The 55,636-nt window shown below is 46.5% G+C and carries 71 protein-coding genes, 1 rRNA gene and 2 other annotated features (1 of these 74 cut by a window edge); of the genes, 2 read left to right on the top strand and 70 right to left on the bottom strand.

The genetic code is table 11. The features are described from left to right. Positions 1-58, bottom strand: a 16S ribosomal RNA gene (locus tag QMA39_RS18695); the annotation flags it as partial. A gap of 424 nt (positions 59-482) precedes the next feature. Beyond that, complete coding sequence (locus tag QMA39_RS18700; protein WP_027953383.1) at positions 483-704, bottom strand: hypothetical protein; 222 nt, start codon at positions 702-704, stop codon at positions 483-485. Positions 705-824: 120 nt separating this feature from the next. On the opposite strand from QMA39_RS18700, the gene QMA39_RS18705 reads away from it, so the two are divergent. Further along, positions 825-1,583 carry a polysaccharide deacetylase family protein gene (locus QMA39_RS18705; RefSeq protein ID WP_027953384.1) on the top strand — a complete coding sequence of 253 codons (759 nt, stop codon included), beginning with the start codon at positions 825-827 and terminating at the stop codon, positions 1,581-1,583. A 33-nt stretch (positions 1,584-1,616) separates the two neighbouring features. Here QMA39_RS18705 and QMA39_RS18710 read toward each other — a convergent pair whose 3' ends face one another. Next, on the bottom strand, positions 1,617-2,222 hold the full coding sequence (locus QMA39_RS18710; RefSeq protein WP_027953385.1) for a KinB-signaling pathway activation protein: 606 nt from the start codon (positions 2,220-2,222) through the stop codon (positions 1,617-1,619). Between the two features lie 134 nt (positions 2,223-2,356). On the opposite strand from QMA39_RS18710, the gene gerD reads away from it, so the two are divergent. Continuing rightward, complete coding sequence (gerD, locus tag QMA39_RS18715) at positions 2,357-2,998, top strand: spore germination lipoprotein GerD (RefSeq protein WP_348646636.1); 642 nt, start codon at positions 2,357-2,359, stop codon at positions 2,996-2,998. Between the two features lie 45 nt (positions 2,999-3,043). Here gerD and QMA39_RS18720 read toward each other — a convergent pair whose 3' ends face one another. The 67 genes from QMA39_RS18720 to QMA39_RS19050 form a co-directional block, all read right to left on the bottom strand. After that, positions 3,044-4,096, bottom strand: a complete 1,053-nt coding sequence (locus QMA39_RS18720; protein ID WP_281659544.1) for an Mrp/NBP35 family ATP-binding protein — start codon at positions 4,094-4,096, stop codon at positions 3,044-3,046. A gap of 74 nt (positions 4,097-4,170) precedes the next feature. After that, on the bottom strand, positions 4,171-4,899 hold the full coding sequence (cwlD, locus tag QMA39_RS18725) for an N-acetylmuramoyl-L-alanine amidase CwlD (RefSeq protein WP_027953388.1): 729 nt from the start codon (positions 4,897-4,899) through the stop codon (positions 4,171-4,173). A gap of 189 nt (positions 4,900-5,088) precedes the next feature. Then, positions 5,089-5,481, bottom strand: coding sequence for a 30S ribosomal protein S9 (rpsI, locus tag QMA39_RS18730; RefSeq protein ID WP_027953389.1), 393 nt, complete (start codon positions 5,479-5,481; stop codon positions 5,089-5,091). Positions 5,482-5,498: 17 nt separating this feature from the next. Further along, entirely contained in the window at positions 5,499-5,936 is a 438-nt protein-coding gene (gene rplM / locus QMA39_RS18735) for a 50S ribosomal protein L13 (protein WP_027953390.1), read from the bottom strand. Between the two features lie 225 nt (positions 5,937-6,161). Further along, on the bottom strand, positions 6,162-6,902 hold the full coding sequence (gene truA, locus QMA39_RS18740; RefSeq protein WP_281659545.1) for a tRNA pseudouridine(38-40) synthase TruA: 741 nt from the start codon (positions 6,900-6,902) through the stop codon (positions 6,162-6,164). 15 nt (positions 6,903-6,917) lie between these two features. Then, on the bottom strand, positions 6,918-7,715 hold the full coding sequence (locus QMA39_RS18745) for an energy-coupling factor transporter transmembrane component T (RefSeq protein ID WP_027953392.1): 798 nt from the start codon (positions 7,713-7,715) through the stop codon (positions 6,918-6,920). Further along, a complete protein-coding gene (locus QMA39_RS18750; RefSeq protein WP_027953393.1) occupies positions 7,708-8,577 on the bottom strand; it encodes an energy-coupling factor ABC transporter ATP-binding protein in 870 nt (289 codons plus the stop codon). Before QMA39_RS18750 ends, QMA39_RS18745 begins: the two co-directional genes overlap by 8 nt. After that, positions 8,553-9,392, bottom strand: a complete 840-nt coding sequence (locus QMA39_RS18755) for an energy-coupling factor ABC transporter ATP-binding protein (protein ID WP_281659546.1) — start codon at positions 9,390-9,392, stop codon at positions 8,553-8,555. The genes QMA39_RS18750 and QMA39_RS18755 overlap by 25 nt, the downstream gene beginning before the upstream one ends. Positions 9,393-9,577: 185 nt before the next feature. Next, positions 9,578-9,937: a 50S ribosomal protein L17 gene (gene rplQ, locus QMA39_RS18760; RefSeq protein ID WP_027953395.1), complete on the bottom strand. Its 360-nt coding sequence runs from the start codon at positions 9,935-9,937 to the stop codon at positions 9,578-9,580. A 41-nt stretch (positions 9,938-9,978) separates the two neighbouring features. Next, positions 9,979-10,923 carry a DNA-directed RNA polymerase subunit alpha gene (locus QMA39_RS18765; RefSeq protein WP_027953396.1) on the bottom strand — a complete coding sequence of 315 codons (945 nt, stop codon included), beginning with the start codon at positions 10,921-10,923 and terminating at the stop codon, positions 9,979-9,981. Between the two features lie 178 nt (positions 10,924-11,101). After that, entirely contained in the window at positions 11,102-11,497 is a 396-nt protein-coding gene (gene rpsK / locus QMA39_RS18770) for a 30S ribosomal protein S11 (RefSeq protein WP_027953397.1), read from the bottom strand. A gap of 30 nt (positions 11,498-11,527) precedes the next feature. Next, positions 11,528-11,893, bottom strand: a complete 366-nt coding sequence (rpsM, locus tag QMA39_RS18775) for a 30S ribosomal protein S13 (protein WP_027953398.1) — start codon at positions 11,891-11,893, stop codon at positions 11,528-11,530. A gap of 24 nt (positions 11,894-11,917) precedes the next feature. Then, a complete protein-coding gene (gene rpmJ, locus QMA39_RS18780) occupies positions 11,918-12,031 on the bottom strand; it encodes a 50S ribosomal protein L36 (RefSeq protein ID WP_002509257.1) in 114 nt (37 codons plus the stop codon). Between the two features lie 28 nt (positions 12,032-12,059). Next, complete coding sequence (infA, locus tag QMA39_RS18785) at positions 12,060-12,278, bottom strand: translation initiation factor IF-1 (protein ID WP_027953399.1); 219 nt, start codon at positions 12,276-12,278, stop codon at positions 12,060-12,062. Further along, positions 12,256-12,591 carry a KOW domain-containing RNA-binding protein gene (locus QMA39_RS18790; RefSeq protein WP_027953400.1) on the bottom strand — a complete coding sequence of 112 codons (336 nt, stop codon included), beginning with the start codon at positions 12,589-12,591 and terminating at the stop codon, positions 12,256-12,258. The genes infA and QMA39_RS18790 overlap by 23 nt, the downstream gene beginning before the upstream one ends. 16 nt (positions 12,592-12,607) lie before the next feature. After that, positions 12,608-13,354 carry a type I methionyl aminopeptidase gene (map, locus tag QMA39_RS18795; protein ID WP_027953401.1) on the bottom strand — a complete coding sequence of 249 codons (747 nt, stop codon included), beginning with the start codon at positions 13,352-13,354 and terminating at the stop codon, positions 12,608-12,610. Further along, a complete protein-coding gene (locus QMA39_RS18800; protein ID WP_027953402.1) occupies positions 13,351-14,004 on the bottom strand; it encodes an adenylate kinase in 654 nt (217 codons plus the stop codon). Before QMA39_RS18800 ends, map begins: the two co-directional genes overlap by 4 nt. A 42-nt stretch (positions 14,005-14,046) precedes the next feature. Then, the gene (gene secY, locus QMA39_RS18805) at positions 14,047-15,339 is read right to left on the bottom strand and encodes a preprotein translocase subunit SecY (protein WP_027953403.1); all 1,293 of its coding nucleotides are present in this window, start codon (positions 15,337-15,339) and stop codon (positions 14,047-14,049) included. Further along, a complete protein-coding gene (rplO, locus tag QMA39_RS18810; RefSeq protein WP_027953404.1) occupies positions 15,339-15,779 on the bottom strand; it encodes a 50S ribosomal protein L15 in 441 nt (146 codons plus the stop codon). Before rplO ends, secY begins: the two co-directional genes overlap by 1 nt. A 30-nt stretch (positions 15,780-15,809) precedes the next feature. Beyond that, on the bottom strand, positions 15,810-15,992 hold the full coding sequence (rpmD, locus tag QMA39_RS18815) for a 50S ribosomal protein L30 (protein WP_027953405.1): 183 nt from the start codon (positions 15,990-15,992) through the stop codon (positions 15,810-15,812). Positions 15,993-16,005: 13 nt separating this feature from the next. Further along, the gene (gene rpsE / locus QMA39_RS18820; protein WP_027953406.1) at positions 16,006-16,506 is read right to left on the bottom strand and encodes a 30S ribosomal protein S5; all 501 of its coding nucleotides are present in this window, start codon (positions 16,504-16,506) and stop codon (positions 16,006-16,008) included. 20 nt (positions 16,507-16,526) lie between these two features. Next, positions 16,527-16,889 (bottom strand): 50S ribosomal protein L18, encoded by a 363-nt coding sequence (rplR, locus tag QMA39_RS18825; protein ID WP_206936248.1) that lies wholly within the window; start codon positions 16,887-16,889, stop codon positions 16,527-16,529. Positions 16,890-16,924: 35 nt separating this feature from the next. Continuing rightward, entirely contained in the window at positions 16,925-17,461 is a 537-nt protein-coding gene (gene rplF, locus QMA39_RS18830; RefSeq protein WP_027953408.1) for a 50S ribosomal protein L6, read from the bottom strand. Positions 17,462-17,491: 30 nt separating this feature from the next. Further along, positions 17,492-17,890 carry a 30S ribosomal protein S8 gene (gene rpsH / locus QMA39_RS18835; protein WP_027953409.1) on the bottom strand — a complete coding sequence of 133 codons (399 nt, stop codon included), beginning with the start codon at positions 17,888-17,890 and terminating at the stop codon, positions 17,492-17,494. Between the two features lie 30 nt (positions 17,891-17,920). Beyond that, positions 17,921-18,106 carry a type Z 30S ribosomal protein S14 gene (locus tag QMA39_RS18840; RefSeq protein ID WP_027953410.1) on the bottom strand — a complete coding sequence of 62 codons (186 nt, stop codon included), beginning with the start codon at positions 18,104-18,106 and terminating at the stop codon, positions 17,921-17,923. A gap of 26 nt (positions 18,107-18,132) precedes the next feature. After that, positions 18,133-18,672 (bottom strand): 50S ribosomal protein L5, encoded by a 540-nt coding sequence (gene rplE / locus QMA39_RS18845; RefSeq protein WP_027953411.1) that lies wholly within the window; start codon positions 18,670-18,672, stop codon positions 18,133-18,135. Positions 18,673-18,698: 26 nt separating this feature from the next. Then, positions 18,699-19,010: a 50S ribosomal protein L24 gene (gene rplX / locus QMA39_RS18850; protein ID WP_027953412.1), complete on the bottom strand. Its 312-nt coding sequence runs from the start codon at positions 19,008-19,010 to the stop codon at positions 18,699-18,701. 40 nt (positions 19,011-19,050) lie between these two features. Further along, on the bottom strand, positions 19,051-19,419 hold the full coding sequence (rplN, locus tag QMA39_RS18855) for a 50S ribosomal protein L14 (protein WP_027953413.1): 369 nt from the start codon (positions 19,417-19,419) through the stop codon (positions 19,051-19,053). 42 nt (positions 19,420-19,461) lie between these two features. Continuing rightward, a complete protein-coding gene (gene rpsQ / locus QMA39_RS18860) occupies positions 19,462-19,725 on the bottom strand; it encodes a 30S ribosomal protein S17 (protein WP_027953414.1) in 264 nt (87 codons plus the stop codon). Positions 19,726-19,749: 24 nt separating this feature from the next. Beyond that, positions 19,750-19,950, bottom strand: coding sequence for a 50S ribosomal protein L29 (rpmC, locus tag QMA39_RS18865; protein WP_027953415.1), 201 nt, complete (start codon positions 19,948-19,950; stop codon positions 19,750-19,752). Continuing rightward, on the bottom strand, positions 19,940-20,374 hold the full coding sequence (gene rplP, locus QMA39_RS18870) for a 50S ribosomal protein L16 (protein ID WP_027953416.1): 435 nt from the start codon (positions 20,372-20,374) through the stop codon (positions 19,940-19,942). The genes rpmC and rplP overlap by 11 nt, the downstream gene beginning before the upstream one ends. Positions 20,375-20,392: 18 nt before the next feature. Beyond that, on the bottom strand, positions 20,393-21,034 hold the full coding sequence (gene rpsC / locus QMA39_RS18875; protein WP_027953417.1) for a 30S ribosomal protein S3: 642 nt from the start codon (positions 21,032-21,034) through the stop codon (positions 20,393-20,395). 3 nt (positions 21,035-21,037) lie between these two features. Further along, complete coding sequence (gene rplV, locus QMA39_RS18880) at positions 21,038-21,379, bottom strand: 50S ribosomal protein L22 (RefSeq protein ID WP_027953418.1); 342 nt, start codon at positions 21,377-21,379, stop codon at positions 21,038-21,040. A gap of 20 nt (positions 21,380-21,399) precedes the next feature. Continuing rightward, complete coding sequence (gene rpsS / locus QMA39_RS18885) at positions 21,400-21,678, bottom strand: 30S ribosomal protein S19 (RefSeq protein ID WP_027953419.1); 279 nt, start codon at positions 21,676-21,678, stop codon at positions 21,400-21,402. Positions 21,679-21,735: 57 nt separating this feature from the next. Next, on the bottom strand, positions 21,736-22,569 hold the full coding sequence (rplB, locus tag QMA39_RS18890) for a 50S ribosomal protein L2 (protein ID WP_027953420.1): 834 nt from the start codon (positions 22,567-22,569) through the stop codon (positions 21,736-21,738). Between the two features lie 33 nt (positions 22,570-22,602). Further along, positions 22,603-22,890, bottom strand: coding sequence for a 50S ribosomal protein L23 (gene rplW / locus QMA39_RS18895; protein ID WP_027953421.1), 288 nt, complete (start codon positions 22,888-22,890; stop codon positions 22,603-22,605). Further along, positions 22,890-23,513, bottom strand: a complete 624-nt coding sequence (rplD, locus tag QMA39_RS18900) for a 50S ribosomal protein L4 (protein WP_027953422.1) — start codon at positions 23,511-23,513, stop codon at positions 22,890-22,892. The genes rplW and rplD overlap by 1 nt, the downstream gene beginning before the upstream one ends. A gap of 21 nt (positions 23,514-23,534) precedes the next feature. Continuing rightward, positions 23,535-24,170, bottom strand: a complete 636-nt coding sequence (rplC, locus tag QMA39_RS18905) for a 50S ribosomal protein L3 (RefSeq protein ID WP_281659547.1) — start codon at positions 24,168-24,170, stop codon at positions 23,535-23,537. A 31-nt stretch (positions 24,171-24,201) separates the two neighbouring features. Then, positions 24,202-24,510, bottom strand: a complete 309-nt coding sequence (gene rpsJ, locus QMA39_RS18910) for a 30S ribosomal protein S10 (protein WP_027953424.1) — start codon at positions 24,508-24,510, stop codon at positions 24,202-24,204. Between the two features lie 372 nt (positions 24,511-24,882). Then, positions 24,883-26,073, bottom strand: a complete 1,191-nt coding sequence (gene tuf, locus QMA39_RS18915) for an elongation factor Tu (protein WP_027953425.1) — start codon at positions 26,071-26,073, stop codon at positions 24,883-24,885. Between the two features lie 121 nt (positions 26,074-26,194). Next, the gene (gene fusA, locus QMA39_RS18920; RefSeq protein ID WP_027953426.1) at positions 26,195-28,273 is read right to left on the bottom strand and encodes an elongation factor G; all 2,079 of its coding nucleotides are present in this window, start codon (positions 28,271-28,273) and stop codon (positions 26,195-26,197) included. Positions 28,274-28,315: 42 nt separating this feature from the next. Further along, the gene (gene rpsG / locus QMA39_RS18925; RefSeq protein ID WP_027953427.1) at positions 28,316-28,786 is read right to left on the bottom strand and encodes a 30S ribosomal protein S7; all 471 of its coding nucleotides are present in this window, start codon (positions 28,784-28,786) and stop codon (positions 28,316-28,318) included. A 59-nt stretch (positions 28,787-28,845) separates the two neighbouring features. Further along, positions 28,846-29,265, bottom strand: coding sequence for a 30S ribosomal protein S12 (gene rpsL / locus QMA39_RS18930; RefSeq protein WP_027953428.1), 420 nt, complete (start codon positions 29,263-29,265; stop codon positions 28,846-28,848). Between the two features lie 92 nt (positions 29,266-29,357). Further along, entirely contained in the window at positions 29,358-29,609 is a 252-nt protein-coding gene (locus QMA39_RS18935; RefSeq protein WP_027953429.1) for a 50S ribosomal protein L7ae-like protein, read from the bottom strand. A gap of 141 nt (positions 29,610-29,750) precedes the next feature. After that, complete coding sequence (gene rpoC / locus QMA39_RS18940) at positions 29,751-33,362, bottom strand: DNA-directed RNA polymerase subunit beta' (RefSeq protein ID WP_206936250.1); 3,612 nt, start codon at positions 33,360-33,362, stop codon at positions 29,751-29,753. Positions 33,363-33,434: 72 nt separating this feature from the next. Further along, positions 33,435-36,962 (bottom strand): DNA-directed RNA polymerase subunit beta, encoded by a 3,528-nt coding sequence (rpoB, locus tag QMA39_RS18945; protein ID WP_027953431.1) that lies wholly within the window; start codon positions 36,960-36,962, stop codon positions 33,435-33,437. 312 nt (positions 36,963-37,274) lie between these two features. Next, the gene (locus QMA39_RS18950) at positions 37,275-37,880 is read right to left on the bottom strand and encodes a class I SAM-dependent methyltransferase (protein ID WP_027953432.1); all 606 of its coding nucleotides are present in this window, start codon (positions 37,878-37,880) and stop codon (positions 37,275-37,277) included. 102 nt (positions 37,881-37,982) lie between these two features. Then, a complete protein-coding gene (gene rplL, locus QMA39_RS18955) occupies positions 37,983-38,348 on the bottom strand; it encodes a 50S ribosomal protein L7/L12 (RefSeq protein ID WP_027953433.1) in 366 nt (121 codons plus the stop codon). A gap of 49 nt (positions 38,349-38,397) precedes the next feature. Continuing rightward, complete coding sequence (gene rplJ / locus QMA39_RS18960) at positions 38,398-38,898, bottom strand: 50S ribosomal protein L10 (protein WP_027953434.1); 501 nt, start codon at positions 38,896-38,898, stop codon at positions 38,398-38,400. A 45-nt stretch (positions 38,899-38,943) separates the two neighbouring features. Continuing rightward, positions 38,944-39,092: a sequence feature (ribosomal protein L10 leader region), on the bottom strand. Between the two features lie 51 nt (positions 39,093-39,143). Continuing rightward, the gene (gene rplA, locus QMA39_RS18965; protein WP_027953435.1) at positions 39,144-39,839 is read right to left on the bottom strand and encodes a 50S ribosomal protein L1; all 696 of its coding nucleotides are present in this window, start codon (positions 39,837-39,839) and stop codon (positions 39,144-39,146) included. Positions 39,840-39,954: 115 nt separating this feature from the next. Further along, a complete protein-coding gene (rplK, locus tag QMA39_RS18970; protein ID WP_027953436.1) occupies positions 39,955-40,380 on the bottom strand; it encodes a 50S ribosomal protein L11 in 426 nt (141 codons plus the stop codon). A 151-nt stretch (positions 40,381-40,531) separates the two neighbouring features. Continuing rightward, positions 40,532-41,068: a transcription termination/antitermination protein NusG gene (gene nusG, locus QMA39_RS18975; RefSeq protein ID WP_027953437.1), complete on the bottom strand. Its 537-nt coding sequence runs from the start codon at positions 41,066-41,068 to the stop codon at positions 40,532-40,534. Between the two features lie 128 nt (positions 41,069-41,196). Further along, positions 41,197-41,373, bottom strand: coding sequence for a preprotein translocase subunit SecE (gene secE, locus QMA39_RS18980; protein WP_027953438.1), 177 nt, complete (start codon positions 41,371-41,373; stop codon positions 41,197-41,199). 39 nt (positions 41,374-41,412) lie between these two features. Beyond that, the gene (gene rpmG / locus QMA39_RS18985; protein WP_084162932.1) at positions 41,413-41,562 is read right to left on the bottom strand and encodes a 50S ribosomal protein L33; all 150 of its coding nucleotides are present in this window, start codon (positions 41,560-41,562) and stop codon (positions 41,413-41,415) included. A 79-nt stretch (positions 41,563-41,641) separates the two neighbouring features. Beyond that, entirely contained in the window at positions 41,642-42,298 is a 657-nt protein-coding gene (gene sigH / locus QMA39_RS18990) for an RNA polymerase sporulation sigma factor SigH (protein ID WP_027953439.1), read from the bottom strand. 81 nt (positions 42,299-42,379) lie between these two features. Beyond that, positions 42,380-42,889 (bottom strand): NYN domain-containing protein, encoded by a 510-nt coding sequence (locus tag QMA39_RS18995; protein ID WP_281659548.1) that lies wholly within the window; start codon positions 42,887-42,889, stop codon positions 42,380-42,382. A gap of 3 nt (positions 42,890-42,892) precedes the next feature. Continuing rightward, entirely contained in the window at positions 42,893-43,639 is a 747-nt protein-coding gene (rlmB, locus tag QMA39_RS19000; protein WP_281659549.1) for a 23S rRNA (guanosine(2251)-2'-O)-methyltransferase RlmB, read from the bottom strand. Beyond that, positions 43,636-44,037 carry a Mini-ribonuclease 3 gene (locus tag QMA39_RS19005; RefSeq protein ID WP_027953442.1) on the bottom strand — a complete coding sequence of 134 codons (402 nt, stop codon included), beginning with the start codon at positions 44,035-44,037 and terminating at the stop codon, positions 43,636-43,638. The genes rlmB and QMA39_RS19005 overlap by 4 nt, the downstream gene beginning before the upstream one ends. 5 nt (positions 44,038-44,042) lie before the next feature. After that, positions 44,043-45,443, bottom strand: a complete 1,401-nt coding sequence (gene cysS / locus QMA39_RS19010; protein WP_206936257.1) for a cysteine--tRNA ligase — start codon at positions 45,441-45,443, stop codon at positions 44,043-44,045. Further along, positions 45,433-46,092: a serine O-acetyltransferase gene (cysE, locus tag QMA39_RS19015; protein WP_206936259.1), complete on the bottom strand. Its 660-nt coding sequence runs from the start codon at positions 46,090-46,092 to the stop codon at positions 45,433-45,435. Before cysE ends, cysS begins: the two co-directional genes overlap by 11 nt. Before the next feature lie 57 nt (positions 46,093-46,149). Next, positions 46,150-46,367: a binding site (T-box leader), on the bottom strand. Positions 46,368-46,411: 44 nt separating this feature from the next. Beyond that, positions 46,412-47,881 (bottom strand): glutamate--tRNA ligase, encoded by a 1,470-nt coding sequence (gltX, locus tag QMA39_RS19020; protein ID WP_027953445.1) that lies wholly within the window; start codon positions 47,879-47,881, stop codon positions 46,412-46,414. A 58-nt stretch (positions 47,882-47,939) separates the two neighbouring features. Then, positions 47,940-49,187 (bottom strand): bifunctional 2-C-methyl-D-erythritol 4-phosphate cytidylyltransferase/2-C-methyl-D-erythritol 2,4-cyclodiphosphate synthase, encoded by a 1,248-nt coding sequence (locus tag QMA39_RS19025; protein ID WP_348646638.1) that lies wholly within the window; start codon positions 49,185-49,187, stop codon positions 47,940-47,942. A gap of 44 nt (positions 49,188-49,231) precedes the next feature. After that, positions 49,232-50,332 carry a PIN/TRAM domain-containing protein gene (locus tag QMA39_RS19030; RefSeq protein ID WP_027953447.1) on the bottom strand — a complete coding sequence of 367 codons (1,101 nt, stop codon included), beginning with the start codon at positions 50,330-50,332 and terminating at the stop codon, positions 49,232-49,234. Positions 50,333-50,485: 153 nt separating this feature from the next. Continuing rightward, entirely contained in the window at positions 50,486-51,559 is a 1,074-nt protein-coding gene (disA, locus tag QMA39_RS19035; protein WP_027953448.1) for a DNA integrity scanning diadenylate cyclase DisA, read from the bottom strand. Beyond that, a complete protein-coding gene (gene radA / locus QMA39_RS19040) occupies positions 51,560-52,939 on the bottom strand; it encodes a DNA repair protein RadA (RefSeq protein WP_027953449.1) in 1,380 nt (459 codons plus the stop codon). Between the two features lie 153 nt (positions 52,940-53,092). Then, positions 53,093-55,555 (bottom strand): ATP-dependent protease ATP-binding subunit ClpC, encoded by a 2,463-nt coding sequence (gene clpC, locus QMA39_RS19045; RefSeq protein WP_027953450.1) that lies wholly within the window; start codon positions 55,553-55,555, stop codon positions 53,093-53,095. Between the two features lie 18 nt (positions 55,556-55,573). Continuing rightward, positions 55,574-55,636: the 3' portion of a protein arginine kinase gene (locus QMA39_RS19050; RefSeq protein WP_027953451.1), read on the bottom strand. 1,008 nt of this gene lie beyond the right edge of the window; the window shows 63 of its 1,071 coding nt (coding positions 1,009-1,071); its start codon lies off the right edge, out of view — the gene reads right to left on this strand; its stop codon occupies positions 55,574-55,576.

Genomic DNA, 55,636 nt, shown 5'->3' on the forward strand with positions numbered 1-55,636 from the left:
GCATGTATTAGGCACGCCGCCAGCGTTCGTCCTGAGCCAGGATCAAACTCTCCATAAAAGTAGTTTGACTTGCTCATTTGCACACCGAATGTGCTTTGTTTCAAATTCCTTCAATAAAGAAGAAATGTTTTGACGTACTGGTTGGTTCGTTCAGTTTTCAAAGATCAAATGTTGTCGGCCGTTTGAAAACAGCGACTTAATCATCTTAACATGTGTTGTATTTTATGTCAACAACTTTTTTCATTAAGTTGAGAAAGCGTTTGGCTGTCGTTTTCGGCGACAAGTAATAATTTATCATGTGTGGGAAGCAGTGTCAACAACTTTTTTCAAATCAATTTCAATTCAATTTCAAACTGTTTGGCAAGTCGTTTTGTTTCCCGACAACGTTTAATAATATAGCACAGTTTAAAAAACAAATGCAATACTTTTTAATGTTTTTTTAATAAAAAAATCCTGTACGGATGACAGGATTTATCGAGCTGTTAGTTCTGCTTCTTTTTTCTCGGCATATACTGCAGGCATTCTTCCCTTGCAGCAAAGCGTCGGAAGATCTGAAAAAGCACTTCATACCTTTCTTCCATCGCCTGCTTCATTCCCTGATCAATCCGGTGATCACCCATATCAAACGTGATCTCTTCCATTTCCCGCTTTAATAAGTACTCTATTTCACGACGCTCCTGTTCATTGATAATTAACCCATGCATCTGAAAGTACCTCCCTGATAAACAACTCTATTTATTTCTACCCTAATTTCATTGTTTTTAGCATAGGTTGTCCGCTTTTTCATATGTATAGAACATATTGGTAGGAAAGGAAGACGATCCATGAGCTTTTACACGTGGAAAACAGAAAGACTCAAGCGTTACGGTATTATCGCTCTCCTTGCTTTATTTTGTGCTTTCGCCCTGTGGATCGGCCGCTGGGAGCAGCTGCCCGCTTTTTCTAATAATGGGGAGCCGCGCGCTCTTTCCCAAGGGAGCAGCGATCAGGACCATATCGCGCTGACCTTTAACATCAGCTGGGGAACAGAAAAGGTCAATGAAGTTTTAAAGCAGCTGGAAGCTCATCAAGTCCAGGCTACATTCTTCCTGAGCGGAGAATGGGCGGAGAGACACCCGGATATCGTCAAAACCATACAGGAAGGAAAGCATGAAATCGGGATGATGGGCTACACATATGAAAGCTACCTTGAAAAAGAACCAGACCAAGTAGCCGGCGATTTGAAAAAGGCAGATGAGGTGTTTGCAAAGCTTGGTTTTGAAGACATTCAATGGATCCGGCCTCCACATGGTCATATGAATAAAGAGGTCTTAAAAACCATCGAACAAAACGATATGCAGGCCGTCCAATGGAGTTTGAATCCAAGGGACTGGGAAAATCCAGGCACCAATGCCATCATCGATGCCGTGTTAAAAGAAAGCTCTAAAGGAGATATCATTGTTTTGCATGCTTCCGATTCAGTCAAACAGACGCCTAAAGCCCTTGAAGTCATTCTCCCTGGATTGAAGCAGAAGGGCCTTTCCTTCGTCAGTATCACCGAATTAGCAAGTGGCGGCGAAGCCAAGACGAGTCAGATCCAATAATAAAAAAGCCGCCGTAGGATACGGCGGCTTTTTTCAGGCATTTTCACTACGGGCAGGCCCCGTAAGGCGATGCAGCAGAAGAAGCTGATAGGCATTGCAGATAAATAAAGGAATGACCATCAACCATACATAATCACTCCCTGCCGCTCTAAGTGCCGGCACCCATTCCACCGTTGTAACGACAACCATAAAGAAAAGGGCGGGGATAAATGCATGGGCATTTGTCTCTTTTGTTTTAACGTAAGCCACAATCAGCGATAGAGCTAAAAGCGCAGCCGCTGTCACAATATACCCCCAGACAGATGCCCCATCCTCAGCTGCCTGATATCGAAAATACACCAAATCAAAAAGAGTAAAGGCAATTAAAAACAGCTGTACCGGTATCCATGCAGAACGGAACAGGCCCTTTCCGAATTGATTCACGGTCAAATAGGCGAAGAAACCCATTTGACTGATGATACTGAATATAAAGCCCATGCCCGCAAAAAATAAAAGCAGACCGAACAGCTCAAATAATTGAAAGGGCTGCCAAAACTCGGCATACGAATCAAATTTAAAAAAGAAACTGGCCGCCAGGGTCACCCCGCCGCCGATCCATAACGTTGATAAAAATAACTGTACCCATTTACGACTGTTCACAAGCGCTCCCCCTATATGTACAAAACTTCCTCCCCGTATTTTATCATGAAGCCTGTCTGTTTGCCTCCGAACGTATAAAATTTGTCGAAACGCGAATAGTAAGGCTATGGAGAACATAAGAAAGGGGACATGCAATGATGTCCAGACTCCGTATATTGCTGCCCGTTCTCGTTCTTGTTTTCCTGGCCGCTTGTAATGGTTCATCAGGAGCGAGTGAACAGGCGGACTACGATACCACCAAGAAAATGATGGTCGATATCCTCAAGTCCGATGATGGAAAAAAGGCGATGACTGAAGTCCTTTCCGATGAGGAGATGCAGCAGTCCATGGCTCTAGAGTCCGAAGTCGTCTCTCAGGCTGTCCAGCAGACGTTGATATCTGAAGAAGGTAAAGCTTTTTGGAGCAAGCTTTTTTCAGACCCTACGTTCGTCCAGGAATTCAGCAAAGTTCTGGAGGACCAGCAGAAAGAATTGATGAAAGGGCTCATGAAAGATGCAGAATATCAGAAGTTGATGATCGACATTTATAAAAACCCTGAAATGATGGAGCAGATGGTAACTGTCATGCAGGGACAGAAGTTCAAGGCACATTTGGAGACCTCCATCGAGGAAACGTTGAATAGTCCTGTCTTCCAGGCAAAAATGACAGAAACACTGTTAAAAGCCGCAGAGGAAATGAAAAGCGGTGAAGAACAAGGTGGTCAATCCGAGGAAAGCGGCCAGCAGAGTGGCGGAAGTCAATCTGAAAGTGGCGGCGAAGAAGGACAAAGCGGTTAATTCTATAAAAAATCACGCGCCCCGTGAAGGGACGCGTGGTTTTTATTAATATTTATCAATGACTTTGGCGGCCATATTCCGGTAAATGACACCGATCGGGTGATCCGCCTGATAAACAGAAGGAGCAAAGACTTCTTCTTCCTCATATGGCTGTTGAAGTGGCACGTGTCCAAGAACAGCTGTCTGCAGCGTATCCGCAAGCTTCACTCCGCCTCCACGGCCGAAGATGAACTCTTTGTTTCCTGTTTCTTTACTTTCAAAGTAAGCCATGTTCTCCACAACACCAAGAATCTCGTGTTCCGTCTTAATCGCCATCTGGCCAGCGCGTGCGGCTACGAAAGCAGCTGTCGGGTGCGGGGTCGTTACGATGATTTCCTTGGACGAAGGAAGCATCGAATGGACATCCAGCGCTACATCTCCCGTACCTGGCGGCAGATCTAGAAGCAGGTAGTCAAGATCTCCCCATTCCACTTCCTTAAAGAAGCTGGTCAGCATTTTCCCAAGCATCGGTCCACGCCAGATGATTGGAGAGTTATCTTCCACAAAGAAGCCCATGGAAACGACTTTCACTCCAAATCGTTCAACAGGAATGATTTTTTCCCCGCGGACGACCGGACGCTCCTCCACGCCCATCATATCCGGAACACTGAAACCATAGATATCCGCATCGATAATGCCGACTTTCTTTCCAAGACGTGTTAAGGCCACGGCAAGGTTAACCGTTACGGTTGATTTACCCACCCCGCCTTTACCACTGGCGATGGAAATGAACTTTGTATCCGTATTGCCGCTCAGTAAAGAGGCATCCTCCGACTGCTGATCGGCCGGCTGTAATTTCTGAATGACCTCATCAGAAAGCTGGTCAAAGCGAAGACCGACTGTCGCCGCTCCCCCGCTTTTCAGGGCATTGACGATGGTCTGCTGCAGTTCCATCTGCTCCGCTGTATTCGTCTTTCCAATCAGAATCTTCACGCTGACATGATTTTTTTCTTCCTTAATTTTTACTTCTTCCACTCCACCGGTTTCTTCCAGTGTTTTATGTAAAAATGGATCTTGAATAGGGTTCAGGATTTCTAGTACTTTCTCTTGTGTCAACAAGCCGGTTCACCATCCTTAGAAAATGATCGTTTCCTGTAGTATAACATACATGAAACGCTTTCTAAGTGATTTGCTCACGATCCATTTTCCTCAGGGAAATCCCGTTCCGTTACAAACCGCAGCACCCCTTGATAGATCGAAGCAGCCATCTGCCTTTGATAATCGTCTGATTTCAACAGTTCCCGTTCACGGTCATTGGACAAAAAACCCGCCTCTACAAGGGCTCCGGGAGCCTGTGCATGCTTCAGGATATAGATATTGCTGAGCCCGAGAGCCTCGCGCTTTGTATTGCCCATGTTGGATTGTATTTCAGCTTGAATGAACTTGGCGAGATATTCACTTTCCTCGCTTTCCGGATAATAAAATGTCTGTGCCCCGCTCCACTTATCAGATGGAATGGCATTCAAGTGCAGACTTAAGTATAAATCCGCTTCTTTTTCTTCGATAAACTCCACTCTATTACGTATATCCTCCGACTTTCTCCTGGAAAGACCGGATGTTCCCTCTGAAGCAAGATCAGCATCCTCGTACCTCGTCATATATACAAGCGCCCCTGCCTGCTGGAGGTAATCCTGCAGGTATTCTGCCATCTTCAGGGTGATGATTTTTTCCTCTGTACCGTCCCCACCTACCGCCCCACCATCCGGTCCACCATGGCCCGGGTCAAGAACGATCACTTTTCCGGACAGCGGCGATGACCAAACCGTCCATGCATCCTTCACTTCCTGAATCGGATAGGAAACCATGCACACAAGGACAATCACACCTGCCAGCCACAAAAAGGTCTTCAATCGTCGACTCACAATCGCTCACACTCCCTTGTACTTCCCCTGAATCATTGTATGGGACAAGAGACGAAAATATGAGCAGGTCAACCTCAGCACCAGCCCGGAGACTGAACTCAGGAATTGGAGGATACACCCTGAACGTATAGGAAAGCAAAAAAAGACTCCCAACCATAATGGTCGGGAGTCTTTCGGATTGTCCAAAACTTAACGCTTGGAGAATTGTGGCGCGCGACGGGCACCTTTAAGACCGTATTTCTTACGCTCTTTCATACGTGCGTCACGAGTCAATAGACCTGCGCGTTTAAGTGGTGTACGGTATTCTGGGTCAGCTTTAAGCAATGCACGGGCGATACCGTGACGGATTGCTCCTGCTTGTCCTGTGAATCCACCGCCGTCTACGTTTACGTAGACATCATAGTTACCTTCAGTTTCTGTTACAGCAAGAGGCTGTTTAAGAATCATACGAAGGGTTTCATATGGGAAAAAGTCTTCAGCATCACGTTTGTTAACTACTACACGACCAGTTCCTGGAACAAGACGTACACGAGCTGTTGAGCTCTTACGACGACCAGTACCGGAGTATTGTACTTGTGCCACTAGATTACCTCCTTTAATTATCCGCGAAGTTCGTAAACTTCTGGTTGTTGTGCTTCATGTTTGTGCTCAGATCCAGCATATACATGAAGTTTCTTGCCCATTTTACGTCCAAGACTTCCTTTTGGAAGCATGCCTTTAACAGCAAGTTCAAGCATCTGCTCTGGATATTTCGTACGCATTTCGTTAGCCGTACGGGACTTCAGACCACCAGGGTGGTTGGAGTGACGATAGTATACCTTATCGTTGATTTTGTTACCTGTTAGTTCGATCTCACCAGCATTGATGATGATGACGTGGTCACCAGTGTCAACGTGTGGTGTGTATGTTGGTTTGTTCTTACCGCGAAGGATCGCAGCAACTTCGCTCGCTAAACGGCCGAGTGTCTGCCCTGCAGCATCCACAACATACCATTTACGTTCAACGTTGTTTTCATTTGCCATGAAAGTTGTGCGCATATCGGTTTCCCTCCTGAAATGTTTTATTATCACATAGACTGATTAACTGCTTTATCATTTATCTCAAAGTACGATTAGTTTTCCGGGGCTAACCGTGGTACAGAAATAAAATGCCATAGAATATAATATAACACTCTATATTCATGTGTCAAGGGAATGCACACCTGGATTCGTTGTTTTTTTCTGAGACAGAGGACCCAATGAATGGAAATTGTTCAGGACCTCTTAATAATCGACCTTCCATAGGAACAACCCTTGAGGAGGAGCCGTCCGCCCTGCCGCTTCCCGGGTCCGGGCTTTTAAGATATCAGGAATATCCTCCGGGGCACGCTTTCCTTTTCCTATTTCCAGAAGTGTGCCGACAAGGATCCTTACCATATTATATAAAAATCCGGATCCCTTAAAGGTGAACACCACTTCTTCTCCACGGCTTTCTACATCCGCTTTGAAAATTGTGCGCACCTTGCTCCCCTTTAGGTCTGTCTTCGGTGAACAGAAGGATGTAAAATCATGCTCTCCTTCGATATAGCCGCATGCCTTTTTCATGGCTGTGATGTCAAGAGGAGCTTTGACGTGAGTAGTATAATGACGGCGGAAAAGATCTGGATCGGGGTGATTCCTCACAAAATACCGGTATTCTTTTCCGGTTGTATCGTACCTGGCATGAAAACCACCGGACGGCTGGTCAGCTTCCTTCACCTGAATGTCATCCGGCAGCATGGAATTCAGCGCCCGCCGCCAGTTACTGACGGGGATCTCGAGCGGTGTATCAAAATGAATCACCTGCCCGACAGCATGCACACGGGCATCGGTTCTGCCCGAAGCCGTCACCTTTACGGTCTTTCCTTTATGAATCTTTTTTAAAGCCTTCTCAAGCTCTTCCTGAATCGTGCCGCCATTCGGCTGAACCTGATAGCCTGCGTAACCGGAGCCATCATAGGCGATAGTCATACGTATACGATTCATATCCAGCACCTCCGATCATGAACGGGTCAGAAAGAGAACTGCGGCCAGCAGAATGAAAACAGCAAAGAGCAGCCAGTCCCTCCGCTCCAGTTTTAATTCTCTCAGCTTCGTTCTTCCTTCGCCCCCTTGATATCCTCGCGCTTCCATCGCCATAGCGAGCTCCTCCGCGCGTTTAAAGGCGCTGACAAACAAAGGGACCAGCAGAGGGACAACGGCCTTCACACGGTCTTTAAAAGCGCCTGTGCGGAAGTCTACCCCTCTTGAGGCCTGTGCCTTGGATATCTTTTCTGTCTCCTGCATCAATGTTGGGATGAAACGCAGGGAGATTGACATCATCAACGCCAGTTCATGGACAGGGAATTTCACTTTTTTCAAAGGACCCAGCAGCTCCTCAATGGCATCGGTAATCTCAATCGGCGTCGTCGTTAACGTAAGCAGGGAGGTAACGAGGATCAACAGGAAGAATCTCAGGGAAATCGCTGCCCCCTGGATCAACCCTTCCTCATAGACCGCCCAGCCGAACAGGCTGAACGCAACCTCTCCTTCCCTTGTCACGAACAAGTGAAGCAGGAACGTGAAGATGACCAGGAACCAGACCGGCTTCAGCCCCTTCATGATGTAGGAGAATGGAACTTTCGATAAAACGGCACTCGAGAGGGCGAACAACGCGAGCACCCCATAACTCATAACAGAGTTAGCAAAAAAGACGATCACGACATAAAAAAAGATGACAGCGATTTTGGAGCGGGGATCCAGGCGGTGAATTACAGAATCCGATGGAATGTATTGACCGATAATCAGGGAACTACTCATGATCGCCGCCCCCCTTCACTTTCAGGGCTATTTCCTTTGCTAACTCCGCTATCGTCTGGCCTTCGTATTCAAGATCAAGGCCATAATCCCGGGCCATTTTCAAAAAGGAAACGACTTCCGGTACGTCCAGCTGCACATCTTCCAGGGCCTGCTGCTGCTTAAAGATTTCCAGCGGGGTCCCTTCCCTGTAGACCTTCCCTTGATTCATGATGATAATATGATCGGCATAGGCAAGAGCATCCTCCATGCTGTGGGTTACAAGCACGGTTGTAAGACCCTTCTCTTGATGCAGGTGATAAAACATATCCATGATTTCCTTACGCCCGTTCGGATCAAGTCCGGCAGTCGGCTCATCCAGCACAAGCACTTCAGGATCCATAGCGAGAACACCGGATATGGCTACGCGGCGCATCTGTCCTCCGCTTAAGTCAAAGGGAGAGCGTTCCAGAAGCTCTTCCGGCAGTTTCACCGCCTGCACCGCTTCTTTTGTCCGGCGTTTGATTTCGTCCTGTCCAACACCGAAATTCTGCGGACCGAAGCCGATGTCTTTTTCCACGGTTTCTTCAAACAACTGGTGCTCAGGATATTGAAACACGACGCCCACGTTTTCCCGAAGCTTCATCAGCTGTTTGTTTTTCTCTCCGGCCTTCATCGTATACGGGCCCACCTGCACCTGCCCTTCTGTCGGCTGAAGCAGCCCGTTCAGGTGTTGAATCAATGTGGATTTCCCAGACCCGGTATGACCGATGACCGCTACAAAAGAACCGGATTGGATGGTAAAGGACAAGTCATCCAAAGCTCTGTGTTCGAATGGTGTATTCGGCTGGTACGTGTAACTTACATGATCGAACGTGATGTCCATAATTCCTCCAACAACTCCTGGTGATTCAATGGCTCACGGGTAAGCGCCACACCTTCTGCTTTCAGGTGGTCGGCCAATTTACTAACGAATGGAGTATCCAAGCCAATTTCTTGTAAGTGTTCTTTTTTGGAAAATACGTCTCTAGGAGATCCCTGCATCCAAACCTCTCCTTTATTCATGACAATCACCCTGGAAGACTGAGTAACCTCATGCAGATCGTGAGTGATGGTAATCAGGGACAGGTCCCGTTCTTCCTGAACGCGGTGGACCGTGTTCATAATTTCCTTGCGCCCTTTAGGGTCGAGCATAGCAGTGGCTTCATCAAGAATGATGAACTTCGGTGACACGGCGAGGACACTCGCGATAGCTACCCGCTGTTTCTGCCCGCCTGACAGACGGTGTGGTTCCTGCTGCTCATAATCAGACATCCCTACGGCCGAGAGGCTCTCTTTGATCCTTTCCAGCATCAACTCCCTGGGCATGCCGTGATTCTCCATACCAAAAGCGACATCATCTTTCACAGTGGTCCCGACAAACTGGTTGTCCGGATTTTGAAAGACCATGCCTACCTGTTTTCTAACATCCCAGATGGTTTCTTCGTTGACCGGCATCCCATCTACCAGGATTTCCCCTTCCTGTGGAAACAGCAGTCCATTCATTAATTTCGCTATGGTCGACTTTCCTGAGCCGTTATGACCGATGACAGCCACCCACTCATCCGGTCCGATTGTAAAGCTTACATCTCTCAACACCCAGGGCATGTCCTCCTGGTATCGAAAAGATACGTTCCGGAACTCGACTTGTCTCTCTCCCATCTCTGTTCCTCCTCTGCTCAGCTGACGATTTCCCGGGAAATATGACACCATTCCCCGTTATAAAGAGAATTTCACCCTCCCATAACGGGAGGTATTCCCGCATCGGTATAAAAAAGTATAAAAAAAGGGCTGGATGTAACCTCATAATGAGATTCACTCCTGCCCTTTTACCCCGATGGTAATCATTATACTAGTTCGATGATTGCCATTTTAGCTCCATCACCTTTACGCTCGCCAAGCTTCAATACGCGAGTGTAACCACCTTGACGGTCCTCGTAGCGTGGGCCGATGTCAGAGAATAGCTTCTGCAGTGCAGTCTGCTCTCCTTCTTCATCAGCTTGTGCATTATATAGGAATGCTTCCGCTTGACGACGGGCATGAAGATCGCCGCGTTTACCTAGTGTAATCATTTTTTCTACAACAGACTTAAGCTCTTTCGCTTTAGCTTCTGTTGTTTCCAAACGTTCGTGTACGATCAGGTCTGTTGCCAAGCCGCGAAGCAAAGCCATGCGCTGATCTGTAGTACGTCCTAGTTTTCTAGCCATTGATAATCCCTCCCTTAACTGGATCTCTTAGATGTGTTCTATCAATCGTCTTTTCTTAGTCCAAGACCTAGTTCGTCCAGTTTATGCTTCACTTCTTCAAGTGACTTGCGGCCAAGGTTGCGCACCTTCATCATGTCTTCTTCAGACTTGTTGGCAAGCTCCTGCACAGTGTTGATACCTGCGCGCTTCAAGCAGTTGTAGGAACGAACAGAAAGGTCAAGTTCCTCGATTGTCATTTCAAGAACTTTTTCTTTTTGGTCCTCTTCTTTCTCGACCATGATTTCAGCTTTTTGAGCTTCATCAGTAAGGCCGACGAAAATGTTGAGGTGCTCCATATAAATTTTAGCTCCAAGAGAGATCGCCTCTTCTGGACGAATGCTGCCATCCGTCCAAACATCCAACGTCAATTTATCAAAATTAGATGTTTGACCGATTCGAGTATTCTCTACTTGATACGTCACACGGGAAACCGGTGTGAAGATAGAGTCAACGGGAATCACGCCGATGGGTAGATCCTCATGGTTATTTCCTTCAGCCGGACGATATCCTCGACCGCGTTCTGCTGTAATGCGAGCACGGAAGCTGGAATTGCTGTCGAGTGTAGCGATATGAAGGTCTGGATTTAGAACTTCAACGTCACTATCATGCGTAATATCAGCCGCGGTAACCTTGCCTTCACCCTGCACATCAATTTCTAAAGTCTTCTCTTCGTCAGAATACACTTTCAAAGCTAGTTTCTTCAGGTTCAAAATAACAGTTGTTACGTCTTCAACGACGCCTTCAATCGTGGAAAACTCATGAAGTACACCGTCAATTTGAACAGAAGTGACAGCAGATCCGGGAAGTGAGGATAATAGGATACGACGCAAGGAGTTCCCTAGAGTTGTACCATATCCACGTTCCAGCGGTTCTACGACGAACTTACCAAAAGTAGATTCATCGCTGATCTCGACCGTTTCAATCTTTGGCTTTTCAATTTCGATCATTTACTCAAAACCCTCCTTCAAAACGTCGAAACCCCGGTTAGACGACAGGTCTAACCGAAATTCCTCAGGTAGGCAGTCCCGATATAAGATAACTGCTTAATGGCTGTCTACTGCGGTCCTGATTTAAAAGCTATCATAACCCATTATAGACAGGGTGACAAATTCTATTCAGAACTTATTATACGCGACGACGTTTTGGTGGGCGGCAACCATTGTGTGGTACTGGAGTTACGTCACGGATTGCCGTAATATCAAGACCTGCTGCCTGTAGTGAACGGATCGCAGCTTCACGACCTGCACCAGGACCTTTTACTGTAACTTCAAGAGTTTTCATGCCGTTGTCCATAGCATCTTTCGCTGCTGCTTCAGAAGCCATTTGTGCAGCGAATGGAGTAGATTTACGGGAACCTTTGAAACCAAGAGAACCTGCACTGCTCCAGCTGATAACATTACCTTGGACATCAGTGATCGTTACGATTGTGTTGTTGAATGTAGAACGAATATGAGCCATACCCGTCTCTATATTCTTTTTCACGCGGCGTTTACGACTGCGAGTGTTTCCTTTACGTGCCATAGGATGAGTTTACCTCCTTTGTATTAATTATTATTTACGTTTGTTAGCTACTGTACGACGTGGACCTTTACGTGTACGGGAGTTGTTCTTCGTCTTTTGTCCGCGAAGTGGAAGACCACGACGGTGACGGATTCCACGGTAAGAACCGATTTCAATCAGACGCTTGATGTTTAGAGAGTTCTCACGACGAAGATCACCCTCAACGTTATGCTGTTCAACAGCTTGACGGATCTTACCTAGTTCGTCTTCTGTAAGATCGCGAACGCGGGTACTCTCAGATACACCAGCTTCAGCCAGGATGTCTGCAGCAAGGGATTTACCGATACCAAAGACATAAGTTAATGAAACAACCACGCGCTTGTCGCGGGGAATATCTACACCTGCAATACGTGCCATAAGTTACGTGCACCTCCTTTAAGATTAACCTTGTTTTTGTTTATGCTTAGGGTTTTCACAGATAACCATGACTTTACCTTTACGTTTGATGACTTTGCATTTTTCGCAAATTGGTTTTACAGAAGGCCTTACCTTCATCATCCATACCTCCTTTAAGATCGGAGTTTTATTTATAACGGTACGTAATACGTCCTTTTGTCAAATCATAAGGAGAAAGTTCTACCGTTACTTTGTCCCCAGGTAAGATTCGGATAAAGTGCATGCGAATTTTACCGGAAACATGAGCAAGAACGGTATGACCGTTTTCAAGTTCAACCTTGAACTGAGCGTTCGGTAAGGTTTCAACGACGGTCCCTTCTACTTCAATTACATCGTCTTTCGCCATCGAGTTGATCTCCCTTCTTCAAATCAGTCACTGCTTCATTGACATATTTTGCTACGGCAAATCGAAGCTTGCCATTTGTGACCCGACCAGTTTCCAGAAGGCTGTCCTGGACTTCCGGAGAGATGAAATCCATAAGCTCAACGTGCTGCAGATTCTTTTTCTTTGGTCGATCATACTTACGTTTCTCTCCGTCGGCAAGCAGCACAAAGCGGCCATCCAGCACACCGATCACCACTGCGTACTGTCCTGCCTCACGCCCCTGCACAATACGAACAATTTGACCTATTCGCGGACTCGACTCAGATTCGTTCAAAAACGATCACCTTCATTTAGGATTTTGTTAATATTTCGTAACCCTCATCCGTAATCGCGATGGTGTGCTCAAAATGTGCGCACATCTTTCCATCCTGCGTTACAACCGTCCATTGATCATTCAGGGTTTTCACATGACGTGAACCTGCATTGATCATCGGTTCAACAGCTAATACCATTCCAGGTTTTAATCGGGGGCCTTTGTTGGGAGGTCCATAATGAGGAATCTGTGGATCCTCATGAAGTTCCTGACCAACGCCGTGACCGACATATTCCCTTACTATGGAGAAACCTTCAGGCTCCACATAGCTTTGGATGGCATGCGATATATTTGAAAGGCGTTCACCTGGTTTTGCTTCATCAAGTCCTTTGAACAATGACTGCTCGGTAACTCTCAGCAGCTCCAATGTGCCCTCATCAACAGTGCCGACCGGATACGTCCAGGCCGAATCACCGTGATAGCCTTTATATTTTGCCCCAATATCGATACTGATAATATCACCATCGTTCAGGACCCTGTCTCCAGGAATACCATGAACAAGTTCTTCATTGACAGATGCACAGATACTGCCACGGAATCCATTATAACCTTTAAAAGAAGGGATTGCATCCATACTGCGTATGAATTTATCAGCAATCTTATCCAATTCTCCAGTAGTTATACCTGGGCGGATGTTTTCTTTCATCTTTTGGTGCGTCAGGGCGACAATGCGTCCTGCTTCACGCATAATATCTAATTCCCGCGGAGTCTTACATATAATCATTCAGCCAGTGCTCCAAGCTTCTGATCAATGTCAACAAATACTTCTTTGATGTCTTTATCACCTTCGAAGGAGACCAGGTAGCCTTGATCCTGATAGAAATCAAGCAGAGGCTGCTGCTGTTCTACGTTGACCTCGAGGCGTTTCTTAACGGTTTCAGGCTGATCGTCTTCCCGCTGAGTCAATGCTGAACCATCGTTATCACAAATCCCGTCCTCTTTAGGAGGGTTGAACACAACGTGGTACGTAGCACCGCAGGTCGGGCAGATGCGTCGTCCAGTCAGACGCTCGATAAGCTTCTCTTTTGGAACATCGATATGAAGAACATAATCCAGTGAACGTTCCATATCGGCCAGAAGGTTGTGAAGGGCTTCTGCCTGAGCGATGGTTCTAGGGAAACCATCGAGCAGAAAGCCTTTCTGACAATCCGGCTTACTTAGACGCTCGCGAACGATTCCGATGGTAACTTCATCCGGAACGAGTTCGCCTTTGTCCATATATGATTTGGCCTCTTGGCCAAGGGATGTTCCTTCTTTGATAGCTAAACGGAACATATCTCCAGTTGAGATATGAGGGATGTCATATTTTTCGACTATTTTCTCTGCCTGAGTACCTTTTCCGGCACCAGGGAGACCCATTAGGATTAAATTCAACGTCTTCCCCTCGCTCTCATTTATTCAATAGCAGGATGTTAATTATTTAATGAATCCTTTATAGTGGCGTTTTACAAGCTGACTTTCAAGCTGTTTCATCATTTCAAGGGCAACCCCGACAACGATGAGCAGGCTTGTTCCTCCAATTTGGACCGTCGGCGGCAGTTGCGCCAGGGAACCAAGGATGATTGGAAGAATGGAGACAGCTGCAAGGAAAATGGATCCTACAAAGGTTAATCGGTACATTACACGGGTCAGATACGTTTCAGTATTGGCCCCGGGACGAATCCCTGGAATGTAACCGCCCTGCTTCTTCAAGTTTTCTGCCATCTGCTCCGGATTAACCTGAACAAACGTGTAGAAATACGTGAAGGCAATAATTAACGCAACATAGATAATCATTCCCGGCCAGTTTTGGTAATCAAAGATATACTGGATAACAGAAGCTACTTCACTGTCTTCAAAGAAGCCGGCAACGGTTCTCGGAGCGATAATAAAGGATATCGCAAAGATGACCGGGATAACTCCTGCAGCATTCACTTTGAGTGGAAGGTGAGTGGAATGTCCACCTACAGGGGAACGATTCACTAAACGCTTCGCATACTGGATCGGGATTTTACGAAGGGCCTGCTGGATGAAGATAACTCCAACCACGACCGCAACGATGACCAGGGCAATCAACGCGATGATTACCAGGTTGATGAACAGTTCGTCTCCTGCACCGGAGATGTACTGATCATACAACTGATTCACACCATTAGGAATCGCAGCAACGATACCTGCGAAGATTAGTATAGAAATACCATTTCCGACGCCATGTGCAGTGATTTGCTCGCCAAGCCACATTAGAAAAGCTGTTCCGCCTGTCAGCACAAGCGCAATGACTAAGAACTTGGTAACACCAGGATCCGAGATCAACTGACCTCCTGCCAAAGCGTTAAAACCAATGGACATACCAATGGCTTGAACGAAAGCGAGAACAATAGTTCCGTAGCGGGTAAACTGAGCTAATTTTCGACGGCCAACTTCACCCTGCTGTTTCCACTCAGCAAATTTCGGGACAACATCCATCTGCAGCAGCTGCATGATGATGGAGGCTGTAATGTAGGGCATAATCCCCATAGCAAAGATGGAGAAATTCTGTAATGCCCCGCCTCCGAACGTATTCAGGAACCCAAATGCGTTCTGTTCATCCATAAAAGTGATAGCGTCTCTGTTTGTGAAAGGCACCGGGATGAAGGTTCCCAGGCGAAACACAACGAGCATCAGCAAAGTGAAAATGATTTTCCGTCGAATATCACCCACGCGCATAAAATTGGAGATTGTCCGGAACATTAAATCACCTCAGTTTGACCGCCCGCCGCTTCAATTGCTTCTTTTGCGGAAGCAGAGAACTTGTGAGCTTTCACTGTAAGTTTCTTCTCGATAGAACCTTTAGCCAATACTTTGATGCCGGCTTTTTGGTTGCTTACCACGCCGGATTCAAGTAGAAGCTCAGGAGTAACCTCTGTACCTTCTTCGAAACGGTTCAGGGCATCAAGGTTAACGATTGCGAACTCTTTACGGTGAATGTTTGTAAAACCACGCTTAGGCAGGCGCTGGAATAGTGGCATCTGTCCACCCTCGAAACCTGGGCGAGTTTTGCTGCCGGAACGCTGACCTTGACCTTTGTGTCCACGTCCGGATGTTTTACCATTACCAGAAGCCATACCACGGCCTACACGGTTACGCTCTTTACGAGTACCTTTAGCCGGTTTAAGTTCATGCAGTTTCATGCGTTGCACCTCCTTATTACTTTTCTTCTATTAAACTTCCTTAATCGTAACTAGGTGAGACACCTTATTAGCCATACCTCGGATCGCCGGGTTATCTTCAACTACGACAGTTTGTCGGATCTTGTTAAGACCAAGAGCCTTGACCGTAGCACGCTGATCTTGTGGTCTACCAATAACGCTGCGCGTGAGGGTAATTTCTAACTGATTAGCCATTTTATTTCCCTCCTTATCCTAGTTCTTGTACAGACTTACCGCGAAGTCTTGCAACGTCTTCTGCGCGCTTAAGCTCGCTAAGTCCAGTGAGTGTAGCACGTACCATGTTGATTGGCGTGTTAGAACCAAGAGACTTAGATAGAATGTCTTGAACACCTGCAAGCTCAAGTACCGCACGGACAGGTCCACCAGCAATAACTCCAGTACCTTCTGCTGCCGGCTTCATAAGAATGTTACCTGCACCAAAACGTCCGTTGATTTCGTGTGGAATCGTCGTGTTCTTCACTGGTACTGTGATTAGATTTTTCTTAGCATCATCAATGGCTTTTTTGATTGCTTCCGGTACCTCTTGGGCTTTCCCTGTACCGAAACCAACATGACCATTTTTATCTCCAACTACAACAAGCGCAGCAAAACGGAAACGGCGTCCACCTTTAACTACTTTCGCTACACGGTTGATAGTGACTACGCGTTCTTCAAGATCAAGTTTGTTAGGGTCGATGTTTAAATTCATTTGTGTCCCTCCTTTAACTATTAAAATTCAAGTCCGGTTTCGCGGGCTGCTTCAGCTAGTGCTTTCACACGGCCGTGATACAAGTAACCTCCGCGGTCGAATACAACAACTTTAAAGCCGTTATCGATTGCGCGTTGTGCTACCATTTCACCGACTTTCTTAGCAGCTTCCACGTTACCAGTCTGATCAAGGTCAAAACCTTTATCTACAGTAGATGCACTTGCTACTGTAACCTGGCTCTCATCATTGATGAGTTGAGCATAGATGTGGTTGTTAGAGCGGTATACGTTCAAGCGTGGGCGTTCAGCTGTTCCGACAACATTTTTACGAACGCGGGCGTGGCGCTTCTTACGTACGACATTTTTATCTGCCTTCGTGATCATCTTGGTCACTCCTTTCTATACGTTACCTTAGAACCTTATTTAGCTGTTTTACCTTCTTTACTGCGTACACGTTCGCCTTCGTAACGGATTCCTTTGCCTTTGTAAGGCTCTGGAGGACGGATAGCACGGATGTTAGCAGCAACAGCACCAACTAGTTCTTTGTCGATACCTTTAACAGTAACTTTTGTGTTGGAAGGAACTTCGATTTCGATTCCTTCGCGTTTTTCAATTTCTACAGGGTGGGAATAACCAGCGTTCACAACAACTGTTTCGCCCTGCTTCTGAGCACGGTAACCGACACCGATGATTTCAAGGTTCTTCTCGAAACCTTTAGATACACCTTCAACCATGTTGCCGATCAGGCTGCGTGTTGTACCGTGAAGAGCGCGGTGCTCTTTGTGATCGCTTGGACGCGATACAGATAGAACGTTATCTTCAACTGTAACAGTGATGTCCTCGTGGAACGTACGAGTCAGTTCCCCTTTTGGACCTTTCACTGTAATCGTTTTGTTATCCTGAGTGATTTCTACACCTTCAGGAATTTCAAGAGTTTTTAATCCTACGCGAGACATATTTTTGCACCTCCTGTCTTGTTCGTTTTATTACCAGACGTAAGCTAGAACTTCGCCGCCGATGGCTTGTTCACGAGCTTCTTTATCTGTTAGGACACCTTTTGAAGTGGATACAACGGCAATACCAAGTCCGTTAAGAACTTTAGGAAGCTCTTCGGAGTTCGCATACACACGTAGACCTGGCTTACTGATACGTTTAACACCAGTGATTACGCGCTCGTTGTTCTGGCCGTACTTAAGGAAGATGCGAAGAACACCCTGCTTGTTGTCTTCTACAAATTCGTAGTCACGTACGAAACCTTCACGCTTAAGGATATCAGCGATTTCTTTTTTCACGTTGGAAGCTGGAAGTTCAAGCTTCTCGTGGCGAACCATATTCGCATTACGGATACGAGTCAGCATATCTGCAATTGGATCTGTCATTGTCATAACTCTTTTACCTCCTTTCCTGTTACGGGTTTACCAGCTGGCTTTTTTGACACCAGGGATTTGTCCTTTGTATGCAAGTTCTCGGAAACAAATACGGCAAAGCTTAAACTTACGTAGTACGGAGTGCGGACGTCCGCAGCGTTCACAACGAGTGTATTCGCGTACTTCGTACTTCTGTTTACGCTGTTGCTTCGCGACCATTGATTTTTTAGCCACTATTTTCCCTCCTTAATGTCAGCTCATTATTTTTGGAACGGCATGCCGAATTGAGCTAATAGTTCACGCGCTTCTTCGTCAGAGTCAGCAGAAGTGACAATAACGATATCCATTCCACGCACTTTGTTTACTTTATCGTAATCGATCTCTGGGAAAATCAATTGCTCTTTAACACCAAGAGTGTAGTTTCCACGACCATCAAAAGCTTTCTTAGAAATACCACGGAAGTCACGCACACGTGGTAGTGATACGGCGATCAGCTTTTGTAGGAATTGGTACATACGCTCTCCGCGAAGGGTTACTTTCGCACCGATCGGCATACCCTCACGTAGACGGAAGCCTGCGATTGATTTCTTAGCTTTCGTAATCACTGGTTTCTGACCAGTAATCATCGTTAGTTCTTCAACAGCTGTATCAAGTGCTTTCGCGTTTTGAACAGCATCGCCTACACCCATGTTGACAACGATTTTCTCAACTTTTGGTGTCTGCATGATGGACTCATATTCAAATTTGCTCATCAGAGATGGAACAACTTCTTCTTTATATTGTTTCTTTAGTTCGTTCATCGTGTGGCCCTCCTTTCATCTATGGGTTATTTGTCCAGCGCTTCACCGGATTTTTTCGCGATACGAACTTTCTTATCGTCTTCGACTTTGTAACCAACACGGGTCGGTTCGCCAGTCTTAGGATCAATCGGCATTACGTTTGATACGTGGATCGCTGCTTCCTGAGTCAAGATTCCACCCTGCGGGTTTTCTTGAGACGGCTTCGCGTGTTTTTTCACTTCGTTCACGCCTTCAACAAGAACACGATCTTTCTTTGGATAAGCTTCAAGGATTGTACCTTGCTTGCCTTTATCCTTACCGCTAATGACCATTACTTTGTCACCTTTTTTTACGTGCATTCTACGCGCACCTCCTTAACAAGGCATTTCATTCAGGCTTTTATAATACTTCTGGAGCTAGAGATACAATCTTCATGAATTTAGCATCACGAAGTTCACGAGCTACCGGTCCGAAGATACGAGTACCGCGTGGTCCTTTGTCATCACGAACGATTACTGCTGCGTTTTCGTCGAAACGGATATAAGAACCATCTTTACGGCGCATACCGCTCTTAGAACGTACGATAACAGCTTTAACTACTTCACCTTTTTTAACAACGCCTCCTGGTGTTGCCTGTTTCACAGTAGCAGTGATGATATCACCAATGTTAGCTGTTTTACGGCCGGATCCACCCAAGACTTTGATCGTTTGGATTTCACGTGCACCAGAGTTGTCTGCAACTTTCAGACGAGATTCCTGTTGAATCATACCATGTAACCTCCCTTCGGATCATCTCCGAGCGAACTTTATTTAGATAATAACAGACTCTTCAACAACTTCTAGAAGACGGAAACGCTTGGATGCGGACAATGGACGAGTTTCCATGATGCGCACGATGTCGCCGTTTTTCGCCTGGTTGTTTTCGTCATGTGCTTTGAACTTTTTGGAATACTTTACGCGTTTGCCATAAAGCTTGTGGAACTTATAAGTTTCTACCATAACAGTGATTGTTTTGTCCATTTTGTCAGAAACAACACGGCCGGTATAAACCTTACGATTATTACGTTCAGTCATGTGAGGGTGACCTCCTCTCATCTATTAGTTATTTACGCCTAGCTCACGTTCACGAGCAACAGTCTTCATACGGGCGATGGACTTGCGAACTTGACGGATACGTGCAGTGTTCTCAAGTTGACCTGTTGCCAATTGGAAGCGTAGGTTGAAAAGTTCCTCTTTAAGAGATTTAACTTTTTGTTCAATTTCGGCAGTGGTTAATTCACGGATCTCATTAGCCTTCATTGATTTCACCACCAATTTCTTCACGTTTTACGAACTTCGTACGGATCGGAAGTTTGTGGGAAGCAAGACGAAGTGCTTCGCGGGCTACCTCTTCAGAAACTCCTGCGATCTCAAACATAATTTTCCCTGGTTTCACAACTGCTACGAAACCTTCTGGAGCACCTTTACCGGAACCCATACGTACTTCTAGGGGCTTAGCAGTATAAGGCTTATCAGGGAAGATTTTGATCCAAACTTTACCGCCACGCTTCATGTAACGAGTCATCGCGATACGCGCTGCCTCGATCTGACGGGCTGTGATCCAAGCTGGATCGATAGCTTGCAAACCATATTCACCGAATGCAACTTCAGTACCGCCTTTGGCACGGCCTTTCAAGCTTGTACGGTGTTGACGACGATATTTAACACGTTTAGGCATTAACATAATGCTGTTCCCCCTTCCTTATTTATCAGTCTTTGTTGGAAGGATTTCACCACGATAGATCCACACTTTAACACCAAGCTTACCGTAAGTGGTGTCTGCTTCTGCAGTACCGTAATCGATGTCTGCACGAAGTGTATGAAGTGGTACAGTTCCTTCACTGTAGTATTCAGCACGAGCGATATCTGCGCCACCTAGACGACCGGATACCTGGGTACGGATACCTTTAGCTCCTGCACGCATTGCGCGTTGTAGAGTTTGTTTCTGAGCACGACGGAAAGATACACGGTTTTCCAATTGACGTGCGATATTGTCAGCTACCAGTGTAGCGTCAAGATCTGGTTTTTTCACTTCAACGATGTTGATGTGAACTCGTTTACCAGTGAGTTGGTTAAGAGCTTTACGAAGTGCTTCGACTTCAGAACCGCCTTTACCGATAACCATTCCTGGCTTAGCTGTGTGCACAGTAATGTTTACACGGTTTGCTGCGCGTTCGATTTCGACCGTGGAAAGAGCAGCATCTTTAAGACGAGTTTCAACATATTCACGAATCTTAATGTCTTCATGTAACAAGTCTGCGTAGTCTTTACCAGCGTACCACTTGGACTCCCAGTCACGGATAACGCCGATACGAAGACCTACCGGATTAATTTTTTGACCCACTGATTATCCCTCCTTTTTTTCTGATACGACCACAGTGATGTGGCTTGTGCGTTTGTTGATCTGGCTTGCGCGGCCCATTGCACGAGGACGGAAACGTTTAAGTGTTACGCCTTCGTTTACAAACGCTTCGGAAACATATAGGTTTTCCGGATCCATTTCATAATTGTGTTCAGCGTTGGCGATCGCAGAGTTAAGAAGTTTCTCAACTACTGGAGATGCGCCGCGGTTTTTCAGGCGAAGTGTAGCTAGAGCTTCACCCACATTTTTTCCTCGAATTAAATCAATTACAAGACGAGCTTTACGAGGAGCGATACGAACGGTTTTAGCAACTGCTTTAGCTTGCATTAGAGTGCCTCCTCTCTATATTAGCGTTTTGTTTTCTTGTCATCGCCAGAGTGTCCCTTGAACGTACGGGTTGGCGCGAATTCACCTAGTTTATGACCTACCATGTCTTCAGTAACATAGACAGGTACGTGTTTGCGACCATCATAAACAGCAATGGTGTGTCCTACGAAGTTAGGGAAGATAGTTGAACGACGAGACCAAGTCTTCACGACCTGCTGTTTGCTATCTTCATTAAGCTTCTCGATTTTCTTCATCAAATGATCATCTACAAAAGGTCCTTTTTTCAGGCTGCGGCCCATGAATAAACCTCCCTTCGCGATTGAGAGACGGGTCCTAATGCCCGCCCGACAATCCCGTTATTTTTTACCGCGTCTACGTACGATATATTTATCAGACGGCTTGTTGCGTTTTCTTGTCTTGTATCCAAGAGTTGGTTTACCCCATGGAGATACAGGAGATGGCATACCGATTGGTGCGCGTCCTTCACCACCACCGTGTGGGTGATCACTAGGGTTCATTACGGAACCACGTACAGTAGGGCGCTTGCCTTTCCAACGAGAACGTCCAGCTTTACCAACACTGATAAGTTCGTGCTCAAGGTTACCAACCTGACCGATTGTTGCACGGCAAGTAGATAGTACCAGGCGGACCTCACCAGAAGTCAGGCGTACTAGAGTGTATTTGTTTTCACGGCCAAGGATTTGTGCAGAAGCACCAGCAGAACGAACAAGCTGTCCGCCGCGTCCCGGCTTAAGTTCTACGTTGTGTACAATTGTACCAACTGGAATATCTTTAAGTGCAAGAGCGTTACCAGGTTTGATATCCGCACCTTCACCTGAAATGATTTCTGTGCCAACCTTAACACCTTTAGGAGCAAGGATGTAGCGTTTTTCACCATCAACATAGTTGATTAGTGCAATGTTAGCGGAGCGGTTCGGATCATATTCGACTGTAGCAACGCGTCCAGGTATTCCATCTTTGTCACGTTTGAAGTCGATAATACGATACTGACGCTTATGGCCTCCGCCCTGATGACGAACTGTCAGCCTACCCTGGTTGTTACGTCCACCTTTTTTGTGAAGTGGAGCGATAAGGGAGCGTTCAGGTTTGTCAGTCGTGATTTCAGCGAAATCAGAAACTGACATGTGTCGACGACCGTTAGTAATCGGTCTGAACTTTTTAATCGCCATCTTTATTTCCCTCCTTCATTATCAATTAGTCAATTATACTTCAAAGAATTCTAGTTCTTCACTGTCCTGAGTCAACTTAATAACTGCTTTCTTACGATCAGAACGATAGCCGCCGTAACGACCCATACGCTTGAATTTACCTTTAAGGTTCATTGTGTTGACAGACTCAACTTGAACGCCAAAGATTTCTTCAACTGCATTTTTAATTTCAGTTTTGTTAGCTTTCGTGCTAACTTCAAACGTATATTTCTTTTCTCCCATAAGATCAGCAGAATGTTCAGTAATGACAGGGCGCTTAATGATATCGCGTGGTTCTTTCATTATGAGAGCACCTCCCCTGCTTTTTCAGCTGCTTCCTTAGTAAGGATCAGCTTGTCATGCGTCAGCAAGTCTAACACACTTACCTGCTCTACAGGGAGAGCATTTACTGTAGGGATGTTATTAGAAGAAAGAGCTACGTTCTTATCTTCTCCTGCTGTAACGATCAAAGCCTTCTCGTTTACGTCTAGTGCGCTAAGCATATTTACAACTTCTTTAGTTTTTGGAGCGTCTAGAGACAAGCTCTCAAGAACGATTGCGTTACCTTCCTGTACTTTAGAAGAGTAAGCGGACTGAAGTGCAAGACGACGAACTTTTTTCGGCATCGTGTAGCTGTAGCTGCGTGGTGTAGGACCGAATACAGTTCCACCGCCAACCCATTGTGGTGAACGGATAGACCCTTGACGTGCACGGCCTGTACCTTTTTGACGCCATGGTTTACGGCCACCGCCGGATACTTCAGAACGTCCTTTTACTTTGTGTGTGCCTTGGCGAAGATTCGCGCGCTGCATCAACACAGTTTCGTGTAATACGTGAGTATTAGGTTCAATCCCAAATACGGCTTCATTCAGTTCGATTTCACCAACATTAGAACCGCTTTGGTTTAATAGTGCTACTTTAGGCATGACATATCCTCCCTTCGTTGATTATTTGCTAGCCTTATTTGCACTTGTAATCTTAACGTAAGATTTTTTCGCGCCTGGTACATTACCTTTGACTAGAAGCAGGTTACGCTCAGCGTCTACTTTAACTACTTCAAGGTTTTGAAGAGTTACCTGCTCGCCACCCATTTGTCCTGCAAGACCTTTGCCTTTGAAGACTTTCGATGGGTCTGCACCTTGTCCCATAGAACCGGAACGGCGGTGGAAACGGGAACCGTGTGTTTTAGGTCCAGTGGATTGGTTGTGGCGCTTGATTGCACCTTGGAAACCTTTCCCTTTAGAAGTACCTGTCACATCGATTGCGTCACCAGTTTCAAACATATCTACCTTAACCTCTTGACCTAGTTGAAAGTCATCAAGGTTCGCATTACGGAATTCACGAACGTAGCGCTTAGGTGTTGTGTTTGCTTTGTCAGCGTGCCCTTGAGCAGCTTTCTTCAAACGGTTGGATTTTTCATCAGCAAATCCAAGCTGGATCGCTTCATAACCATCATTTTCTGTAGTTTTCTTTTGAAGAACTACGTTCGGCTCAGCCTGAATAACAGTTACAGGGATCAATTCACCGTTGTCAGAGAAAATCTGTGTCATGCCGACCTTGCGTCCTAAGATTCCTTTCGTCATCCGTTACACCTCCTATTATCTTAACGATTTATTATAGTTTAATTTCGATATCCACACCAGATGGTAGATCCAAACGCATTAGTGAATCAACGGTCTGTGGTGTTGGATTAACAATGTCAATCAGACGTTTGTGCGTGCGCATTTCGAACTGCTCACGAGAGTCTTTATACTTGTGAGTCGCACGAAGTACTGTATATACAGAACGCTCAGTTGGAAGCGGGATCGGACCAGATACTTCCGCGCCGGAACGCTTAGCTGTATCAACGATCTTCTCTGCAGACTGATCAAGCACTCTGTGATCATACGCTTTTAAACGAATACGAATTTTTTCTTTTGCCATGATATTCCCTCCTTCTTCGCCCATTTTTAAAATAGACATTCTCCGCGAAAAAACTTGAACACCAGCCATGGCAAAGGGGCCGGGTGTGTCAACAACCTTTCGCTTCATCGCCTTTTATGACCAACATTACTCATTATATAGAATAATCCGGGTCAATGCAAGGAAAAATCCATAAATAATTTATCTACGGACACTTTTACTATTATACTGATGTTTGCGGCACATTTCAACCATCTGTTCCAGATAAGCAGCATTCGTTCCACCGCAAAAATTCCATAATACATTAAAACAAATTCAGCCGGTTCTTTCAAGTGATAACACAAAAAAAGCAGCAGCCGGATGGCTGCTGCTTCCTATAAAATAAGAGAGATCTTATTTAGTGATTGTAGATACAACGCCTGAACCTACAGTACGTCCACCTTCACGAATAGAGAAACGAGTTCCGTCCTCGATCGCGATTGGAGCGATAAGTTCAACTGTCATTTCAACGTTGTCCCCAGGCATAACCATTTCTACGCCTTCAGGAAGTTGAATAACACCAGTTACGTCCGTTGTACGGAAGTAGAACTGTGGGCGGTAGTTAGAGAAGAATGGAGTGTGACGTCCACCTTCGTCTTTAGCTAGTACATAAACTTCAGCTTTGAAGTTTGTGTGTGGTGTGATGGAACCAGGCTTAGCTAGTACCTGACCACGGTTGATGTCTTCACGCTTAACACCACGTAGAAGAGCACCAATGTTATCGCCTGCTTCTGCATAGTCAAGAAGCTTACGGAACATTTCAACACCAGTTACGGCAGTCTTGAAGGACTCTTCAGCCATACCGATGATTTCAACTTCGTCACCGACTTTAACTTGACCACGCTCAACACGGCCAGTTGCAACTGTACCACGGCCAGTGATGGAGAATACGTCCTCAACAGGCATCATGAATGGCTTGTCAGTGTCACGGTCTGGAGTTGGGATGTGCTCGTCAACAGCGTCCATAAGGTCATAGATCGCCTGCTCGTATTTCTCTTCACCTTCAAGAGCTTTAAGAGCAGAACCGCTGATTACTGGTACATCGTCACCAGGGAAGTCATATTCAGATAGAAGATCACGAACTTCCATTTCAACTAGCTCAAGAAGCTCTTCGTCGTCTACCATGTCAACTTTGTTCAAGAATACAACGATAGCTGGTACACCTACGTTTTTAGAAAGCAGGATGTGCTCACGAGTTTGTGGCATTGGACCGTCAGCTGCAGATACAACCAGGATCGCGCCGTCCATTTGAGCAGCACCAGTGATCATGTTCTTAACGTAGTCAGCGTGACCTGGGCAGTCAACGTGTGCATAGTGGCGAGCTTCAGTTTCGTACTCAACGTGTGCAGTGGAGATAGTGATTCCACGCTCACGCTCTTCAGGAGCACCGTCGATCATGTCGTAGGCCATAGCTTCACCAGAACCAGATTTCTTATGAAGTACAGTAGTGATCGCTGCAGTTAGAGTAGTTTTACCGTGGTCAACGTGTCCAATAGTACCAATGTTAACGTGGGACTTGGACCGGTCAAATTTTTCTTTACCCATTGTATATTTCCTCCTTTAGATAAGTAACAATTATTAGTTTAAGATTTATATGCAGCCAAGGAGTGACAAGCACTCCTAAGCTTACATTACAAGTTATACTGTAACTTGTTTAAAAAATCAATTATTGTCCGGAATTTTTCTTGATGATTTCCTCAGAGATGCTCTTCGGAACTTCTTCGTAGTGGTCGAAGTGCATTGTGTAAGTTCCGCGGCCCTGAGTGTTGGAGCGCAACGCTGTTGCGTAACCGAACATTTCAGATAGTGGAACGAATGCTTTAACCACTTGTGCATTACCACGAGTTTCCATACCTTCAACACGTCCACGACGGGAAGTTACGTCACCCATGATGTCGCCCATGTATTCCTCAGGAATAACAACTTCTACTTTCATCATTGGTTCAAGTAGAACAGGCTTACACTTGTTTTTAGCCTCTTTAAGTGCCATGGAAGCAGCAACTTTAAAGGCCATTTCGTTGGAGTCGACATCGTGGTAGGAACCATCATAAAGAGTTGCTTTGATGTCTACCATTGGGTAGCCGGCCAATACACCATTCTCCAAGGATTCTTTAATACCTTGTTCTACAGATGGAATGTATTCACGCGGTACAACACCACCAACAATCTTGTTGACGAATTCGAAACCAGCGCCTTCTTCGTTCGGCTCGAACTCAACCCATACGTGACCGAATTGTCCACGACCACCGGATTGACGTACGAACTTACCTTCCACTTGTGCACTAGCGCGGAATGTTTCGCGGTAGGCAACTTGTGGAGCACCAATGTTCGCTTCAACTTTGAACTCACGCTTCAGGCGGTCAACGATGATGTCAAGGTGAAGCTCACCCATACCAGCGATGATCGTTTGTCCTGTTTCAACGTTTGTTTCCGTTTGGAACGTTGGGTCTTCTTCCGCAAGCTTACCAAGGGCAATTGCCATTTTATCTTGGTCAGCTTTGGATTTAGGCTCGATAGCTACAGAGATTACCGGTTCAGGGAACTCCATAGATTCAAGGATAACAAGGCTCTTCTCATCACATAGAGTGTCACCTGTACCCGTGTCTTTAAGACCTACCGCACCAGCGATATCACCAGCGTATACTGTGGAAATCTCTTCACGGGAGTTTGCGTGCATCTGCAGGATACGACCTACACGCTCACGCTTATCCTTCGTCGAGTTTTTCACGTAAGAACCGGCGGAAAGTGTTCCGGAATATACACGGAAGAATGTCAGTTTACCTACATAAGGGTCTGTGGCAACTTTGAAAGCCAGACCAGAGAATGGCTCGTTGTCATCAGCCTTACGGACAACATGTTCTTCTGTTTGTGGTACGTGACCTTCAATTGGAGGTACATCCAATGGAGATGGTAGATAATCAATAACACCATCAATTAAAAGCTGTACACCTTTGTTCTTGAAGGCAGATCCACAGAAGACTGGGTAGAAGTCTACAGTTAGAGTAGCTGCACGGATAGCCGTCTTAAGCTGCTCGTTAGTGATTTCTTCCCCTTCCAGATACTGCATCATCAAATCTTCATCAAGTTCTGCAACAGCTTCTACAAGCTTGCCACGGTACTCTTCAGCCTGATCTTTGTAGTCATCTGGAATGGCACGTGCTTCCGCACGAGTTCCAAGGTCATCCATGTAGTAGAAAGCTTCCATCGTTACAAGGTCAATGATTCCTTCGAATTCATCTTCTGCACCGATAGGAAGTTGAACAGCTGCGGCATTTGCACCAAGGCGGTCTTTCAATGTGCCAAGGGAGTAAATGAAGTCAGCCCCTACTTTGTCCATTTTGTTAACGAACACGATACGTGGAACACCGTACGTGGTAGCCTGGCGCCAAACAGTTTCTGTTTGAGGCTCAACACCGGATTGGGCGTCAAGAACAGCTACGGATCCATCAAGTACACGCAGGGAACGCTCAACTTCAACAGTGAAGTCTACGTGTCCAGGAGTGTCGATGATGTTAATACGGTGGTCTCTCCACTGAGCAGTTGTAGCGGCGGAAGTAATTGTGATTCCGCGTTCCTGTTCCTGCTCCATCCAGTCCATTTGGGAAGCCCCTTCGTGAGTTTCACCAATTTTGTGGATACGTCCTGTGTAGAAAAGAATACGCTCAGTCGCCGTTGTTTTACCAGCGTCGATGTGAGCCATGATCCCGATATTCCGGGTCTTTTCCAAGGAGAACTCTCTAGCCATGAATCTTTCTCCTTCCTGTTTGAACAGTTATTTTTTTGGTGATTACCAACGGTAGTGAGCGAATGCTTTGTTCGCTTCTGCCATTTTGTGCATTTCTTCGCGGCGTTTAACGGAAGCACCAGTGTTGTTCGCTGCATCAAGAATTTCGTTAGCAAGGCGCTCTTCCATCGTTTTCTCTCCGCGTAGACGCGCATAGTTTACGATGAAACGAAGACCTAGAGCCTGACGACGTTCCGGACGAACCTCAACGGGTACCTGGTAGTTGGAACCACCCACACGGCGTGCGCGAACCTCCAATACAGGCATAACATTCTTCATTGCTTCGTCGAATGCTTCCATTGCTTCGTTTCCGCTGCGCTCCTGAACAAGTTCAAAAGCTTTATAAAGAATCTTTTGAGCTTTTCCGCGCTGACCGTTCACCATGATTTGGTTGATCAAACGAGTAACAAGCTTAGAGTTATACATTGGATCTGGCAACACATCACGTTTTGCTACTGGACCTTTACGTGGCATATGTTCCCCTCCCTTCTCACAATTGTTTTAGTTTATTTTAAGCGATATATTCATATCGTTTATTTTTTAGCTTTTGGCTTTTTGGTACCGTACTTGGAGCGACCTTGCATACGGCCGTCAACACTTGAAGTATCAAGCGCACCACGTACGATGTGGTAACGTACACCTGGCAAGTCTTTAACTTTACCGCCACGGATAAGAACAACACTGTGCTCTTGAAGGTTGTGGCCGATACCAGGGATATAAGCGTTAACCTCAAGCTGGTTAGTCAAACGAACACGTGCATATTTACGAAGTGCAGAGTTCGGCTTCTTCGGTGTCATTGTACCAACACGTGTGCAGACACCACGTTTTTGTGGAGCAGCAAGATCTGTCATACGCTTCTTCATGCTGTTATAGCCTTTGTTCAAAGCTGGAGAGTTCGTCTGCTTTGTCTTGCTCACGCGACCTTTACGTACCAATTGGTTAATAGTTGGCATGGTTGTATCCTCCCTTCATTTTTTAATACCACACATCCAGGTGGTTCATAAAAAGGCAAAAAACAAAGCTTTCGCGTTGAAACGCCAAAACTTTATTGCTTTATCGCCACTGTAGCCGCACCAACATCAATACCGCATGCATTCCCGAGCTCTTCCATGGAAGGAACCCGTGTATGGGGAATGTTCAGTTGCCGGGCCAGTTCAGCTACTTTAAGTGTCATGGACTGATCGGCATCGTCAGCCGTTATGACTTCGTTCACTTCACCATTTTTCATGGCTTTCAGTGTCTGCTTTGTTCCGATAATGATATCGAAACCTGCCTGTGCTACTTTTTCATAAGACATCTTCATATCCTCCAAAGTAACAAGGATAAATGGAAGCACCTTGATAATATTATCACTCACCCAAATGCATGTCAACTGCATTCGGGTGAGATTTTTGATGCTTCCTTATTTTTTACCCTTTGTTAACATCTGCTTCTCTTTTTATGGCTGCGTAACCTCTTCAGGTGTTACCGAAGTTTCGGTCTTAGCACCCTCGGCTTGAGCCTGTATCTTGCGGTAGCGGGTCATGCCCGTACCTGCAGGAACAAGTTTACCGATAATGACGTTCTCTTTCAAGCCAAGCAGCTCGTCTCGCTTGCCTTTAATAGCTGCATCAGTCAGGACACGAGTCGTTTCCTGGAAGGATGCGGCGGACAGGAAGCTGTCTGTTTCAAGAGACGCTTTGGTAATACCCAGGATGACTGGACGGCCGACTGCCGGCTGGCCACCTTCCATGAGCACTTTTTGGTTCGCTTCTTTGAATTGGTGAATTTCAAGAAGAGATCCAGGTAGAACATCTGTGTCACCAGAGTCAAGAACACGTACTTTGCGAAGCATTTGACGGACCATAACTTCTACGTGCTTATCAGAAATTTCTACACCCTGCATACGGTATACTTTCTGAACTTCTTTAAGAAGATATTCCTGAACTCCGTCGAGGCCTTTGATGGTTAACAGTTCCTTCGGATCAATGGAACCTTCCGTCAACGCATCACCGGACTTCACTTCGTCTCCGACACTTACTTTCATACGGGCACCGTATGGAGCTGTATAGGAGCGGGACTCAATCGCGCCCTGAACGACGATCTCCTGTTTCTCTTTCACTTCATTCACTTCGTGGACAGTACCATCAATTTCAGTGATGACAGCCTGACCTTTCGGATTACGAGCTTCCACGATCTCCTGGATACGAGGAAGACCCTGTGTGATATCGTCTCCGGCTACCCCGCCTGTGTGGAAGGTACGCATAGTAAGCTGTGTACCAGGCTCACCGATGGACTGCGCTGCGATGATACCGACAGCTTCTCCAACTTCAACCTCATCACCAGTGGCAAGGTTGCGGCCATAACATTTCTTACATACGCCGTGCTTCGTATTACAAGTGAAGGCAGTTCGGATGACAACTTCCTTAATACCGGAATCTTCAATCTGTTTCGCAGTATCTTCGGAAATAACTTCGTTTCTTTCTGCAAGAACACGACCAGTTTCAGGGTGCTCGATTTTCTGGAATGCTGTACGACCAATGAGACGGTCGATCAGCGGCTCGATGATTTCAGTGCCTTCCTGAAGGGCGGCAACAGTCAAGCCGCGGTCCGTTCCACAATCATCTTCACGGACGATGACATCCTGCGCAACGTCTACAAGACGACGAGTCAGATAACCTGAGTCGGCTGTCTTAAGGGCTGTATCGGCAAGACCTTTACGTGCACCGTGTGTGGAGATGAAGTATTCAAGTACTGTCAGACCTTCACGGAAACTGGACTTGATTGGTAGTTCAATGATACGTCCAGCCGGGTTGGCCATCAGACCACGCATACCCGCGAGCTGCGTAAAGTTAGAGGCGTTACCACGGGCTCCGGAATCACTCATCATGAAGATCGGGTTACGCGGATCAAGGGATTTCATCAGACGGTTCTGAATGTCATCCTTCGCTGCTCCCCAGATTTCAATGACGCGGTCATAACGCTCTTCCTCGGTAATTAAACCGCGGCGGAACTGTTTCATGACCTTATCGACTTTCTTCTGACCTTCATCAAGAATTTCCTGTTTCTCCGGAAGTACGACAACGTCAGATACACCGACTGTGATACCGGCCTTCGTGGAGTAGGCAAAACCAAGATCCTTCATACGGTCAAGCATCTTGGACGTTTCACTGATGGAGAAGCGTTTGAACACTTCTGCAATGATGTCTCCAAGAATTCCTTTTTTGAATGGAGCGACTTCATCGCGCTTCGCAATTTCCGCACGGATGTCTGTTCCTTTTTCAATAAAGTAATGATCCGGAGTCTTGACCTCCAGGTTCTCTTTTGTTGGTTCATTGATATAAGGGAAAGAACTAGGCAGCATTTCGTTGAAGATCAACTTACCGACCGTAGTCAGAAGAAGCTGCTGGTTCTGTTTTTCTGTAAACGTTTCGTTATTCAAGGAACTCGCCTGAACAGCTACACGTGTGTGCAGGTGGGCATAACCATTTTGGTAAGCCATCAGCGCTTCGTTCAAGTCCTTGAAGAACATACCTTCTCCTACTGCGTTGGTACGCTCAAGAGTGAGGTAGTAGTTACCAAGTACCATATCCTGTGACGGCGTAACAACTGGTTTTCCGTCTTTCGGGTTCAGGATGTTCTGAGCCGCAAGCATCAGAATACGTGCTTCAGCCTGAGCTTCTGAGGATAACGGTACGTGTACAGCCATCTGGTCACCGTCAAAGTCGGCGTTATAAGCCGTACATACGAGCGGGTGCAGACGAATGGCGCGTCCTTCTACAAGCGTCGGTTCGAACGCTTGAATACCAAGGCGGTGAAGCGTTGGTGCACGGTTAAGAAGAACCGGGTGCTCTTTAATGACATCTTCAAGAACATCCCATACTTCATGGTGAACGCGTTCAATCTTACGTTTAGCTGACTTGATGTTGTGTGCAAGTCCTCGGGAAACCAATTCCTTCATAACGAAAGGCTTGAACAACTCCAGAGCCATTTCTTTAGGAAGACCACACTGGTACATCTTCAACGATGGTCCTACAACGATTACGGAACGTCCGGAATAGTCAACACGCTTACCAAGAAGGTTTTGACGGAAACGTCCCTGCTTCCCTTTCAACATGTGAGAAAGAGATTTAAGCGGACGGTTACCAGGACCTGTAACCGGTCGGCCGCGTCGACCGTTATCGATCAGGGCGTCAACAGCTTCCTGAAGCATACGCTTCTCGTTCTGAACGATAATCGTAGGGGCTCCAAGGTCCAATAGACGCTTCAGACGGTTGTTACGGTTAATGACACGACGATAAAGGTCGTTCAAATCAGATGTGGCGAAACGTCCACCATCCAGCTGCACCATCGGGCGCAGTTCCGGAGGGATGACAGGAAGAACATCCAGGATCATCCATGATGGATCGTTACCAGAATGACGGAAGGACTCCAACACTTCCAGGCGCTTGATCGCACGTGTGCGTCGCTGCCCCTGGGCAGTTTTCAACTCTTCCTTCAGTGTGTCTACTTCTCCATCCAAATCGATGTCGAATAGAAGTTTACGGATGGCTTCCGCTCCCATAGCAGCCTGGAAGCCTTGTCCGAATTTCTCACGGTATGAACGGTACTCTTTTTCAGAAAGCAGCTGCTTCTTCTCAAGAGCCGTCTCGCCTGGATCGGTCACGATGTAAGCGGCGAAGTAAATAACTTCTTCAAGCGCTCTTGGCGACATATCCAATACAAGACCCATACGACTCGGGATACCTTTGAAGTACCAGATGTGAGAGACAGGGGCAGCTAGTTCAAGGTGCCCCATACGCTCACGGCGTACTTTCGCTTTTGTTACTTCAACGCCACAGCGGTCACAAACGACGCCCTTGTAACGGACGCGTTTGTATTTTCCACAGTGACATTCCCAGTCTTTTTGAGGCCCGAAGATACGCTCACAGAAAAGACCGTCTTTCTCTGGTTTCAACGTACGATAGTTGATGGTTTCCGGCTTCTTAACTTCACCATAGGACCAAGAACGAATCTTATCCGGTGAAGCGAGGCCGATTTTCATATACTCAAAGTTGTTTACATCTAGCAAGGGGCCTACCTCCCTTTCAGTATCCAGGTTTTACCCTAAGCTTAGAACACGAGCGACAGCAGTGTTTCTAACTTAATCGTCTAAGTTCAAATTCTCGGATTCTTTGGTTTGCTCTTCCTCAATATCCCGCATCTCAATCTCTTCCTCATCACCGGAGAGAATCTTCACATCCATACCAAGACTTTGAAGTTCCTTGATAAGAACCTTGAAGGATTCCGGCACACCAGGTTCCGGTACGTTGTCACCTTTGACGATGGCTTCGTATGTTTTCACACGACCAACAACATCATCGGATTTAACTGTCAGGATTTCCTGCAGGGTATAGGCAGCACCATATGCTTCAAGTGCCCATACCTCCATCTCACCGAAACGCTGACCACCGAATTGGGCTTTACCACCAAGCGGCTGCTGGGTAACGAGAGAGTAAGGTCCAGTTGAACGGGCGTGGAGTTTATCATCAACCATGTGTGCCAGTTTGATCATGTACATGACACCAACAGATACACGGTTATCAAACGGATCGCCGGTACGTCCATCATACAAGATCGTTTTCGCATCACGAGCCATGCCTGCTTCCTGTAATGTTTCCCAAACATCTTCCTCGCGGGCACCATCAAAGACCGGGGTGGCGATTCTTTCACCCATCAAACGGGCGGCCATACCCATGTGCAGCTCCAGCACCTGACCGATGTTCATACGAGATGGTACACCAAGTGGGTTCAACATGATGTCAACCGGTGTTCCATCTGGAAGGAACGGCATGTCCTCTTCCGGAAGAATCTTGGAAATAACACCTTTGTTACCGTGACGTCCAGCCATCTTATCCCCTTCAGAAATCTTACGTTTCTGAACGATATAAACACGGATCAGCTGGTTCACTCCCGGTGGAAGCTCATCTCCGTCTTCACGGTTGAAGATTTTCACATCAAGAACGATACCACCAGCACCGTGAGGAACACGAAGAGACGTATCACGGACTTCACGAGCTTTTTCACCGAAGATGGCGTGAAGAAGGCGTTCTTCTGCAGACAGTTCTGTTACCCCTTTAGGTGTAACTTTACCGACAAGCAGATCTCCGTCACTGACCTCTGCTCCGACGCGGATAATTCCACGGTCATCCAGGTCACGAAGAGCATCTTCACCGACGTTAGGAATATCACGAGTGATCTCTTCAGGTCCAAGCTTCGTATCACGGGCTTCTGATTCATATTCTTCAATGTGGATGGATGTGTATACATCATCTTTAACAAGGCGCTCACTCATAATGATCGCATCCTCGTAGTTGTAACCATCCCATGTCATGAAGGCCACAAGCGGGTTCTGTCCAAGAGCCAGTTCACCCATATCCATGGATGGACCATCAGCAAGGATTTCCCCTTTTGTAACACGGTCACCTTTAGAAACGATCGGACGCTGGTTATAACAGCTTCCCTGGTTGGAACGGATGAATTTCTGAAGACGGTAACGGTCAAGATCTCCCTCAACCTCTTTGCCATCTACTTCAGAAATACGGCGGACGCGGACTTCTTTCGCTTCCACACGCTCAACAATTCCTTCGTGCTTACAAATAACGGCAGCACCGGAGTCTTTACCAGACACATATTCCATACCAGTACCAACAAGAGGCGCATCCGGCTTCAGCAATGGTACTGCTTGACGCTGCATGTTTGCACCCATTAGGGAACGGTTGGAGTCATCGTTCTCAAGGAATGGGATACAGGCTGTCGCAGCAGATACTACCTGCTTCGGAGATACGTCCATGTAGTCAAGGCGGTCACGGGCTACGACCGTGTTTTCCCCGCGGAAACGTGCGATAACTTCTTCATCTGTGAATCCACCGTCATCATCAAGCTTCGCGTTCGCCTGGGCAACCACGTAGTTATCTTCCTCATCGGCAGTCAGGTAGTCGATTTGAGCCGTTACTTTGTTTGTATCCGGGTCGACACGACGGTATGGCGTTTCAATAAATCCGAACTCGTTCACTTTCGCATAGGAGGAAAGGGAGTTGATCAGCCCAATGTTTGGACCTTCCGGCGTTTCGATCGGACACATACGCCCGTAGTGGGAATAGTGTACGTCACGAACTTCAAATCCTGCACGTTCACGAGTTAAACCACCTGGTCCAAGAGCAGATAGACGGCGTTTGTGTGTCAATTCCGCAAGTGGGTTGGTCTGGTCCATGAACTGTGAAAGCTGCGAGCTTCCGAAGAACTCTTTAATAGACGCAATAACCGGACGGATGTTAATCAACTGCTGTGGTGTGATGGACGATGTATCCTGGATGGACATACGCTCACGAACGACACGCTCCATACGGGAAAGACCAATACGGAACTGGTTCTGAAGAAGTTCACCTACAGAACGCAGACGACGGTTACCAAGGTGGTCAATATCGTCTGTCCCGCCTACATCATGCAGCAGGTTGAAGAAGTAACTGATTGAAGAAAGAATATCAGCAGGAGTAATGTTCTTCACATCACGGTCAATGTTGGCATTGCCGATAACGTTGATTGAACGCTCCCCTTCCGGATCAGTTGGGTCAACGATTTTCACAGACTGTACTTGGATCGGATCTTCAAGAACGCCTTCAACGGGTTCAAGCGTTTCTTCACTCAATGTACCTTCCTGATCATCGAAGTAAGGGATCAGTTTATTCAGGAGACGGCGGTCAATCTTATCGCCTTTTTCAGCGATGACTTCGCCTGTTTCCTCATCGACCAGCGTTTCCGCCAGTGTTTGATTGAACAAACGGTCCTTAATATGAAGCTTTTTATTCATTTTATATCGTCCAACGCGCGCTAGGTCGTAGCGTTTTGGATCGAAGAAACGGGAAACCAGCAAGCTTTTCGCATTTTCTACTGTAGGCGGCTCACCAGGGCGTAGACGCTCGTAGATTTCAAGCAGAGCTTTCTCTGTAGTCTCCGTATTATCTTTCTCAAGCGTGTTTTTCAAGTATTCGTTATCGCCGATAAGATCAATGATCTCCTGGTCGGTTCCGAATCCTAAAGCACGCAGCAGAACTGTAATCGGCAGCTTACGCGTACGGTCAATACGTACGTGTACGACATCTTTGGCATCTGTTTCAAATTCCAGCCACGCTCCGCGGTTTGGAATAACGGTTGCCGTATAGCCGCGTTTACCGTTTTTATCTATTTTCTTGTTAAAGTACACGCTTGGAGAGCGGACGAGCTGAGATACAATGACACGCTCAGCACCGTTGATTACGAAGGTACCGGTGTCTGTCATCAATGGGAAGTCACCCATGAAAACTTCCTGCTCTTTTACTTCACCTGTCTCGTTGTTTAGAAGGCGTACTTTCACTCGAAGCGGTGCGTTATATGTTACATCGCGATCCTTTGACTCATCGACTGGATACTTTGGTTCGCCAAGGCTGTAGTCTACGAATTCAAGCGATAGATTACCTGTGAAATCTTCAATCGGGGAAATGTCCTGGAACATTTCCTTCAAACCTTCTTTTAAGAACCAATCGTAAGAAGCGGTTTGGATTTCAATCAGGTTCGGTAATTCTAATACCTCACTGATACGTGCATAACTTCTGCGCTGGCGGTGTCGTCCATACTGAACTAGTTGACCTGTCAACTGATTCACCCCTCAAATCAAGCATTTTAATAACGAAAAAAGGGTCCGGCAAGACATGCCGAACAGGCTTGCGGTTGATCTTGCCACAAGCATATTTAAACATCTGCGGCAATTGCAGATGGTGATTCTTCATTTCTCTCTAACGTTAGACAAAAAAGAAAAAGGCTTTTCATACATTAAAAACCTCATTTACTTTCAGCGTTCGATTTTACCATTCTGACCACTCCGTAAGTTTTTTATACTATTTTGTAAAAAAGACTTGACAGATATCAGATATATTGGCATTTTTCAATACTAGCACAAGTGGGTTTGCTAGTCAATCTTTTTTGCTTTGAGAATGTAGTAACCTTTCTTTTTCAAAACGACCTCAGATGAACCGAACCATTCATCAAGTTTCTGCTTAGCAGATGGCGCCCCCTGCTTTTTCTGAATCACAACCCATAACTCTCCGCCTGGCAGCAGCGCTTCCGATGCTTCTTCAAACATCGCATGCACCACAGACTTACCGGCACGAATCGGAGGATTGGTTAATATAGCAGCAAACTTCCTGTCCCGGACACCCTGAAGTCGGTCGCTCTCCAGAATGGTTACATTATGAATGTGATTGGCAGCCGCATTCTTTCCCGCCAGATGGAGGGCCCGTTCGTTTACATCCACCATCACAAAACGACGGTCACTGAAAGCTTTAGCCAGAGACAACCCAATAGGGCCATACCCACATCCAAGATCAAGGATTTCCCCCTCCACTTCAGGAAGTTGAAATGCATCAATCAAGACCCTTGAGCCGTAATCCACTTCATTTTTGGAAAAGACGGCGTGATCTGTCGTGAAGGAAAATGGAAATCCCTTCAATTCGAAGGACCATGTTTTCTCCTCACTAGCCGTTGATGTCTTTTTTGAATAATAATGCTCCGACATATCCGAACACCTTCTCCATTGTCTGAATTTTAGAGAATAAAATGTCTATTAAGAAAAAGAAAGCCCGCCGATATATCAGCGAGCTTTTCTCCAAGGTTTTCCTTACTTAAGTTCGACAGTAGCGCCTGCTTCTTCAAGCTGAGATTTGATCTCTTCAGCTTCTTCTTTAGAAACGCCTTCTTTGATTGCGCTTGGAGCACCATCAACCATTTCTTTAGCGTCTTTAAGACCAGCACCAGTGATTTCGCGTACAGCTTTAACCACTTTGATCTTAGAAGAACCAGCAGATTCTAGTACTACATCAAATTCAGTTTGCTCTTCAGCAGCTTCTGCACCACCGGCAGGAGCACCAGCAGCAACTGGAGCTGCAGCAGATACACCAAATTCTTCTTCAATTGCTTTAACTAGGTCGTTAAGCTCAAGAACAGACATTTCTTTAATCGCTTCGATAATTTGTTCGTTAGACATGAGAAATTTCCTCCTTAGTTATGTTGGTTTATTTTAAACGAATGCTAACTTACGCACTTTCTTCTTCTTTTTGATCCGCGATTGCCTGTGTAGCATAAGCGAAGTTGCGGATTGGAGCTTGTAGTACGCTTAGGAACATAGATACAAGACCCTCGTAGTTTGGAAGGTTGGCAAGCTCTTTGATTTGCTCAAGAGTTGCGACCTGGCCTTCAACTACGCCACCTTTGATTTCAAGATCTTCATGATCTTTAGCGAAGTTGTTCAAGATTTTAGCAGGAGCTACCGCATCATCTGTGTGGAAAGCTATCGCTGTTGGTCCTTGTAACACTTCATCAAGGTCAGATAGTTCAACTTCTGCAGCCGCACGGCGAATCATTGTGTTTTTATGCACTTTGTATTCTACGCCGGCTTCACGAAGCTGATTACGAAGTTCAGTGACTTCAGCTACATCAAGACCGCGGTAATCTACTAATACAGCAGATTTACTGTTGCGGAACTTTTCAGCTAGATCAGATACAATCTGTTTCTTCTGTTCGATAATACCGCTCATCGTTCCACCTCCTATTGACTTTTCATCATACCGTTCGAAGGTTTTCTTAATAAAGAAAAACACCTCCACATAGACATGGAGGTGTTTTTCATAGAGCAGGGCAGATGGCGCTGCTCTATCTTATATCACACACCTCGGCAGGACTTTAAGTGGAAAACCACCCCTGCTGTCTACGGTATAACGTATTCTTTTTATACAACGCTACTTAGTATATAACACTAATAGCGGAAAGTCAACACTTTTTATTACTTCGTGTAAGCAGAAACGTCTACTTTGATTCCAGGACCCATTGTAGATGAAACAGCAGCGTTACGCATGTAAGTTCCCTTAGCAGCCTGCGGCTTCGCTTTAACCAACGCATCTGTAATCGCTGCGAAGTTTTCAGCAAGTTTCTCTTCATCGAAAGAAGATTTACCGATTGGAACGTGGATGTTTGCTGCTTTATCAACGCGGTATTCAACTTTACCAGCCTTGATTTCATTGACAGCTTTTTCAACTTCGAACGTTACCGTGCCGGTTTTAGGGTTTGGCATAAGACCTTTTGGTCCAAGTACACGACCAAGTTTACCAACTTCAGCCATCATGTCTGGAGTTGCAACAACCACATCAAAATCGAACCAGCCTTGGTTGATTTGGTTGATCAGGTCCTGCTCTCCTACGTAGTCTGCACCAGCTGCTTCTGCTTCTTTCGCTTTATCACCTTTAGCGAAAACAAGCACACGCTGGGATTTACCTGTACCGTGTGGAAGCACCATCGCGCCACGGATCTGCTGATCCGCTTTTTTAGGGTCTACACCCAGACGGAAAGCCGCTTCAACAGTTTCATCAAAGTTAGCTTTTGAAGTTTCTTTTACAAGCTTGATCGCCTCTTGTACATCGTAAGCTTTTGTACGGTCAACAAGTTTTTGAAGTTCTTGCTGCTTTTTCGTTTTTTTAGCCATTTCAATTTCCTCCTCTTGTGGTTTTAACGGATTTTCCTCCCACGAATAAAGGTTGCGAAAGAGTCACAAGCTCCATTTCCGCAACCTTCTCCTATCTCCATGTGACGCTGTGGGATTAGTCTTCGATTGTGATTCCCATGCTGCGCGCTGTACCTTCAACCATGCGCATAGCAGCTTCAACGTCAGCCGCATTTAAATCAGGCATTTTTGTTTCTGCGATTTCGCGAACTTGGTCACGTTTAACAGAAGCAACTTTGTTACGGTTTGGCTCACCGGAACCTGATTCGATACCAGCCGCTTTCTTAAGAAGAACAGCAGCAGGTGGAGTTTTAGTAACGAATGTAAATGAACGGTCCTCATATACCGTGATTTCAACCGGAATAATCGTACCCGCCTGTTCCTGTGTACGAGCGTTAAACTCTTTACAGAAACCCATGATATTGATACCTGCTTGACCTAGTGCCGGTCCTACTGGCGGCGCTGGGTTTGCTTTACCCGCAGGGATTTGAAGCTTAACTACGTTAATTACTTTTTTAGCCACGAGACACACCTCCTTAAAGTCCGTGATGTGGTAATAGGGATTCACCCTCCCACTCCATTGCAATATGCAAAAACCTGTATTTTACAGGGCGCATATAGAACATAAAAATTCTAGCATCTTTAACTCTAATATGCAAGGGGAGAGATGAATTTTATAATTTTTCGATTTGAGTAAAGTCCAACTCGACTGGTGTTTCACGTCCGAACATATTCACGTGGACTTTGACTTTCTGTTTGTCCGTGTCAATGTATTCGATCGTACCTGTGAAGTTGGCAAAAGGCCCATCTGTTACTGTAACACTTTCCTTCACCTCAAAGTCAACCTCTGCTTTCGGCTCTTCATTCATGCCCATCCGCTTAAGCACGGTTTCTACTTCCTCAGGGAGTAGAGGAATCGGCTTGGATCCTGAACCTGTGGAACCGACGAAACCAGTGACCCCTGGTGTATTACGAACAACATACCAGGAATCATCCGTCATCACCATTTCCGCAAGAACATAGCCTGGGAAAACCTTTTTCTTTGCGATTTTCTTCTTGCCGTTTTTGATCTCAGCTTCTTCGTCCTCCGGGACAAGGACACGGAAAATCTTATCTTCCATACCCATTGATTCCACGCGCTTTTCAAGGTTTGTCTTAACCTTATTCTCATAACCTGAGTACGTGTGCACTACATACCATCTTTTTTCCATAATCACAGGACAAGTGCTTGCCCTTCCCTCCCTTGTATTAGAGTGATGAAAATTTCTCCAACATGAAAAAACCCGCGGAACGGGTTTTTTGTAAGTCTATCTCCTATTATAGCATAAAATCCACTCTACTATTCTTGAGCAATGAGTTCAAGCACTTGGGAAATCCCAAGATCTACAATAGCAAAGAACACAGCTACGAAAGCGACCGTTCCGAGAACGGTGATGGTGTAACGTGTCAGTTCCTGACCCTTCGGCCAGCTTACCTTCTTCATCTCCCGAGCTACATTCTTGAAGAACTTAAACATGCTGCAATACCCCCAAACTTGCGCCATCCGGCTGCTTCTCTACTTTGTCTCCTGGTGCAACGTATGTTTCCCGCAGTTTTTGCAGAACTTCCGTACCTCGAGACGTTCAGATTGGTTGGAACGATTTGTATATGAACTATAATTTCGATTGAGACATTCTGTACAAGCTAATATCACTTTTTTCCGCATTTCCGTCGCCTCTCTTTATAAGAGGTTTACACATACTCATTTAATGTAGCATTCAAAGGTTACCGTGTCAATGCAGCGTTCAGAGGGTGATTTCACTCACTTCCAAATACTTTTCGAGCTTTCTCTTCACCCGCTGCAGTGCATTATCGATAGACTTCACGTGTCTGTCGAGCTCTATTGAAATTTCCTGATAGGAACGTCCATCCAAGTACAGCGTGAGAACCTTTCTTTCCAGATCGCTCAGCAGCTCGGACATCTTCTCTTCCATATCGGCGAATTTTTCTTTATTCACAATTAATTCCTGAGGGTCAATGGCTTTGGAACCGGCGATGACATCAAGCAGTGTCCGGTCCGACTCTTCATCGTAAATCGGCTTGTCCAAAGAAACGTAGGAGTTTAAAGGGATATGCTTCTGTCTGGTGGCGGTTTTAATGGCGGTGATAATCTGACGGGTGACGCACAGTTCTGCAAATGCTTTAAAAGACGAGAGTCTGCCTTCACGATAATCGCGGATCGCTTTGTAAAGGCCTATCATACCTTCCTGAACAATATCTTCCCTGTCTGCTCCAATAAGAAAGTAGGTTCGAGCCTTTGCGCGAACAAAATTTTTGTACTTATTGATCAAATAGTCAAGCGCCTGGACCTGTCCTTGATTGATCCTTTCAACGATCGCTTCATCATCAAGCTTGCTAAGATCCAACTCACTGCTGCTTTTCTCCGTTTGTAAGATGCTCACACAGGATCCCTCCGACCGTGCTACCTAAATATAGCAATATTATACAGTAAGCGCTTGAAAAGCGTCAACAAGTTGTCAGAATTATTTATCTCCTCGCCGCCATTTCTCAAAGATTTCCCGCATCTCTTTGTCGATGGGAATCTTGGACTGATACGGGTATATATTGTGATTTTCTACATCTTTCTCAATCTGGTTTTCTATATTTCTCATTTCAATATAAAGTTCCCGGGCCGACTTCCGGAAAGCTCCCTGCCCGAAGATCGTCCGCTGCTCGGCATAATCCGATGTCGCCACATAGACTTGTGTGCGGACATCATTTAAATCACCGGCTAATTTTTCAATACGCTCATCAGCGGTTTCGTTTTCTTTTGTAAAGATGACTTCCACTTTGTAATTTTTTTGTTTTTTTTCGAGGCCGCGCACATGATAGGCGTCAAATACAATGATGATCCGGTCACCTGTATAGGATTGGTACTCGGCCATCATCTCAATTAATAGATCCCGGGCCTGCCCGAGATCCTTATCCCTTAATTTCACGAGTTCCGGCCAGGCTCCGATCATGTTATAGCCGTCAACAATTAGTACAACCATCTGTTACTCACCCAGCGGATACCGTTTGCGATGGACTTCATACATGAGGAGGGATGCGGCAACAGAAGCGTTCAAGGAGGTTACTCTGCCAGCCATCGGCAGACTGACGGTCCAGTCGCATTTGTCTTTGGTGAGACGACTCATTCCCCGGCCTTCACTTCCGATGACAAGGGCAATCGGCATACTGCCATCCAGCTGTCTGTAATCCTCCGTACCCTCTGCATCTGTGCCGACGACCCAGACGAACCGCTCCTTTAACTCATCAATGGTACGGGCAAGGTTCGTTACACGGGCGACAGGAATGTATTCAATCGCTCCTGTCGATGTTTTCGCCACGGTCGCCGTAAGAGCAACAGAGCGCCTTTTCGGAATGATCACTCCGTGAGCCCCTGCTGCATCTGCTGTCCGCAGAATCGATCCCAGATTATGAGGGTCTTCAATTTCATCACAGATGATGAAAAATGGTGCCTCTCCTTTTTCCTCAGCTTTAGCAAAAAGATCTTCAAGATCTGCATAATCATAAGCGGCAACAGAAGCAGCCACCCCTTGGTGGTTTCCGTCCACGAGCTGGTCGATTTTCTTTTTCGGTACCTTCTGAACATTGACACCCTGTTCTTTAGCCAGCTGCTCCAGCTTTTTAAAAGCCTGGTACTGGAGTTGATCGGATACCATCACCTTGTTGATGGAGCGTCCGGCTCTCAGCGCTTCCTGCACCGGATTCTTCCCTATGATCCATTCTCCGTTTGTCATGAATGCTCGCTCCTTTCTTCTACGTGCTTAATGGAATAGTCGATCAGAGTTTCCAGTCTCTCGGTACGACCGGACAAATACAAAAAGCCAAGTACAGCTTCAAAAGCTGTGGAATAACGATAGGTCTGGACATTCGTGCTTTTCGGGACGGAGCCGGATTTGGCATTGCGCCCCCGGCGGAGCACCCCTTCTTCTTCCTCCGTCAAAAGTCTATCCTCCTGCCAGGCTTGGACAACAGCAGCCTGCGATCCAGCTGATACGAACTGGACCGCCGCCTGATGAAGCTGCTGTGGTTTCACTTCTCCTTTCTCCAAAAGGTGATGCCTGACATACAATTCATATACGGAATCCCCCATATAGGCCAGGGCGAGACTCTTCATCTGTTTAACATCCTTCATGCTCTTCAGCCCCGCTTCCAGCGCGTTCCCTGTGAGGTATCCTCCAGGATAATATGACGGTCTTTCAACTCATCACGGATTTGGTCGGCACGCTCGAAGTTCCGGTCTTTCCTTGCTTGTTTACGCTCTTCAATTAAAGCATCGATTTCTTCATCAAGAAGGTCTGTTTCTTCTCCAATTTGAATGCCAAGCACACGCAGCAATTCCTCCAGCGTCTGTTCAAAGGCATCAAGCACATCGACATGTGTCTGACTTTCCTGAAGGTAAAGGTTGGCGGCCTTGGTCAGGTCGAAAATCACAGAAATTGCATTCGCTGTATTAAAGTCATCATCCATTTCTTTCATGAACTGCTCCTTGAATCCGTGTACCTTCTCCATCCACTCGTCACGATCTGCCTGCAGGCTCATCGACGTTTCTTTACGGTGGCGGATGTTTTCATAAGCGTTCTGAATCCGTTCAAAGCTGCTCTTCGCGCCTTTCAATAATTCATCACTGAAATTGATCGGGTGACGGTACTGAACACTCAGCATGAAGAAGCGAATGACTTTTGGATCATGCTTTTTCACAAGATCATGAGCAAGAATAAAGTTTCCGAGGGATTTCGACATTTTTTCGTTGTCGATATTAATATACCCATTATGCATCCAGTAACGAGCAAAGGATTCTCCGTTATGGGCTTCAGACTGTGCTATTTCGTTTTCATGGTGGGGGAAGGTAAGGTCCTGTCCGCCTGCATGAATATCAATCGTATCACCAAGATACTTTTTGGCCATAGCCGAGCATTCTATATGCCACCCCGGGCGTCCGGTGCCCCAGGGACTATCCCACGTAATTTCACCCGGCTTTGCATTTTTCCAAAGGGTAAAATCAAGCGGATCTTCTTTCTTATCCCCTACCTCAATGCGCGATCCGGAACGAAGCTCATCGACGGATTGATGAGAAAGTTTCCCGTAATTATCAAAGGATCGGGTGCGGAAATAAACATCTCCGCCTGCTTCATAGGCATACCCTTTATCAACAAGTCCTTGAATGAAGCTGATGATTTCCTCCATGTTTTCTGTTACCCGGGGATGATCGACGGCTTCTTTAACTCCAAGGGCACCAACATCTTCCTTATAGGCATCAATAAACCGGTTGGCGATTTCTGTCACACCTTCGCCCATTTCGTTGGCCGCTTTAATCAATTTGTCATCCACATCAGTAAAGTTGAGCACATAGTGCACATCATAGCCGCGGTATTCAAAATAACGGCGGACAGTATCGAAGACGATGGCCGGGCGCGCGTTTCCGATATGAATGTAGTTGTACACGGTGGGTCCGCACACATACATTTTCACCTTGCCTTCTTCAATGGGTGTAAATGGTTCTTTCTTACGCGTTAAAGTGTTATATACATTAATCGCCATTAGTCTTCACTCCTTCTTTCTCTTTCAGCTGATCACGCAGCTGCTGTAGTTCTTTTTCCAGATTGTTCAGCCGGTCATAAACAGGATCCGGCAGTTTATGGTGGTCGAGGTTTTTCTGGACTTTCCTGCCGTTCTGGATAACGACATGACCAGGGATCCCAACGACTGTGGAATTATCCGGGACATCTTTCAACACGACAGACCCTGCCCCTACCTTGGAATTCTCTCCTATAGTGATGGACCCAAGAACCTTCGCTCCTGTAGCAACAAGGGAGTTATCGAGCAGCGTTGGGTGCCGCTTCCCTTTCTCCTTCCCAGTTCCCCCGAGGGTCACGCCTTGGAATATCGTCACGTTATCACCGATTTCGCACGTTTCCCCGATGACGACTCCCATGCCGTGGTCAATGAAAAAGCGGCGGCCGATCTTCGCGCCCGGATGAATTTCAATACCGGTTAAGAAGCGGCTCCACTGGGAAATCAGCCGGGCAGGAAAAAAGAATTTCCTTTTGTGAAACGCATGGGCCACCCGGTGGCCCCAGATGGCGTGGAGGCCGGAATAGGTAAGAATGACTTCAATGTAAGAACGAGCAGCAGGATCCTGATCAAACACCACATCCACATCTTCCTTGAACATTTTAAAAAGCCCCATACTTGCTCCCTCCTTTGAATAACACAAAGCAGAAAAAAAGCGTCCCTGTGCCATAAGCACAGAGACGCTTGAACGTGGTTCCACTCTGTTTGGGAAACATGAAATCCTTTCCCCTCTCGAGCCTTGATAACGGAAGGCAGCCGCTTCCGCCTACTAACATTCAGCGGAAGACTCCGAGGTGCATTTCAAGGAACTCTCTCCAAATCACTTCCAGCCAAAGGTGATTCTCTCTGCAGAAGAGTGGTTCCTTTACTTCTCCTCATCAACGTTTCGTATAGGTAACTCTACTATATGATATTATTTCCTTCCTGTGAACGATTTAAGCTTGGCCTTTGCTTAATACATCGTTCAGTCGGACCGTAACGGTATCAAGTCCAAGCAGATGAATCGCGTTAGGAAGCTCCGGACCGTGTGTCTGACCGGTTGTAGCGACACGGATCGGCATGAAGAGTTTCTTCCCTTTATGGCCGGTTTCCTTCTGTACCGCTTTAATTTGTGCCTTAATATTGGCCGGTGTGAACTCTTCCAATTGCTGAAGGTTCTTTTTGAACGTTTCAAGCACCTCTGGCACCTGCTCGCCCTGAAGCACTTCCATAGCCGCTTCATCATACTGAATTTCCTGCTTGAAGAAGAGCTCTGTCAATTCGACAATTTCCGCACCGTAGTTCAACTGCTCCTGATAAAGGCCGATGAGTTCCTTCACCCATTGGCGATCCTCATCACTCATGTCTTCCGATACACGGCCGGCTTCCACGAGGTGAGGAAGAGCCAGTTCAACGACCTGATCAAGGTCAGCAGCTTTAATATACTGGTTGTTCATCCATTTCAGCTTCGCTGCATCAAATACGGCCGGGGACGTGGAAAGGCGCTCGGCATCAAAAATATCGATCAGCTGATCCTTTGTAAAGATTTCCTCTTCACCTACAGGGGACCAGCCCAGCAGGGTGATGAAGTTGAAAAGCGCTTCAGGCATATACCCCAGATCGTTGTATTGGGAAATGAACTGAAGAATGTGCTCATCACGCTTACTCAATTTTTTACGGTCTTCGTTCAGGATCAACGTCATATGACCGAATTTCGGAGCTTCCCATCCAAATGCTTCATAAACCATCATCTGCTTTGGTGTGTTGGAAATGTGTTCTTCTCCGCGCAGCACGTGAGTGATTTTCATTAGATAATCATCGATGGCTACAGCAAAGTTGTAGGTCGGTGTACCGTTTTTCTTAACGATGACCCAGTCTCCAAAGTCGCTGGATTCAAACGTGATGTCTCCACGTACAATGTCGTTGAACGTGTACGTATGATTCTCCGGCACACGCAGGCGGATACTCGGCTCACGGCCTTCGGCTTCAAATTCCGCCATTTGTTCCTCTGTCAGGCTGCTGTGCGCTCCGGAATACTTAGGAGCCTCTCCGCGGGCCATCTGAGCCTCACGTTCCGCTTCCAGTTCTTCAGACGTCATATAGCACTTGTAGGCAAGTCCGCGCTCCATCAGCTCATCGACATATTTCTTGTAAATGTCCAGACGTTCCATCTGACGGTAAGGGCCGTACTCCCCACCAAGGTTCGGACTTTCTTCCCATTCAATCCCGAGCCATTTCAAATAATCCAGCTGGCTTTGCTCGCCGCCTTTTACATTCCGTTTTTCGTCTGTATCCTCGATACGAACGACCATTTTCCCTCCTGCATTTTTAGCAAACAGGTAATTGAACAGAGCTGTTCGGGCATTTCCGATATGAAGATACCCCGTTGGACTTGGTGCATACCGCACACGTACTTCGTTTGTCATAATTGTTCTCCTTTCCGGTAACCGGTCATAATCCTTGACTCATTTTATCATTTTTTGCTTAGGATTGTGGATTATTTTGCAACAGAACAACCGCCTGGGCCGCGATTCCTTCTTTTCGTCCGGCAAAACCAAGCTTCTCTGTTGTAGTCGCTTTGACATTGATGAGATCTTTTTCGGTCTGGAGTAGATCCGCAATGTTTTCTCTGATTTGTTCAATATAAGGGGCCATTTTCGGTGCCTGGGCAATCACGGTACAGTCCATATTCCCAAGCGTATATCCCTTTTTCTCGATGATCTTCCATACATGCTGGAGAAGACGGCCGGAGTCTGCATCCTTGAACTCCGGATCGGTATCCGGAAAATGTCTGCCGATATCTCCTTCTCCAACGGCTCCAAGACAAGCATCCGCGATGGTATGAAGCAGAACATCGGCATCCGAGTGTCCGAGGAGTCCTTTTTCATAAGGGATTTCAATTCCCCCGATGATGCATGGACGACCTTCTGTCAGCTGGTGCACATCAAAACCTTGTCCGATTCGAAACATTGAATGTGTCTCCTTTTCCTTTTGGTTATTCAAATAGGCTTCTGCCTTATGTAAGTCTTCAGGAGTTGTCAGCTTAATATTGTCATAACTTCCCTGGACGACTGCCACTTCTTTACCTGACTGTTCCACTAACGATGCATCATCTGTACCATAGTATCCACGTTCCTGCGCTTCTTCATGCGCTTTGGTAATCAGATCATACTGAAAAGCCTGCGGTGTCTGTGCAGCCCACAGTTTGTTACGGTCGAGGGTTGTAAGCGTCCTCCCCTCTTTCTGTTTAATCGTATCCGTGACCGGAACAGCCAGCAGCGCTGCCCCTTTTTCCACAGCTGTTTCTGCTAATTGATGTAGACTTTCCTCCATAACAAAAGGACGCGCGCCGTCATGGATCAGTACAGGGATGTCTTTCCTCTGCACGACAGAGAGTCCGGCATGTACACTGTCCTGCCGTTCTGCTCCCCCATTCACAGCCTTGATGGGTGTGGTTGAAGGAAAATGCTCAAGCAGTCTCTCCATCTGATCCTGCTCCTGTTTATTCGTAACGAGAATGATTTCCCCGCACCAGTCATCTTGTTCAAAGACAGCCAGAGTATGAAGGATCAGAGGTTTATCATTAATATTAATAAATTGTTTATTGTGACCTGCACCCATCCGCTTTCCTTGTCCGGCCGCAAGCACAATCGCTGTGTATTTTATCATAATAGCCACCTTGAGCGAGATAGTGTTGTGAAATTCCCCATAAAAGAACAAAAGCGATAACATACGCGTTATCACTTTTGTATTTCTCTATTTAGTTTATACCGTTTTTAAAGGGCTTTTTCAAGTGATTTAGGCTTTGCGAAAATCATACGGCCCGCTGATGTCTGAAGGACACTGGTGACCACAACTTCGATCGTCTTACCGATGAAGTCTTTGCCTTCCTCAACGACAATCATTGTTCCGTCATCCAGATAAGCGACACCCTGATTCTGTTCTTTCCCGTCTTTGATCACCTGGATGGTCATTTCCTCACCAGGTAGAACGACAGGCTTCACAGCATTTGCAAGATCATTGATGTTCAGCACCTGAACATTTTGAAACTCACAGACTTTATTTAAGTTGAAATCATTGGTCACGACAATACCATTCGTGACTTTAGCGAGTTTGACGAGCTTGCTGTCCACTTCCTGAATCTCTTCAAAGTCACCTTCATAGATTTCCACATTAACAGGAAGATCCTTCTGCAGTCGGTTCAGAATATCCAAACCTCTGCGTCCGCGGTTTCTTTTCAGTCCGTCAGAGGAATCGGCAATGTGCTGAAGTTCTTCAAGAACAAACTGAGGAATCACGATCGTACCTTCCAAAAAGTGAGTTTCACAGATATCTGCGATTCTACCATCAATAATGACACTGGTATCAAGAATCTTCTGCTTTGGAATCAACGACTCATCCACGGCCGTGCCGGAAGAGCCTTCCGCTTCCTCGTCCGCTTTTTTATCCTTTTTGGAAACAAGGTTCAAAAATTCATCTTTACGCTTAAATCCGACCTGAAAACCGAGGTAGCCAAGCAGAACGGTAAGAGCAATCGGTACGACCTGGTTGATGACCTGGATTTGAATATCCTGGACAAACACATTAATCAAATACGCGATCAGCAGCCCAACGATTAAACCTAAACTTCCGAACAGTAAATCAGCGACAGGTGCCCGGACAAGAGAATCCTCCACCCATCGAATGAAATCGACAATATAATCTACGATCCAGAATGTTAATAAAAATAAAATAAGTGCTCCTATTACAGCTCCCATGACAGCTTGAATCCAGGTCTGCCACGTAAGCCCCATGGTTGTAAACAGTTCAGGGAAATAGAGGTAACCGATGGTTCCGCCGGTAATAACAATAAATAACTGTACAATACGTTTAAGCACTTGTATTCACCTCCTCAAACACAGTATGACCAAACCTCACAACCATTAATCATATAAAAAGGAATGATGGTCTTAAACTTAGCACAACTTCCATTTTTAGTCAATGAGCAAAACATTCATCATACCATATTTATTTTAAATAAGTCAATGTTCTTATATATGACGGTCTACAAACAGTTGTTCCTGTATGCGGTCGAGTCCGTCTCTGATTTTTGCTGCCCGGATTTCTCCGACACCATCCACTTTGACAAGTTCTTTTGGGGATGCCTGGATCAGATCATCCAGGGTGCTGAATCGCTGCACCAGGTGTTCAATAATTAAAAACGGAAGACGCGGAATTCGGCTGAGAATCCGGTAGCCTCGTGGATGAACCGCATCAGAAAGCTTCGTTCCCGTTGAATACCCCAGTAGTTTTAATACCTGCTCATCGGATAGAAGTTCCGGATTGGACACTTCCTGCATCTTCTTTAACATATAGTAGGGTTCATAATCCGGCCGGCGGCTGTAATCCTTCATGAGGAGCTCTGCCTCTTCCTCAATGTTGGAGACCAGTTCCGTGAGCTGGAGCTGGATCAGACGTCCTTCGATTCCAAGCTCATTCACATAGTTTAATATTTCTGTCTTTGTGCGGAGAACCATTTCAATCCGGTGTACAACCTGGACCACTTCGGAAAAGGAAACCATGTTCTCGAATTCCATGGCTCCAAGGTTGGTGACGCTTTGGTCGAGCACATTTTTATACTTTTCCAATGTCTGAATCGCTTGATTCGCCTTAGTCAGGATGACACCGATGTCTTTCAAGGAATAACGGAGCGACCCTTTATACAGCGTTATGACATTCCTCCGCTGGGAGATGGCAATCACAAGCGAACCTGTCTGCTTGGCCACCCGCTCAGCTGTCCGGTGACGCATCCCTGTTTCATTGGAGAGGATATCAGGGTTCGGCATTAACTGGGCATTCGCGTATAAAATTTTCGTACCTTCATCATTAAGGATGAGCGCTCCGTCCATTTTGGCGAGTTCATATAAGTGCGCCGGTGTGAAATCTGACTGGATGTGAAAACCACCATCCACGAGCTCCCGCATACCGTCTCCATAGCCCAGAACGATCAAGCCCCCCGTATTTGCACGGAGGACATTGTCAATGCCGTCCCTGAGTGGTGTCCCGGGAGCCACCAGCTTCAAAATGTCTCCAATTCCGTTTTCCTTGATTTCGTGCCATTCCATTTATGTGTCCCCCAATGTGACCTTCATAGCTTCCTGGACGGTGCTGACTCCGATCACTTCAATCTGGGAGGGCGGGGTCCAGCCATCCATGTTCTTTTTAGGAATGATGACCCGCTTGAAACCAAGCTTAGCCGCTTCCTGAACACGCTGTTCAATCCTTGCTACACGACGGATTTCGCCGGTCAGCCCCACTTCCCCTACAACGACATCATCCCCATTGGACGACTGGTTGCGGAAGCTTGAGGCAATGCTGATCGCCACGCCAAGGTCAATGGCGGGTTCATCCAGTTTGACACCACCGGCGACTTTGACATAAGCATCCTGGTTTTGGAGCAGAAGACCTGCCCGTTTCTCAAGAACCGCCATAAGCAGCGGCACCCGGCTGTTATCAAGTCCCGTCGCCATACGCCTCGGATTCCCGTAGGCCGTTGGTGAAATGAGGGCCTGGATTTCAACAAGCACGGGTCTCGTTCCTTCCATGGAAGCAACAACAATTGAACCGGCTGCCCCCTGGGACCGCTCCTCAAGAAAGATCTCCGAAGGGTTGAGCACTTCTTCAAGTCCTTTTTCCTTCATTTCGAATATACCCATTTCGTGCGTGCTTCCGAAGCGGTTTTTCACACTTCTCAAAATACGGAAGGTGTGATGGCGCTCTCCTTCAAAATAAAGAACGGCATCCACCATATGCTCCAGAAGCCGTGGGCCCGCGATGGATCCTTCTTTAGTAACATGCCCCACAATAAAAATCGGGATACCTTTGCTTTTGGCAATTCTCATCAACTGACTCGTACATTCCCTCACCTGGGAAACGCTCCCTGGAGCAGATGTGACATCCTCTTTGAATATCGTCTGTATCGAGTCAATGACGACGAACTTCGGATCGATCTGTTCAATCTGGTTCGTCACGTCCTGGAGATTCGTCTCAGACAATACATAAAGCTCGTCAGATGTGATGCCTAAACGTTCCGCCCTCAGCTTCGTCTGCCGGGGAGATTCTTCCCCTGATATGTAGAGGACCGGAAAATCCTTATCAGCGATTTGTGCGGAAACCTGAAGGAGTAATGTTGACTTACCGATACCCGGGTCTCCCCCGATTAAAACTAAGGAGCCTGCTACAATACCGCCGCCGAGCACGCGGTTGAATTCAGGCATATCTGTCGGCAGCCGTGGTTCCTTCTGTGATTTGATCTGTGTAATTTTTTCAGGTTTTGCCGTTGCAGAAGTGGAACTGGTCTGGAAGACGTGACGGGAATTGGCAGCCGGAGCCGACATTTCCTCCACGAGCGTGTTCCATTGATGGCACGCAGGGCATTTCCCCATCCATTTCGGTGTTTCATATCCACATTCCTGGCAGACAAACTTTGTCTTTCTTTTTGCCAAGAGATCACCTCTTCTATTCCTATGAGTGTATACGAAAAAGATTGTGAGGAAGTTTCACAGTCTTATCATTTTTATTAAATGTTGTGATTCAAATCATACCGGAATAAGAAAAAAATCGGAAGGCAGACACCTTCCGATTCTTTACTCATGCAGTCAGCTTGTTGAAGACTCCTGCTGCGTATGAACGACGAAGTTCTTGTCATCGTCCAGATCAATTTTAACTTTTTGGCCTTTAGCGATGTTTTCCTTAAGAAGCTCTTCAGATAACAGATCCTCGACGTTTTTCTGGATGGAGCGTCGCAGTGGTCTTGCTCCATACTCCGGATCAAAGCCGGAATCTGCAATATAAGTGATTGCTGCGTCTGTAAGCGTAAAGTCGATTTCCTGCTCCAACAGGCGTTTTCTGAGCTCTTCAGCCATAAGAACAACGATGTCCTTCATGTGTTTCTTCTCAAGAGAATGGAAGACGATTGTCTCGTCGATACGGTTCAGGAATTCAGGACGGAAAGCTTTCTTCAAAGCATCCGTAACCTTGGACTTCATGTCCTTGTAATCCTGGTCCGCCTCTCCCATAGAGAATCCAACATATTTATTCTGCTTAAGCTCCTGGGCTCCAACGTTGGATGTCATAATCAGCACCGTGTTACGGAAATCAACGACACGGCCCTTGGAATCTGTCAAACGACCATCTTCCAGAACCTGGAGAAGGATGTTGAAGACTTCCGGGTGTGCCTTTTCAATTTCATCCAGCAGAACGACGGAGTAAGGCTTGTTACGCACTTTCTCAGTCAGCTGTCCGCCTTCTTCGTAGCCGACATAACCTGGAGGAGATCCGACCAGACGGGACGTGCTGTGTTTTTCCATGTACTCGGACATGTCGATACGGATCATGGCATCTTCCTCGCCGAACATGCTTTCTGCAAGGGCGCGGGCGAGTTCTGTTTTACCGACACCTGTAGGTCCAAGGAAAATGAAGGAACCGATTGGACGCTTCGGATCTTTCAAACCGGCACGGGCACGGCGGATCGCCTTGGAAATGGCCTTCACGGCTTCTTCCTGACCAATGACACGGTTGTGAAGCGTATCTTCAAGATTCAACAGGCGCTCACTTTCATCTTTCGTCATCTTGGAAACAGGAACGCCGGTCCAAACAGAAACGACGGCTGCGATATCTTCAACAGTTACCTCAGAGTCTTCCTGTCCCTGCTTTTCCTTCCATTCGTCTTTCGTCTGCTCCAGTTCATCACGAAGGCGCTGCTCGCTGTCACGCAGGGAAGCGGCCTTTTCGAATTCCTGGCTTTGTACCGCTGCATCTTTCTCCTTGCGAACTTCCTCCAGCTTCTGTTCGAGCTCTTTTAAGTTCGGTGGAGCCGTGTAGGAACGCAGCCGCACTTTGGATGCTGCTTCATCAATCAAATCAATCGCTTTATCCGGAAGGAACCGGTCGGTGATGTAACGATCGGAAAAACGGACGGCAGAATCAATGGATTCATCTGTAATCGTTACACGGTGGTGCGCTTCATAGCGGTCACGCAGTCCTTGAAGGATCTGTACAGACTCATCAAGCGTCGGCTCATCCACCTGAATCGGCTGGAAACGGCGCTCAAGAGCTGCATCCTTTTCAATGTACTTACGGTACTCATCAAGTGTCGTAGCTCCGATACACTGCAGCTCACCACGGGCAAGCGACGGTTTAAGGATGTTGGAAGCGTCAATGGCACCTTCAGCACCACCGGCGCCGATCAGCGTGTGAAGCTCATCAATGAATAAAATGATATTGCCCGCCTGACGGATTTCCTCCATCACTTTTTTCAGACGGTCTTCAAATTCACCGCGGTATTTCGTACCAGCGACAACGGTTCCCATATCAAGCGTCATGACGCGTTTTTCACGAAGGATTTCGGGCACCTCGTTATTCATGATCTGCTGGGCAAGACCTTCAGCGATAGCGGTCTTACCAACACCAGGCTCACCTACAAGAACAGGGTTGTTCTTCGTACGGCGGCTTAATACTTGAATCACGCGCTCAATTTCCTTGCTGCGGCCGATGACCGGATCAATATTCCCTTCCTTGGCAATAGCCGTTAAGTCACGGGCAAGGGAGTCAAGGGTCGGTGTATTCGCATTCGCCGCCTGAGCTCCTGAGCCGCCGCCTCTGCGGTTCTGACCGCCGGTGGACTCATTGTTCCCAAGCAGTTGAAGAACCTGCTGACGGGCTTTATTCAAGCTTACACCAAGGTTGTTCAATACGCGGGCCGCAACTCCTTCTCCTTCGCGGATCAAACCGAGAAGAATGTGTTCGGTTCCGACATAGGAATGACCAAGCTTGCGTGCTTCATCCATGGAAAGCTCAATCACCTTTTTCGCACGCGGCGTATAGTGAATCGTCTGGGATACTTTCTCTCCCTTGCCGATTAACTTCTCGACTTCCTGCTGAATTTTAGAGGATTCCAGACCTAAAGCCGTTAAAGCTTTGGCTGCAATGCCTTCCCCTTCACTGACAAGTCCAAGCAGAATGTGTTCTGTTCCAATATTGTTGTGTCCTAAACGGACGGCTTCTTCCTGCGCTAAAGCAAGTACTTTCTGTGCTCTTTCTGTAAATCGCCCAAACATCATGGACATTCCCTCCTAACATTATTCTTTATGCTCAAGCTGGAGCCTCTCACGGATAAGCGAAGCTCTCCTTACATCCCTCTC

This window comes from Halobacillus sp. Cin3, from assembly GCF_947311855.1.
Classification (GTDB): domain Bacteria; phylum Bacillota; class Bacilli; order Bacillales; family Halobacillaceae; genus Halobacillus; species Halobacillus kuroshimensis.

Excerpts from the sequence above, each read along its gene's own strand:
- QMA39_RS18700 (WP_027953383.1), bottom strand. The coding sequence starts at position 704 with ATGCATGGGTTAATTATCAATGAACAGGAGCGTCGTGAAATAGAGTAC.
- QMA39_RS18705 (WP_027953384.1), top strand. The coding sequence starts at position 825 with ATGAGCTTTTACACGTGGAAAACAGAAAGACTCAAGCGTTACGGTATT.
- gerD (WP_348646636.1), top strand. The coding sequence starts at position 2,357 with ATGATGTCCAGACTCCGTATATTGCTGCCCGTTCTCGTTCTTGTTTTC.
- rplM (WP_027953390.1), bottom strand. The coding sequence starts at position 5,936 with ATGCGCACAACTTTCATGGCAAATGAAAACAACGTTGAACGTAAATGG.
- truA (WP_281659545.1), bottom strand. The coding sequence starts at position 6,902 with ATGAATCGTATACGTATGACTATCGCCTATGATGGCTCCGGTTACGCA.
- QMA39_RS18745 (WP_027953392.1), bottom strand. The coding sequence starts at position 7,715 with ATGAGTAGTTCCCTGATTATCGGTCAATACATTCCATCGGATTCTGTA.
- QMA39_RS18750 (WP_027953393.1), bottom strand. The coding sequence starts at position 8,577 with ATGGACATCACGTTCGATCATGTAAGTTACACGTACCAGCCGAATACA.
- QMA39_RS18755 (WP_281659546.1), bottom strand. The coding sequence starts at position 9,392 with ATGGGAGAGAGACAAGTCGAGTTCCGGAACGTATCTTTTCGATACCAG.
- rplQ (WP_027953395.1), bottom strand. The coding sequence starts at position 9,937 with ATGGCTAGAAAACTAGGACGTACTACAGATCAGCGCATGGCTTTGCTT.
- QMA39_RS18765 (WP_027953396.1), bottom strand. The coding sequence starts at position 10,923 with ATGATCGAAATTGAAAAGCCAAAGATTGAAACGGTCGAGATCAGCGAT.
- rpsK (WP_027953397.1), bottom strand. The coding sequence starts at position 11,497 with ATGGCACGTAAAGGAAACACTCGCAGTCGTAAACGCCGCGTGAAAAAG.
- rpsM (WP_027953398.1), bottom strand. The coding sequence starts at position 11,893 with ATGGCACGTATTGCAGGTGTAGATATTCCCCGCGACAAGCGCGTGGTT.
- rpmJ (WP_002509257.1), bottom strand. The coding sequence starts at position 12,031 with ATGAAGGTAAGGCCTTCTGTAAAACCAATTTGCGAAAAATGCAAAGTC.
- infA (WP_027953399.1), bottom strand. The coding sequence starts at position 12,278 with ATGGCGAAAGACGATGTAATTGAAGTAGAAGGGACCGTCGTTGAAACC.
- map (WP_027953401.1), bottom strand. The coding sequence starts at position 13,354 with ATGATTATATGTAAGACTCCGCGGGAATTAGATATTATGCGTGAAGCA.
- secY (WP_027953403.1), bottom strand. The coding sequence starts at position 15,339 with ATGTTCCGGACAATCTCCAATTTTATGCGCGTGGGTGATATTCGACGG.
- rplO (WP_027953404.1), bottom strand. The coding sequence starts at position 15,779 with ATGAAACTGCATGAACTTAAACCGGCTAAAGGTACTCGTAAAGAGCGT.
- rpmD (WP_027953405.1), bottom strand. The coding sequence starts at position 15,992 with ATGGCTAATCAGTTAGAAATTACCCTCACGCGCAGCGTTATTGGTAGA.
- rpsE (WP_027953406.1), bottom strand. The coding sequence starts at position 16,506 with ATGAATTTAAACATCGACCCTAACAAACTTGATCTTGAAGAACGCGTA.
- rplR (WP_206936248.1), bottom strand. The coding sequence starts at position 16,889 with ATGATCACGAAGGCAGATAAAAATGTCGTACGTAAGAAGCGCCACGCC.
- rplF (WP_027953408.1), bottom strand. The coding sequence starts at position 17,461 with ATGTCTCGCGTAGGATTAAAAACTCTTGAAATTCCTGAAGGTGTAGAA.
- rpsH (WP_027953409.1), bottom strand. The coding sequence starts at position 17,890 with ATGACAATGACAGATCCAATTGCAGATATGCTGACTCGTATCCGTAAT.
- rplE (WP_027953411.1), bottom strand. The coding sequence starts at position 18,672 with ATGAACGAACTAAAGAAACAATATAAAGAAGAAGTTGTTCCATCTCTG.
- rplX (WP_027953412.1), bottom strand. The coding sequence starts at position 19,010 with ATGCACGTAAAAAAAGGTGACAAAGTAATGGTCATTAGCGGTAAGGAT.
- rplN (WP_027953413.1), bottom strand. The coding sequence starts at position 19,419 with ATGATTCAACAGGAATCTCGTCTGAAAGTTGCAGACAACTCTGGTGCA.
- rpsQ (WP_027953414.1), bottom strand. The coding sequence starts at position 19,725 with ATGACTGAACGTAATAATCGTAAGGTTTATACCGGCCGTGTTGTTTCT.
- rpmC (WP_027953415.1), bottom strand. The coding sequence starts at position 19,950 with ATGAAGGCTAATGAGATCCGTGAATTAACCACTGCCGAAATTGAACAA.
- rplP (WP_027953416.1), bottom strand. The coding sequence starts at position 20,374 with ATGTTAATGCCTAAACGTGTTAAATATCGTCGTCAACACCGTACAAGC.
- rplV (WP_027953418.1), bottom strand. The coding sequence starts at position 21,379 with ATGCAAGCTAAAGCAGTTGCTAAAACCGTTCGTATCGCTCCTCGTAAA.
- rpsS (WP_027953419.1), bottom strand. The coding sequence starts at position 21,678 with ATGGGCCGCAGCCTGAAAAAAGGACCTTTTGTAGATGATCATTTGATG.
- rplB (WP_027953420.1), bottom strand. The coding sequence starts at position 22,569 with ATGGCGATTAAAAAGTTCAGACCGATTACTAACGGTCGTCGACACATG.
- rplW (WP_027953421.1), bottom strand. The coding sequence starts at position 22,890 with ATGAAAGAACCACGCGATATCATTAAGCGCCCTGTCATTACTGAACAT.
- rplD (WP_027953422.1), bottom strand. The coding sequence starts at position 23,513 with ATGCCTAAAGTAGCACTATTAAACCAAAGCGGTTCTAATGTTGGTGAA.
- rplC (WP_281659547.1), bottom strand. The coding sequence starts at position 24,170 with ATGACGAAAGGAATCTTAGGACGCAAGGTCGGCATGACACAGATTTTC.
- rpsJ (WP_027953424.1), bottom strand. The coding sequence starts at position 24,510 with ATGGCAAAAGAAAAAATTCGTATTCGTTTAAAAGCGTATGATCACAGA.
- tuf (WP_027953425.1), bottom strand. The coding sequence starts at position 26,073 with ATGGGTAAAGAAAAATTTGACCGGTCCAAGTCCCACGTTAACATTGGT.
- fusA (WP_027953426.1), bottom strand. The coding sequence starts at position 28,273 with ATGGCTAGAGAGTTCTCCTTGGAAAAGACCCGGAATATCGGGATCATG.
- rpsG (WP_027953427.1), bottom strand. The coding sequence starts at position 28,786 with ATGCCACGTAAAGGTCCAGTAGCAAAACGTGATGTGTTGCCAGATCCA.
- rpsL (WP_027953428.1), bottom strand. The coding sequence starts at position 29,265 with ATGCCAACTATTAACCAATTGGTACGTAAAGGTCGCGTGAGCAAGACA.
- QMA39_RS18935 (WP_027953429.1), bottom strand. The coding sequence starts at position 29,609 with ATGTCTTATGAAAAAGTAGCACAGGCAGGTTTCGATATCATTATCGGA.
- QMA39_RS18950 (WP_027953432.1), bottom strand. The coding sequence starts at position 37,880 with ATGTCGGAGCATTATTATTCAAAAAAGACATCAACGGCTAGTGAGGAG.
- rplL (WP_027953433.1), bottom strand. The coding sequence starts at position 38,348 with ATGTCTAACGAACAAATTATCGAAGCGATTAAAGAAATGTCTGTTCTT.
- rplJ (WP_027953434.1), bottom strand. The coding sequence starts at position 38,898 with ATGAGCGGTATTATCGAACAGAAGAAACAGATTGTATCTGATCTAGCT.
- rplA (WP_027953435.1), bottom strand. The coding sequence starts at position 39,839 with ATGGCTAAAAAAACGAAAAAGCAGCAAGAACTTCAAAAACTTGTTGAC.
- nusG (WP_027953437.1), bottom strand. The coding sequence starts at position 41,068 with ATGGAAAAAAGATGGTATGTAGTGCACACGTACTCAGGTTATGAGAAT.
- secE (WP_027953438.1), bottom strand. The coding sequence starts at position 41,373 with ATGTTTAAGTTCTTCAAGAATGTAGCTCGGGAGATGAAGAAGGTAAGC.
- rpmG (WP_084162932.1), bottom strand. The coding sequence starts at position 41,562 with ATGCGGAAAAAAGTGATATTAGCTTGTACAGAATGTCTCAATCGAAAT.
- QMA39_RS18995 (WP_281659548.1), bottom strand. The coding sequence starts at position 42,889 with ATGGTTGTACTAATTGTTGACGGCTATAACATGATCGGAGCCTGGCCG.
- rlmB (WP_281659549.1), bottom strand. The coding sequence starts at position 43,639 with ATGACAAACGGAGAATGGATCATAGGGAAGAATCCGGTGCAGGAAGCG.
- QMA39_RS19005 (WP_027953442.1), bottom strand. The coding sequence starts at position 44,037 with ATGAAGGATGTTAAACAGATGAAGAGTCTCGCCCTGGCCTATATGGGG.
- cysS (WP_206936257.1), bottom strand. The coding sequence starts at position 45,443 with ATGGCGATTAATGTATATAACACTTTAACGCGTAAGAAAGAACCATTT.
- cysE (WP_206936259.1), bottom strand. The coding sequence starts at position 46,092 with ATGGGGCTTTTTAAAATGTTCAAGGAAGATGTGGATGTGGTGTTTGAT.
- gltX (WP_027953445.1), bottom strand. The coding sequence starts at position 47,881 with ATGACAAACGAAGTACGTGTGCGGTATGCACCAAGTCCAACGGGGTAT.
- QMA39_RS19025 (WP_348646638.1), bottom strand. The coding sequence starts at position 49,187 with ATGTTATCGCTTTTGTTCTTTTATGGGGAATTTCACAACACTATCTCG.
- disA (WP_027953448.1), bottom strand. The coding sequence starts at position 51,559 with ATGGAATGGCACGAAATCAAGGAAAACGGAATTGGAGACATTTTGAAG.
- clpC (WP_027953450.1), bottom strand. The coding sequence starts at position 55,555 with ATGATGTTTGGGCGATTTACAGAAAGAGCACAGAAAGTACTTGCTTTA.